The following is a 57,671-nucleotide window of genomic DNA, read 5'->3' on the forward strand; positions in this document are numbered from 1 at the left end:
CACAACTGCCGATTGCAACTGTGTTTTGATTAAATTTTCCATCAGCGAGTAGGCGAGCCGCTTCGTTGGTGCCCTTTGGCACAGGTTTGGTTTTTATCTGATGCACACTGAGCCACCGGTTGATCTGTTTCAGAGCTGCCGGGTGAGAGGCTGCATGCGTGATTTTACTGGTGTTGTTTAATCCGAATACACACATTTCGATGGGCATATGCACAGACGCTTTGAGTTCAATGACCCGATAGTTGCGCATTGCATTCACAATGGCCGGGACCAGTTGCCCTTCGATGGTGGAGTTGGCCAGTGCGCTGAAAGCCCACGCATTATTTTCAGCAGCTGTTGCGTAAGTATTATCAGGCGTGCCCGAGTAAAGGCGTTGAAAGGTCTCTGCGTTACGGTCTGCCAGCAAGTCGAGAGCTGCGTGATTAAAACTTCCAGGCCCAGCTTGTACGTATACTGGGGCTGCCTCGGCTATGACTGCCGACAGTAAAACAGATGAAGCAAGTAAGTGAGATAAAAGGCGCAATTGTAAAGGTTTCCAAAGATATATCAGACAACAGGCATGCTAGCAAAATTGCAACTGCCTGTCTCAATAAGAGAGGGTTTTAGACTGTGCTTAGCATTTTATAAATCAGCAGGTGTGAGACATGGTGGTCGGCGTTAATCTGTACTGAGACCCGTCGGGTGTGCTTTAATTTAAAGGTGACTTTTAACATCCTGACTTTTGCAGATCAGTTATCTGCCTGAATGGTACAAGGGCCGGGATTACGCCGGCGCTTTTGTCTTATTCTTACTCGCACTCAAGCTTTGTGCCTCCACAGTACTATGGAGAGGCGTTTGGATTAAGCTGCTCGTCAATGAGGTATAACAACAGCATGGCTTTATGCCATTGCTGGGTTAGCTGCCACATATCGGACAAACCATTAATATTGCGGACCATATTGTCAATTGGCAAAGTAGCGTTGGTGCCGGCAAGGATCAAATCGTCTTTGACGTCGTCGTGTAGTTGTTGCAGTGCTCTGAGAGCGGCCTTAAACGATTCTGTGTTCATTGATGGTGTTTCTAAGCTGGTCCTCATAAAGTGGCCTAGCTGAGACTGGTATTCTTCGAGCTGAGCATGCAGTTCAGGATGTTCGGCTAATGCTTTTTGTGGTTGTAGCTGAGCGAGCTTTTCAACACAATGGCAGCAGGTAAACAGGTAGTGTTCAATGCGCATTAATTTTGCCAGCAAACCCGTGGTTTCTTCAGACAGAGCTGATTGCTCAACAGTAACAATGAAATTAGTAATGTGCTGGCATAACATCTGGATGGTATGTATTTCCTGCTCTATGGCCAGGCTATCGAGAGGTTGCTGGGATTTTTCGTATTGTGCCAGCAGTTTATCGGCAACTAACTTAGTTTCGAGCAGCACTGCATTGGTTGCCAGTGCCGGGGTCTGGGCAATGTTTCCATCCAAAAAGCGTGGCCGGGAGGCAGTTTCCTCGGCACTACAAAAGCGTTTCATCAAAAAACCAGCCAAGCGATTGTTGAGTGGAAAAATGAGCATCACGCCTAACACGTTAAACAGGGTATGAAATAGTGCCAGAGACAGTGCAGGGTTGGCTGTCAGGTTAAAAAAGCTGGTGAGCTGGGTTATCAGGTAAAATAGTACGGGCAATATTGCAAAGGCGACAAGTGCCGTGAGTGCATTAAAAACGACTTGAGCCGCAGCCACGCGCTTGGCATTAGAAGTGGCGCCAATAGCTGCCAGTACAGAGGTTGAGGTAGTACCAATGTTCGCACCTATGATCATGGCTCCAGCCGCATAGAGACCTATCATGCCGCTGGCTGCTGCCGTGATAGTGAGCGCAATGGAGGCGCTGGACGACTGTGTAAGTGTGGTCATGACAATACCGACCAGTAGAAATGTCAGCATACCGGTCAGACCCTGAGCAGTGAACTGGCTTAGGTCAAACCTTGTGACGACATGTTCAAATGCGCCTTTAAGTATATCTATGCCAATGAAAAACAAGCCAAAGCCGACCAGTGCGAGCCCTGCGGATGCGAGCCGGGTTTGTGGTCGAAGCAGTTTCATCAACGCGCCTAAACCAATTAGAGGTAACGCAATGGCTTGAATATTGAACTTAAAGCCCACTGCGGCAACCAGCCAACCAGTGACGGAGGTGCCAACATTGGCACCATAAACTATGCCCAGTGCCTGATGCATGGTTATGAGGCCGGCATTAACGAAACCCAGCGACGCCACGGTGACTGCACTGGAAGATTGGACCAGCGCGGTCATACAAAAACCTGAAGCGATGCCCCGCTGCGGGGTTTTAGTCCAGGTCGCCAGTACTTTACGTAGCGAACTTCCCGCAGCGAGTTTCAGGCCGTCGGTCATCATTCCGATGGCAACCAGGAAAATCCCCAGGCCGCCAAGCAAACTACCTAATAACTGAAATGTCTCTGCCATTGTTTGCCCCATTTTATTGGGCAAACATCACAGAAATAAGCAGCTTGCCCGTATCACTTAACTGTCATAAAAGTATCAAGTTTCGCAAAACGGCGGTTGTTTGAGGTCAACTTTTGCCACAGTCACAGGTTTACAAAGATATAAATAGTATTGCCTGCAAGTCAGAGGTTAGCAAGAAAGGGCTAATTTTCAGTTGTTTGGAAACCATTCTATAGCTGTTTCTGTAAAGTGTGACTTGTGTCGCACTTTTTTAACTGTTAAAGTGCGACAAGTGTCACATCAAAAGAATAATAGAGATGAAACCCAACACCACCGAACTAGAGATCCTCAAGCTACTGTGGCAACAGGAGCCACGTACTGCAAAAGAGATTCACGACGCCATCGCTGATCGTTTCAACTGGTCATATTCTTCAACACGTAAAACACTTGAGCGCATGGGCGATAAGGGCTTGTTGAGCATTGGTGAGCAAGGCAATAAAAAGTCGTACACCGCGAAGGTTGAGAAAGTACCCACTTTGGCCGCTTACGCTCAGGAATTTGCTAAAAATGTACTGGAACTGGATGGCCCATTACCAGTTGCTATGTTTGCTGACAGTCGTTTGATTGAATCACAGGAGCTGGAAGAGCTCGAGCACTTGCTGGAATCATTATCTGAGCAGGATAAGCGGGGCTAATAAAATGAGTTTGGCAACGTTACTTTCTCTTCTTCTCTCGGTACTGGTGTGGTGCCTCGTATGTGGTGCCTTGGTGCAGGTGGGTCGCTTTCTGAGTCGTCACCACCCGCTCGCCCCCGGCCTATGGTGGGCATTGTTAGTGCTCAGTTTTGTGCCTTTTGCACCGCTCCCTGAGATGACGCTGGATGAAGTGATCCCGACGGTGTTGTATGACTTTAGTGAGCAGGCGGGAAAGCTGCAGTTAAGCACTGAGATAATGCTGACGACTGAGAACCAATGGAGCGGTTTGTGGATATTTATCGCGCTGATATTCGTGATGGTACTGCAAAGCATTCGTAAGGGGATGTGTTTACTCAACAAGCTTGCCAGCCTGCGCGCTTTAATGAGCAGTGCCGAGCCGCTCCAGGCAGACCTTAGTGCGTCTTTTTCATCGCTTACTCAGATCAAAGGCCGTCAAGTGCCCGTATACGTGCTACCTCTGAATTGTACGGCGTTTGCTATGGGGGTTAAAAAGCCGACTATCGTGATGCCGCAATACTTTGCGACTTTACCTGAATATAAACAGAGGACTCTGCTGCTGCATGAAGTAACGCATCTGGCTCACAGAGATCATATTGCCCTTATGGTATGGCAAGTACTCAATTGCCTGTTCTGGTTTAACCCAGCTATTGCGAGGATGGAAGCAGCGTTCATTAATGCCATGGAGGCACGCTGTGATGCGCAAACCATAGGACGTTACGGCATTGATCGGCAACAGTACGCAGCCACTTTACTGGATGCCCTGAAGCACAGCACACTAAACAAGACACCCAATGCAGTCGCCGGGTTTGCATCGCAGGCATTATCCCTGGCTGATTATAAAAGTCGCCTGGTGCAAATCATGAAGCCAGTGAAAACGCGGCATCGTTTTGTCACACTTAATATACTGGCGATCGCCATGTTTAGCGCTTTCGTCTCTTTCCAGGTGAGACCCTTATTAAGTCCTCAGACACCTAACTGGCAACTACCAATGAATGATTACAAGATCAGTTCTCACTTTGGTCACGTATGGGCCTTTCGTAATCACAAACCTCACGGTGGGCTTGACATGGTTGCAGCAAAAGGCACGCCTCTTGGCGCGATGGCAACGGGAAAAGTGCTGGTGGCCGATGAGATAACCCTGGCAAAAAATTATGGTAAAACGGTACTGATCCAGCACAGCAATGGTTACCAGAGTTTATATGCCCATCTGGATAGTATTGCTGTGTCACAAGGTGACTGGGTATCTGCTGGAGAGGTCATCGGCACTTTAGGTGACAGTGGCCGGGTGACCGGGGCTCATCTACATCTGGAGATCCTGGCTGACGGAAAACGCCTTGATCCGCTGAGTATTTTTCCAAAGGACTAAATTATGAAATACCATTTGATGATCGCCATACCTCTGGGCATGGTGTTAAGCACCCTTGTGTCTGATTTACCTGAACAGGCCTTTGAGCAATGTGATAATGTGGATACGTCAGTTGTCGCTGAACAGAAGCCTAATGTGAACCAGAACAATGGCAAATCGGTGTTGGCTCAGCAACCTGCCGCCGCTCAGTCACCCGCTGCGCCTGAGCATTCACCAAACACTGAGCACAAGATCCTGACGCTGTCAGCGGGCCAGTCTTTCACTGCTTTGCTGAAACCTTATGGTGTGAGCGAACGGCAGGTGTTTAGTTTACAGAAGTTAATGGCACCTGAGGTGAACCTGAGTCAGCTACCGGTTGGGCAAAAGATAAAAATTGATATCACAAAAGGCAAACTGAGCTCTATTACCCTGGCAACCGGATTCGCGCAGCGCCTGAATGTGTCGATGACGGGCCAGTGGCACAAGCGTCTCTATCAACTGGACACTCGTCAGGCCCAGTCTGTCCATGATGTCGCAATCACACAAAGCTTATATGAGTCACTGGTTGAGGATTCTGTGCCATTGGATGTGATCAATCAGACCATCACGGTGTTTTCACACTTTGTGGATTTTCAGCGCGAAATACATCAGGGCGATGCATTAACTATGATGTACGACAAAGCTATTTTATCGGTGAAGGATGGCCTGCAACAGCAGCTTGAAAAAGCGGGCCAGCTAAAGTTCGCCAGGTTGCAAAATCAGGGAGAGGATCTGGCTGTATACCACCATCACACTGAGGGCGGGCAAAGCGGCTTTTACTTTGCTGATGGTCGCCCGGCACAAAGCTTTTTACTTAAAACTCCGTTAAATGGCGCGCGATTATCGTCAACTTTTGGTAGTCGTAAACATCCTATTTTGGGATACACCCGTTTGCATGCCGGGCTTGATTTCGGCGCACCTGTTGGTACACCTATCTTTGCTGCCGGTAACGGGACTATTAAAAAAGCAGGGTGGGGAGGTGGCTTCGGCAATCGGGTTGTGATCCGCCATGCGAATGGCTATGACACGCTGTATGCACACCTTAATGGGTTTGCAAAGGGAGTGAAACCAGGCACCCGTGTCAGACAGGGGGAGGTAATTGGCTATTTGGGTAACACAGGATTGTCTCAGGCGCGTCATTTACACTATGAAGTGCACAGGCATGGCAAACCCATTAATCCATTATCCCTGAGGCAGGTAAAACAGCAACGTCTTGACGGCAGTCAGCTGGCTGATCTCCAGCAGAGTATCGCGCGTGTACATCAAAATCCACTGCTAAATCAGTACGTTTCGGCCATGCCGGTAGCTGATAAGTTGTAACTTTGGATGGGAGATATGAACAGTAGAGCCTGTTTATGCTCTACTGTTCAAAAATCAGCGAGCTGGCTACTCAACCACGTAATGACGGTTGTTTAGCTCTAGTCTGAGTACATTATTGTTCAGATAAGAGTAGGTCATCGGGCGATTAGCTGCATCAACCTGACCCTGGTTTTCGATGGTATTTTCTTTGATCAAGTTAGGGGTAGCCGTATTCGTTGCATAAAGCTTAATCCCGTAACTAAGTGGGTGCACAATGAGGTTTTCACTATATTCATGGGCATCGCCACCAGATACCGTGTTGTCTTGCTGCGCTGGATTACGGGCAAAAATACCGTTTTCCCCTGCGTATAGAATATGGTTATTATGAATCTTCAAACCGTCGCCATCTAGCATCATGCCATTGCCGCCACTACGATAGATTAGGTTGTCTGATACTGTCACATGATCACCGCCAACCTGAATACCAGTGTTCTGATATTTAGGATCGAAGGGACTTACGCCAGTGCGGTAGATTTTGTTGTTGCGGATCGTTGCATCCCCAGCCACTGAGTTAAGCTGGATGCCATCGGCACCAATGTTCTCCAGGGTGTTGTTGTAAATATCCACGTCAGTCAGCTTATGCGGATATACCGTTGTTGCGACACCATCACACTCCAGCTTGCGGCTCTTCCCTGTGTAGCCGATGTACATGCCTTCGCCTGTTTCTGTGTCGTGAATGTAGTTGTGGTGAACGCTGAGTCCACGCATTGTGAAGTTTTCCTGCCAGGTGGCCGGATCGCAGGTTGGATCTGTTTTAATCAGCAAGCCTGCAAACCGCGCGCGGTAGATCTCTAGATTATCAATCTCAATGTACTCGCTTAGCCCACCAATGCCTACTGTGCCGCCAAGACGCATACCATAGCCAGCTTCATCACGGCTGCCGGTAATGCGCAATTGAGAGGATTTCTCCACGGCAATGCTGTACTCGTAAGGTGTAGTTGTAACCGTGCCATTTTCGTTGCGGATCACGACCGGGTTACCTGCTTCACCGTGCACATTGCGAATACGCAGCGGACCACGTTCCCCGGCTGCCAGGCAGATGGTGTCACCAGCAACCACTGCCAGCGCGTCGCCATCGATCAAATGATGGCTTGAAGGGATCACAATGTCGCATTGAGAGGCCAGGGCCTGAGGAATAGCACATAACGCCATCGCGCCAGAGATTAGAGTTAACGTGAGGGTTTTCGTGTCTTTCATTGCTTCTTCCTTATTGAAGTCGTCGTTACACTTATTTTGTTCAACAAAGATACCACAGCAGGATGCGTTAATATCCTGCCTGTTTGGGGGGGCGCTGCTGCTTACATGGTTAAAGATGGGGTCATACAGCACCTGAGTCACAGGCAGGTGCTGACACATTTGTTGCCATCGACAGCATTCCACACTTCAATGCAGGCAAGGTTATCAAGCTGACGGGTATCATTCGTCAAAACGCATTGTGCTATTAAATGAAATACTTGTCTATTATTTAGGTAATATTTTGTTACTCGTTTTGAATGATGTTGTTAAGTATGGCCAGCTCGTTATTGGTATTGATCTGAACCCAGAGCGGGAAGTGATCGCTCAGCTCATAGGTCCATTTACTCTCAGGGATGCCGGTGTCATCGAATAACGCTGCCATCAGACCATTGGCGGCAAAGTCAATTACACCGCCCTGGTCGGCGTAACTAAACGCATGTCTGGCACGATGCAGAATTTGGTCATAGCGTTTATTACCGGCACTTGCTGCAGTGTCATTGATGTCTGCCAGCGCCACTGGCATCTGTAATCCGCTTGACTGGGTGAGCGCCTGGTAATAGCGATCACCAATTCGGGGAATGTTGAAATCTCCCACTACAATGAGATCTTCATCAAATACCGTGTCAGCGTTGTCTACCCAGCGGCTTTTTATCCAGTCGCCAAAACTGGCCAGCTCCTGTTCGCGACCCGGGCGGGTGCCCCAACGGGCATGCATGGCCAGCATCATGAAATCAAAACTGCCAGCTTTGAATGAGGCCATATAGGGGGCACGCCACCAGGATTGCTCGCTGACGTACTGGTCACCTACTTTTTGCCTGTCGGGCTGCGCTTCTGCGGCGAGGCCGGTAAACTGGACCATGCGCTTGTCATATACAAAGGCGGTGCGTTCCCAGTTGCCGCCAAAGTCACTCTGCCAGTCACTGATCACAAATTGCCAGTTCGGGCCCAGCATATGCATCACGCGTTTGAAATCGGTTAAATCATCTCTGAGCTCGGTAATGGCAATGAGATCAAACTGGTAAAGAATACGCGTGATCAGAGCAATGGCCAGCTCACTGCGGCTGCGTTTGCCAAAGTCGCGGATATTCCAGGTGGCAATATTCAGGGTTTCATCCAGCATTGAGGGGGGAATATGGCTATCTTCAATGCGCTCTACAAGTAATTTTAGTTTTTTGGCTGTGGCTTTTGAAAGGTGTGTCAGTTCCATGGGTTACCTTGAACGGTGATGAATAGATTCATAAAGCTAGACCAATTTGTAATAAATACCAGTGGCTTACTGTGTCAGCCATATTTTTAATAGCAGGTTTGTGCAACAATGGTAAACTGAATAAAATCACATATCTCAGGAAAGAGAATGAAAAAAAGACTACTACTGCTTCCAGCAATGATGTTACTTGGTGCCTGCTCAGACAGTGAAGTGGGCGATGTATCTCTTGGTCTGTTTACATTGAAGGACATCAAGTTGCATTCAATGACGGATCCGATTGTCACAGGCGTAACGTGTCATGTTGCCAGCATTGAGGCCGATCTTAGTTTGTCAGATCCCAGCGACAGCTCTATTGCCTGTCGTCAGACCGGAGAAATCACGCCTCAAATGATAGCCCAGATAGACAAAAGCAAGTCTGGCGAAGTGGTGTTCAAACAGTCAAAAAGTGTGTTTTTCAAAGCCATGAAGGTCAGGCGTATTTATGATTCCGAACATCAGACCTTGATGTACCTCTCTTATACCACTAAAGAAACCTCGGGTAGCTTTAAACATAGTTTGTCGACGGTGCCTTTATGGGGCACGCAGGCTTATTCTGAGAAAGCCATTAACCCCTAGAGTCACTACGCCATGACTGGGCAGGTGGTCGTGTTGGTGATTAACAAAGTGTTACCTGAGTACCTTGCTTGCCTATGTCGGTCTGTATAAACTGATGCGTTTTCGTGCCAAAAGAAGCCTGATAGCTCTACAAGCTGTTCAGGGAAGAGCAAAAAGTTGAGTATTATGAAGCAGCTATACATCATATTCGCCATCGTTCTGATGGTTTGGTTTAATCCTGTCCAGGCACTCGGTGAGCGTCCTGATGTGACTATTTCGTCTGCCCCAGGTTGGGTTACTAAGCAGCCATTAACGGCATTACCTGAAAGCCTGCGTAAGCCGCTTCATTATCGACTGGTTGACAGTCAGGTGAGTGACAATGCAGAGCAGACGTCCTTTTCTCATAACCGCTATGTGTTTACCGATGCTGCCGGCGTTCAGGAAGGCAGTACTGTCAGAGTGCGGTTCAATCCAGCGTATGAAAAACTGGTATTTCACAATGTCACTGTCTTTCGCGATGGCACAGCGATTTATCAGTTAACCCCGCAGGATATTAAAGTGATCAACGCGGAAGATGACCAGCAAAATAATATGTATCTGGGTTTGTTTGATGCCCTGATCTTGCTTCAGGATATCCGCGTCGGTGACGAACTTGACTACAGCTACAGTTTGTCCGGCAAAAACCCGGTATTGGGTGATCGTTTCAGCTACTTTGATAACCTTGGCTGGGGCGTTGCGGTCGATCTGTTGACCTTTAAGCTCACCTTACCAGATGATAAACAAGTAGCGCACAAAGTATTCGGTAACCCTAATGCCGAGGTGCAACACCAGAAAAGCGATGGTACGCAAACCTTTACGGTTCGTGTCGAAAACAGCGTAGCTCATACCGTTGAAAACGAACTACCTGGCTGGTTCAGCCCTTTTCCTTATATTCAGTTCACTGAGTTTAATTCCTGGCTGGAAGTGCAGGACTGGGCGGCGCAATTGTTTCAGGTAAACACTGAACATAGCCCTGAACTTAAGGCCTATATCGCTGAACTTAAAGCATTGCCAAAGCACCAGGCAATTGAGCAAGCGATCACCTTTGTACAGGATGAAATCCGTTATCTGGGCCTTGAGCTGGGTGTCAATTCGCATCAACCTAACATGCCTCACCAGGTATTTGAGAAACGCTTTGGTGACTGTAAAGATAAAACGCTGCTACTGAATACTTTGCTGCGTGAGCTAGATATAGATGCCCAACCTGCCTTGGTGTCGACGGATAAACGTGCCCATATTAGTGAGTATTTGCCAACGCACAGCGCCTTTAACCATGTCATTACTCACTTTACATTGGATGGTGAGACATTCTGGGTTGATCCGACGATTAACTATCAGGGCAGCAGATTGTCTAGTTTGTATCAACCTGATTATGGCAGCGCTTTGCTGGTGGATAGCCAGTCAGGCGCTCTGACCACAGTAACCGTAAAATCGGCACGCCATGGTATTGATATTAATGAGATGATTATCGCCCCTGATTATGTGTCGCCCGTACAATGGCGGATTGAGTCACAGTATTATGGCTGGCAGGCTGAACGATTGCGATATCAACTGGCCTCTTCAGAAAAAAAGGTGTTTCAGGATCATTCGCTAAACTATTATGCGCAATTTTATCCCGGCGTACAGGTTAAAGCACCGATTAGCTTTGCGGATAATCGCCAGGACAACGTGATCACTGTGGTGGAATCTTACTGGGTGCCTGATTTCTGGCAACCACTTGAAGATGGGGCTGCTGAATTCTACCTTGCCGCAGGGAATGTCAGCCAATACGTTAAATTACCTCAAACCGTACGCCGTAAGCAGCCACTGGCCAAAGTATATCCACTGTCTTTGTCTCAGCGTGTCACCTTGCTCATGCCGTCAGATATTGACTTCAGTGCGCTGGCCTATCAAAAATCCTTTGCCGATCCTTATGTGCGAATCGATAGTGCCATGGAGTATGACCGCCGCCGAGTGACTTTTCACGCTCAGTATGAGGCCCTTCAGGAGTCCGTGCCGGTTGAGGCGGTGCCTGCGCACCTAAGTAAGCTTAAACAGGCCAACAAGTATAGTGGTTTTGGCGGCACAGTCAGCGAAGTGACGACTAACCCTCACTACACCTTATTTAAGGATTTTGTTAAGCAACTTGAGAACAAAACTAAGATGAAATTTGTCGGAGAATCACTATGAAGCGCATATTAAGTCTGCTGGTTTTAATCTTGGTTGTGTCTGGGTGTGCGTCCACCAAAAAAACCGCTTTTATTGAATCGTCAGCATCGGTTTATGAAGCGAACAAAAAGGTGGAGTATGTGCTGAATAACCCCAACGAAAATGCATTTTTAGAACTCATCGACCGAGATGCAAGTGAAACTTATGTAAAAAATGAACTGGGAATAGACGACCCCAAGTTTGCGTTGAAAAGTGCCTTTGTCTCAGCCGGGGCGATGATGGGCTTGTCTTCATTTGACCACATTTTCTATACCCACAGTCGTGAGCAAGGTGACTACTGGCTTAGCCAGTATATCTTCTCGCATGACAACGGTACCTTTGCGCTGGTGGATATTACCCTCACAAAACAAGGCTATAAATTGGTTGATGTGAACAACCGAAGCTATCGCTCCAGCGTAGTGCGCTTTTTCGCGCAATATGATCAGCAGATTGAAGCGGCCGGACACGAAGAAGTGGTAACAGCGATCACGGATCTTATGGAGAAAAAAGAATCGCAGTTGGCGCTGGAAAAGTACCAACAATTGCCCTCAGAGCTAAAATCATTGCCCATTGTCCATGAAACCTTATTTCGCTCTATAGAAACCTGTGATGGTAAGCAGCATCAGGAATTATGCAAAACCTTGCTTCAGGAGGGGAATCAGGCTTATCAGGGCTTATTTGAAGCAAATCTGTATCGCACTATGGGGCAATATGAGCAGGCACTAACTAAATTTGAACAGCTGCCTGAGGATATACGTTTCAGCCCGCCAATTTTGATGGAAAAAGCTATGGTGCTGGCTCAACTTGGACAGAAACGCGAAGCGTTTGGTATCGCTTTAGATGCCTTGTATCGTAATGCTTCAGGCGCGTATGGTTATCTGATCATGTTACAGGTTGCGTTCATCACTGGTGAACACGATGCTGCAGTTGAGCTACTGACTTTTATGAAAGACATCTTTGAGATTCAGTTTTCTGAACAAGAGCTGGCAGATATCAGTAACAGTGAGAATTTCCTGAATTCAACGCAGTATGCGCAGTTTAAACACTCTTATCTATAACACCAGGATGTAAACTATGTGGATAAAAAATACCGTGCTGGAAGGGCAGTATATTCGGTTAGAATCGCTGTCTATTGAGCATGTTGAGGAGTTGCAGGAAGCTGTGCAGGATGGCGAAAGCTGGAAACTCTGGTATGCCAGCGTGCCCGCTCCGGAGCAAATGCAAGGGTATGTCGAAAAGGCACTGAGTAAGGTGGGTGAAGATCAGATAACCTTTGTTGTCAGGTCTATTGCCAGTGGCCATATTGTGGGAACCACACGCTACTACGACATTAAACCTGAGCACAAACGCGCTTCGATTGGGTATACCTGGTATAGCGCTGCAGTGCGTCGTACGCCGGTTAATACCGAGGCAAAATTACTGTTAATGGAAAATTTGTTTGAGCAGTGTGGGGCACTCTCTTTGGAGTTCAAAACGCACTTTTTCAATCATGCTTCAAGGCAGGCCATTGAGCGTCTTGGCGCTAAACTGGATGGGGTGCTCAGAAGCCATCAGATTCTGGCTGATGGCTCTATCCGTGACACGGCAGTGTATTCCATTTTGGCCAGCGAATGGCCTGCAGTGCGCAATCACCTTAAAGCAAAACTCACAGCCCGTTAAAACGGGCTGTGCAGCTCTAACCTGTGCTCACCAATCTTAATGTCTTTGAACCTGGGTTCAACAATCTCAAAGTTGTCAGTTTTAAGCGCTTCCAGCAGATCTTTTGATTGTGCTCCATAAACTTTTTGGTCCATGTAGCCAGATTGCCAGCCCTGCACGCCATCAATAACACCCAGATAAAACACCCTTAATTCCACCCGATGCTGAGTATTAGCAATAAACAGATATTCTGCCTCAGGTGTATTGTCCAGCTGAATGGGTCGTAACATAAGTTCAGTCGCGTCATTGAACAAATGCGTGTTGTGTCTGGCGAATACTTCCAGTGCAGTCACTAGCTCCTGGGGCAATGCCTGTTTCTGTGCATCTGGCATGTCAATCAGGTCTAATAAGGTTTGTGTCGTCAGGGGCTTAGTTTCCAGGGTCAACGCGGTGTGGATCCGACGCTTTAGTTGCTCGTCATCTATGTTATTTTGCAGTGATTCGAGTGCTGTTAGTCCTTTTCGGCCCAGCTCGTTTACCAGGTAACGAGGGTCAAAATCAGCTGGCTGAGTGATCCCTGCGATGAGGCGGTCTATCTGAGAATTGACACTCATGCCACGAAAGTCAAGCAAGGGCGTTTGGGTGGCAATCAGCAGTCCAAGCAAACTTAAAGTGACCGGTCGGTTTACTGTGCTCAATCTGGTATACCAGGTGGCTTTGTGGGTGATCAACTGCCACACATAGCCCACGCAAACTGTCATGCTGACTGAGGCAATGAGCACGGCCCACAAGCGGGCCAGGCTGAGGCCGTATTGCTCTATTCTGAGGCATAGTCCCCAGCCGCTGAGTGCAAGATAGCAGGGGAGCAGGAGCAGCCCGAGTGCAATGAAATGGCGATACCAGGGACGCTGAGTCAATGCTTCACCCGACAGGTTAAGGCACAAGACGATGGCACCAACTAACACAAAGATAAGGCTGCTGCCGCCATTTTGCCAAAGTGTATCCAGCTCGCTGAACAAAACCGCCACGAAAAACAGCATGGCCACAGCGATCAGTACGGGTAACAACAGGGTGGCAAAGTTACGGCATATGGCAAACAACTGATTCGCCAGATTACTTCGGCTGCGTGCCTGGATAACGCCAATAGCCTGGCTTAATGTGATGGCCGGGTAATAAAACCAGGGCTCAGAAAACAGATCGGTGAAAAAACTGATTTCGATGACTTCGAACAAACTGGCCCATAGCATCAACAGCATAAGCACAGATAAAGTAAATAGCTGTGCGGCTGCAAACACCAACAGAAAACGCCCCATGGCCTGGCTCAGCAGATCATAGCTGGGCAACCAGCGCTTCCGGCTGTTCTGGGTAAGCCATGGAATAAGCAATACTGAAGCCAGGAAGATTATCAGCGGATACGGCCACACTTGTGATGGTATGGGTGCGCGCTCGGGAAGTAACTGGTTGCCCACATAAAAGCCACACAGCGTGAATAGCAGCGCATATATTCCCAGTTGAATATAAAAAGGTCTGTTGAGTTGGGTGAAGCTCGAAAAAATGAGTGTAGAAGGCAGAAAGATCACCAACGAATAGGCGGCAAACAGCCAGTGTGGTGATTGGCCCGGCCAAAATGCGAAGTCAACAGATTGATGCAGGATGATCAGGAAAAAGCTCTGCAGCAGAGCGACCAGCAGCAGTTTACGGCTTGTCAGTAATGGCTCCATATATGTCTCACTATATCAATTCCTTGTTCCTGTCATTTAAACTTAACAGTGCTGAAAAGCAAGTAAATAATGATGAGAGTGGTGCTAAAATCTAGTAAAGTGCAACAAAGGATTTGACATAATATGTCGTAATGTGGCAGATTGATTGTGTGGTAAAGAGAGCTTCAGAGCTTTTTTATAGCGTGGTTTATCACCGCATCATGTTAACTTAAAGGGGGTGAAGAAATCTTCCCATCGCACATTATACCCAACTCGTAATAACTCGGGCTGGGGTAAATCCAATCACACTTGTCAGGTTTGCTGTGGGTTGTATTTACGTTTATTTACCATGCAGGCGCTCAACTTGGTGTTTTGTTCATGAATACCACGCTATGCTTCTTTTGTTATTAAAAATGCAATAATCAACCGTGTAAGGAGGAAATATGGACTTTTTAAACACGGCTTTCACTTTTCCTACGGTGATCTACTCTACATTATTACTGATTGTATTGCTGTTCTGGCTGATCTCATTGGCTGGATTTGCTGACCCCGATATGCTTGATGGTGATGCGGATATCGAAGCTGAAGGAGGCGCGGAAGGTGGTTCCTTATGGCAAATGGGCTTTGGCGGCGTGCCTTTGACTGTTTCCATCAGCTTAATCGTTGCACTGAGCTGGGTAGTCAGTTACTACGCACAGAAATTATTTGCCTACTTGCTCGGCGATGGCGTCATGTTTTACTTGATTGGCAGCGCATTTATGCTGGGGAGTCTGGTTGTGGCATTGCCTCTGGCAGCAGCGTTAGTCAGGCCGTTACGTGGGGTATTCGACAGCCAGCAGACCAGCAGTAAAGATGCGCTGGTCGGACTGGAATGTGTGATTGCCACCGGAAAAGTCACCACTACATTTGGCCAGGCACGCGTTTCCCATGAGGGCACCGAGCAATTGATCGAAGTCAGATGTGATGAAGAAAATACGTTTACTCAGGGTGATAAAGCACTGCTGATTGAACACAACGCAACAACTCATAGTTACACAATCGTCACCAACCCCTGGTGATGGCTCAACTTTAAAAACGGCGCCGGATAAGCGCCCGGGAATAACTTATAAAACTTATCAGGAAGAGATATGGAATTTTTAAATAACCTTGGACCTGTTTTGACTATCGTCGGTACAGCGGTTGTCGTCATTTTTGCCGTCATTTTATTGATTGGCAAATTCTATCGAAAAGTGGAGCAAGGCCACGCGCTGATCATCAATAAAATGAAAAATGAACCCGATGTGACCACCACAGGCGGCATTGTTTACCCGGTGATCCATAAGATGGAAGTCATGGACATTTCTACCAAGCGCATGGTGCTAGAACGCCGCGACAGCAGTGGCTTGATCTGTAAAGATAACATCCGTGCCGACATTGCCATTACCTTTTATATCCGCGTTAATGAAAATAAAGAAGACATACTGCGGGTAGCGAAGCAAGTCGGGTGTGCGCGTGCGTCTGAGCCAGAAACGCTGCAAGAGCTGTTTGAAGCCAAGTTCTCTGAAGCACTGAAAACCGTGGGTAAACAGATGCACTTCGAGGAGTTGTTCACGCACCGCAATGAGTTCCGCGACAAGATCAAAGAAGTGATTGGTCAGGACCTGTCGGGCTACACCTTAGAAGATGTCGCCATCGACTATCTGGAACAAACATCAATCCATAAGCTGGATGCGAGCAATATTCTCGATGCGGAAGGTATTCGCCGTATCACTGAAAAAACCGCAGCACAAAACGTTGAAACCAACCAATTAAAGTGTGACGAACAGGCTCAAATCGAGATCCAGAATCAGGCGGCGCTGGAAAAAACGCTGGAAATTGAGCGTCAGAAAGAAGACGCCATGGCGAAGCAAAAGCGTGAGATTGAAACCGTTCAGGCACGCGAAGAAGCCGAAGCTGAGCGCGTTAAGCAAGAAGAGCGTCTGAAGTCTGAAGAAGCGCGCCTCAAAGCCGATGAAGCAATTCAGATTGCAGAGCAAAACAGACAGCGTGAAGTGGATATCGCTGAGCAAAACCGTCTGCGCGTGCTGGCTATTGAAGAAGAAAAAGTGGCTCGTTCACGTGAAATCGAAGTGATTGAGCGTGAAAAAGAAACCGAAATCCTGCGTATCAATAAAGAAAAAGCGCTGGAAGTAGAACGTAAAGAGATAGCCGATGTGCAACGCGACCGTGTGGCTGTTGAGAAAACTGTGGCGGAAGAGCAGGAGCGCATCAAAGATGTGCAAACGCTGGCTGCTGCTGAACGTGACAAACAGGCCATAGTGATCCGCGCTCAGGCTGAAGCTGAAGAGGCCTTAGTCAAAGACATTGAAGCGGCTAAAGCACAAGAGCAGGCCGCTGACTTTAAAGCCCGTGAAATGGAAAAAATGGCTGAAGCTGAGCTGCGCATTGCCAATCAACAGGCTGAATCGAAGAAGATCCTGGCAGAAGCAACGCAGGTTGAGGCAGCTGCATCAGGTTTGGCAGAAGCTGACGTGATTAAGGCCAAAGCACAAGCTAATGCATTGCAGGGTGAAACAGACGCTAAAGTACTACAGCAGAAGATGGAGGCAGAAGCGCATGGTAAACGCGATATTGGCCTGGCAGATGCCGAAGTACAGACTGCCATGGCAGATGCCATGGAGAAACAGGGTGAAGCAGAAGCGATTAACCTTGAGCGCAGAATGTCAGCCGAAGCCAAAGGTCTGGAAGAGAAACTGCAGGCGCTTAACGCCATGGATAAAGACGCCCGCGACTATGAAGGCTTCACACTGCAACTGAACCAGCAAAAAGAACTGACACTGGCACAGCTGGAAGCAAACAAAGACATTGCTGCTCATCAGGCACAAGTGCTGGCTAAAGCACTGAGCGATGCAGACATCAACTTCATGGGTGGTGACGGTCAGTTCTTTAACCAGTTTATGAACGCCATCACACTGGGCAAATCCATCGATGGCCTGGTCAATGAAAGTCAGACTATGCAGACTGTGTTTAAAGATCACCTCAACGGTGAGCGTAACCTGATGGACGACCTGAAGGGCGTACTGGCGGGTGCAAATGCTTCATCAGAGACACTTAAGAACATCAATATGAGCAAGTTTTTCCAGCAGCTGAGCAACACGTCGGATGCTGAGAAACAACAATTGCTTAGCCTGTTGGGCAATTCACTGAACGGTAATTCAGCTAAAAACACAACAGAGGAATAAATCCCTGAAAAGGGGCATAGCCCCAATGTTTTTTGAGGTGCGTGGTGACAATTCGGTTTCACGCACCCGATATGATTACAGGAAAGTGATATGACTGAACCAACAAGTCAGGATACTGAGTCACACAGTGCACTGGAGCAGGGCTCTTATCAGCTAATAAAGCGCCGCTTGAGTAATTTCGGCAGCGAGCTGCGCACTCAGGTTGATATACTCAATGATCAACGCGTTGACGCCTTTGGCAGCACTGAGCTGAAGGTACAGGGTCGAGCCCGGGTTCGAACTGAGCACAATTGCATTCCCAGAGACATAGTGCTGATTGGTGATAAGCTGATCTTTGCGTACAACGTCTTTATGGGCCTGAAGCAAAGTACGCATGTCAGTGATGTATTCAGCGTACAAAAGCTGGTGTTGCAGGACGACCACTATGAAGTGGAGCCGTATCCGTCAGAGACCAAGTTTCTGACCGATGCCCGCTTTTTAAGGGACTTTGACGAGCTTTATACTTATTACAAAGAAACCCGCTTGCAGCATCTGTTTGTGCAAGGCGGCAAGCTGTTTGCGCTCTTTCAGATTGGCGACCGACTGAGTGATGTCAGGGTATTTCGCTGGCAAATTGCCGCGGATAATACGCTGGACTACATAGATAACCGCGGTGAACGAGATATTCAGGAGCACAGCGGCTTTGATTTTGAATGGACCAGGACAGATCGTGCCCAGCATGAGGAAGGCCGGCACCCGCACATTAATGTGCTCGACAAAGTGTTTGTCGAAACTGTCGGTGGTGACCTGACCATTAAGATTGAAAACAACACTGAAACTGGCGAAGGCATTTATAGCGAGCCGGTAGAAGACAGCAATCAGTCATTGGCAGACTGTGAGTTGTATTACGCACAGGTCGGTGAGCTGATCCTGCTGAAGGTCCAGCCTTATCGCGAAAAGCAGTGGCGTTACTTTGTTTATAATTGTCGTACTCAGCAGGTGCTCAGACAGGATGCCATCGGTCAGGCTTGTGTGCAGTTGCCTGAAGACCACGGCATCATTTTCCCGGGCGGCTATTATCTGCAATCCGGTCAGACGCGTTATTTTGAAGAAAAAATAGATGATTTGGAATTTCATCGTCAGCTAAAATCGCCAAACGGTGAAGACGTGCTGTATGTGTTTTACGAGCCTGCCGAAGGCCGTTATGCGCTGTTTGCTTACAATATCATCGAAAAGAATCTGCAAAACCCCATTTATTGTCATGGTTATGGCATTTATGAAGATGGCTTAACGCTGACCTTTAAAGCTGAGCAGGAAGAAGCCGAGCGGGTTCATCCTATTCAGATATGGCAAAGCCCCTTTTGTTCGGCACAGTTTGCCGCTAATGCACCTACACCGACCAGTGTATTCGGTCGCATAGGCAATCCGGACCTGGTCAGAGCCATCTCTGATCTATACAGCGTCTGTAAGGCTATTAGCGAGCAAAATCCCAGTGTTTTTCATTACGAAGATCTGATCTCTCATACCCGTGGGATACTTGATCGCTATCACTGGCTCGCGGAAGCTGATTTCAGCACCATTAATACGCAACTGCACGATATCTTTGAAACCTCCGAGCAGGTGCTGGATGAGTTTGAAAAGGTCAGCCAAATTCAGCAAAGTGCCAGACAGGCGGAAGCTGATATTGAGCAGGAAAGCCATCAGGTATTGCGTGAAGTGCGCCCCGACAGTTTTAAACAGGCCAGTGAGTTTGTCGCCAGCCTGGATGCGCTGAAACTGCTCAAAGGGAAAGTGATCAGCCTGGAGGAAGTGAAATACATCAACCTTGATGTACTCAGCGCTATCCAAAGCAACATTGATGAACAGACCCAAGTACTCAGTCATGCAACGGCGGCTTTTCTGCAACAGGATAAAGCGCTTGCTCCCTATCATGAGCAGTTGCGGGATATTAATGAGAAAAGTGAGCAAAGCGACAGTGTCACGGAACTTAAAGGCTACCTCGGTTCACTTGAAACACTGGGCGATGAGCTGGACCTGCTAAACCACACTATGCTGGACCTGGAAATTGAAGACAGCCGAGTCAGGACACAAATTCTTGAGGATGTGAGTGCGGTATATGCATTGGTTAACCGTGCCAAGGCAGCCGTTGAGATACGTCGCAAAAGCCTCGGTAGTGTTGAGGCTAAGGCTGAGTTTGCCGCGCGCTTTAAACTGTTCAGTCAGAGTATCACCAGTGCGCTGAGCGCTGCTAAAACCCCTGAGCAATGTGATGAGCAGTTATCGCGATTGCTGATCCAGCTTGAGGAGCTGGAGTCTCAGTTCAGTGAATACGATGAGTTTCTGGCTGAGATTCTGGCCAAACGAGATGACGTTTACGAAAGTTTTGAAGCGCATAAACAGCAGCTGATTGACGAGCGTCAGCGCCGGGCACTGAATCTGGCCACAGCTGCAGAGCGGATTTTACAGGGCGTGAGCCGACGTACTCAGAATTTTACTGAGCTGGATCAGATCAACGGTTATTTTGCTTCTGACCCTATGATCAGCAAGCTACGTAGCCTGACCCAGGAGCTGAAGGAACTTGGCGATGAAGTCAAAGCCGATGACATTGCAGCGAAACTCAAGGCCAGCAAAGATCAGGGGATCCGCTCGCTCAGAGACAAGCAAGATATCTATAGCGACGGCGGTAAAACGGTCAAAATTGGTAAACATGGCTTTAGCGTGAACAAGCAGGTACTGGATCTGACGCTCTTGCCTCGCGATGATGAGCTAATGCTACACCTGACCGGGACAGAGTACTTTGATGTGATCCCTGACCCGCAAGCCCGCTCACAGTTAGCAGAGGCGGCTGACTACTGGACACAAACCTTACCCTCCGAACGACCAGAGATTTATCGCGGCGAGTTTTTAGCCGCCCAGATCCTGCGTGCGGCGCAACGGGGTGAGTCTGACTTGTCGATAGAGCAGCTACTGTGTGCTCTGCAGGAGGAGTCATTGCTGAGTGTAGTCCAGGCGTTTGCTGAACCCAGATATCAGGAAGGCTATGAAAAAGGGATCCATGACTTTGATGCGGCTCAGATCCTGACCTTGCTACTGAAACAAAAAAATGAGCTTGGGTTACTGATTTATCCGGCCAGTTGTCGGGTCATGGCCCAGCTGTTTGTCTCGACACTGGATGAGGCGCAGTTACAGCCGTTGCAACAACAAGCAACGCAGGCGCAACTGATGGCCAGTACGCTCAATGATCCGCGCTTTAACCAGCTGTTAATTGGTGAGCTGAGTGAGCTGATAAGCAGTTTTGGGGTGCAACTGGGCGATTATACAGCGAGTCTGGCGCAGTATTCTGCCCCGCTGAGCGCTGAATACCTCATTCAGGTGCTGGCCCGCAGTAAAGGTCTGCCACAGTTTGAACTGCAATCAGGAGCACGTAAGTTGGCTGAGCAGTTTCAGAGCATGGCCAAGGCCAAAGGTTTCTGGCAAACGCTGCAAGCCACCTTTGCTGAACTAAATACTTTGTCTGATAAGTGCCGCCTGGCATCGGGCTGGCTGAGCGCGTATGGCGAACAACATGGCGCTAGTCGTGAAGATCAGATTGAAGCGGCGAATTACTTGTTGCTTGCGGATCACAAAGGACTCAGCTATCAGGTGAAGGATGTCCAGGCGCAGACACAAGTATCCGGTCTGATGGGGCAGCATTCGCGTATTGAAGAGCAGACTCTGGCATTAGATTATGCTGAGTTTTTGGCCCGTACCAGTGCGTATATTGAGCAGGCTTTGCCCGCTTATCAGGGTTATCAACAGCTAAAGGCCGACGTTTTGCAAGCGCAAAAAGCACGCCTGCAACTGGAGGAGTTTAAACCCAGACCGCTGAGTTCATTTGTGCGCAACCAGCTCATTGATAAAGTGTATTTTCCGATCATCGGGGATAACCTGGCCAAGCAAATCGGTGCTTCAGGTAGTGCCAAGCGCACTGATTTAATGGGCATGTTATTACTGATCTCGCCGCCGGGATACGGTAAAACTACTTTGATTGAGTACGTGGCAAACCGCCTTGGACTGACTTTTGTTAAGGTCAACTGCCCGTCTATTGGTCACGATCAGGTTTCTTTGGATCCGTCTCAGGCGATTAATGCGACGGCCGCCAAAGAGATAGATAAGATCAACCAGAGCTTTGAAATGGGCAACAACGTAATGCTCTATCTGGATGACATTCAGCATACCAATCCGGAGTTTTTGCAGAAGTTTATTTCGCTGTGTGACGGCTCACGCCGGATTGACGGTGTCTGGAATGGTAAGAGTAAAACCTATGACCTGCGCGGTAAAAAGTTTGCGGTGGTCATGGCCGGTAACCCGTATACCGAATCGGGTGAAAGTTTTAAAATCCCGGACATGCTGGCGAACCGGGCAGACATATACAACCTGGGGGATACACTGGCCGGGTGTGAGCAAGAGTTTGCCATGAGTTTTGTTGAAAATGCGCTGACATCGAATGCGGTGCTTGCACCACTGGCAAACCGTAATATGGCCGACTTGTACAAGCTGGTGCGTATTGCTCAGGGAGAAGACATTTCGCTTAACGAGCTCGAATATGGCTATTCTCAGGCACAGGTCAATGAGATCAGTTCAGTACTTCAGAAGCTGTTGGTTATTCGTGAAACCGTACTCAAAGTGAATGCTCAGTATATTGCCTCGGCTGCGCAGGATGATAACTATCGCACCGAGCCGCCATTTAAGTTGCAGGGCAGTTACCGCAACATGAACAAGATGGCGGAAAAGGTCGTTGCCGCTATGAATCAGGAAGAGCTCGAAAACCTGATCCAGGATCACTACAGGGGTGAAGCGCAAACACTGAGTAAAGGCAGTGAAGAAAACCTGCTTAAACTGGGTGAGTTGCGAGACACGCTCACTGCTGAGGAAAGTGAACGTTGGGCTCAGATTAAGGCGGACTATGCACGACTTAATCGGGCTAATGATGCGGGGAGTCCGGCTTTGCTGGCGGTTGAGCAACTGGCTGAGGTCAGTGGTGCGTTATCACAGATAGCCTCACGTATGGATAAACAGCAACTGAGTCACAACTACAGCGAGCAGTTTGAAGGGTTGCGTGCTGTACTTGGGGAGCAGGGCGTGACAGCGCAACTGCAACAATTGACTCGACAAGCCGAGCAGCCTGCCATTCTCAAAGTGCTAGAGCAACTTGCTGAACAAAACCTGGCGCATAACCAGCAATTCCCGCACTGGCTGGACACCATAACGACGGCAATAAACTCGGCTGCGCAGAGTAGTGACACGGCGACACGTGAGGGTCAGGCAGAACTCAAAGAGGTTCTTGAAGTGCTGGTGGCTTATCAGCAGTCAGGACAAAGCGAGTTGGTGCAGGCACTGAGCGAAGCAGTCAGTCAGGCGATGGCCAGCAGTGACCAGCTTGCTTCCAGTAATCTGGCAACGCTTAAGTCAGCATTGGACTCCGTGCTCAGACAGCAGCAAACCAATCAGACAGCTCAGGCTCAGGCAGTATCTAAAGCACTGGCGCAGTCCGTTGCAGGGTTAGAGCATCATCAGAGCTCGCTGGATAAGGTGTTGGCGTCACTGCTCAGCCAACAGGAATCTCAACAGGCGAAGCAAAATGATACTCAGCAAGCATTGATTAGCGAATTGACGACACAACTGGCACGTATTCAGTCGGCTAGTGTGCAGGTAGATAACTACAGTGATGATGCCAGTGCCCAGGCATTAGCTGCAATTACTGAGTTACTTGGCCAAATGCATCAGGCGTCACAACAGGGAAGTGACACCCAGTTGCGTGAGCAACTGACTACGATTATCGACAAGCTTGAAAATTTGCAGTTGGCACCGTCGGAAGGTAACGAACCAAGAGGAGAGAATCCTTATATGTTATAAGGCCGCGTTGTGCGGCCTCTTAACTTCAGATCACTCCTTGCCTTCATGCACTTGTGTATTGGGTGAGGAGACCGTTTCAGTCACGCTCTGGCTATCGCGGACGTTCTTTTGAACGGCAATTGCAGCATATAGACTCATCAAAAACGCGATACCATAAAACCCTTTTTCACTGAGCAGCAACTCGGCGCGCCACAAAGCAAATACCAGCAGTACTATGGCCAATAAAGTGGAAGCTAAACTTAATAAATAGTAAATGTTTGAAGTCGGAATTTGTTCCTGACGGTCCCGGATGCACTTTTGCAAAGAGACCGCAGAAAACAGGCCATAGAGCAGGGCTATCAGATAATATCCTTTTTCATTCAGGGCCATTTGCGCATTGAACAGGCCAATCAGGTAGCAGGCGATACCAATCAGCAGAGCGGCAACAGATGCCAGTCTGAATGCTTTACTCGGTGCATAAGGGGCTGTTGTAGTCATACTGTGTTCTCCTAAAGTGGATATTTCAAATCAACCGGGCCATCTGGCGTCAGTACAGTGCTGTGCGCCAGCAACTGGTTGTTATTAAGGTATCGGACGATAGAGGTAAAGGTGGTGGTTTTGACCTTACCTTGATGGTCACTGCTGTCGACACCATCATTAAAAAGTGAGCCAAGCGCGAGTTTAAAGCGGCTCACATTGAGTGTTTGCGGCTTAAAATAGGCCCGCGTATTCACTTTGAGCTGTGCCATGTCCGTGGTGTTATATAACGCAGCATTGATCACATTCAGCGTATGCTCGGTGCAATTTTGCTTCTGGTTATTAAATGGGTTGGCTACCACCGAGTAGCGCGGATTATGGACCTTGGCAGGTACTCCCTGCGCAAACGCATCCAGCAACTTTTGCTGCAATGCCCGCGTGGGTATTGCAATGGCTGCTTTGAGGTCATGCACTGACCAGAAAAAGTCCGTAGGATAATCGATTATCAGCTGGCTGGTGCCGGGGTCGTCGTTCAACTGATATAAATTGTGAATGGCATAACCCTGCTTTTTCTCACCATCTGTGGTCGTGAGTTCGGAGTAGACCGCCAGTGCAACATGGGTAAATTCGATGCCCTTGGGGAGGTCATCCAGCGGGCGACCAACCCGGCCGATAACAAATACGTGTGCGCCCTGATTTGCAGCATAACGCTCAACTTGTTTGGCAAATTGCGCAATCTGATTTGCTTCAAAGCGGGCCTCGCCACTATTTTGGCTGCCTGCAAAAGTGTGTGTGCTGGCACTTAGTGCAGCGGCCATGCACAGTCCTTGTATCCACTTCATAATTATAGCTCCTCGCTAAGAGCTTGTGCTGGTGCAGGTCCTGCAATCAATACATCGTCACAAATAGGCAAAGGTTTTGGGCTGGCGGCGTCAGATAGGTCTGCTGCGGCCTTGGCACTGGCCATACCTACTGAAATTGCACTGAACCCGATTACTGCAACGGGGATAGCAACGGCAATCATAGACACTTTTGCGCCTTCAACGGCGCTTTCACCAACGCTAAGTGCACTGTACTTACTGGCCTGACTGCCATGATGGCTGGCCTGTGATGCGTGGCTGTCATTTGCCATAACCTGTGTACAAAATAATCCTAATACCGCAGAACATAAAACTGAACGAAGTAAATGAGTCATATCTTTCCCTCTTGGTAAGCAAGCCATGTGGCTCGCGTTGACTTGCTTTCCAATTTACCGAAGGGATTATATTTGTATACTCAAAATTAATATGTATAGTAATTAGAGACTGTGAGTATAGGAATGTAATACCTTGAGCCAAATCCCAATGATAACCTCAACGCTCAAACAGCTGTTGAAACAACATAAACTGACCTATAAGGAGGTCGCCAACGCACTGGATATGAGCGAAGCCAATGTTAAACGGGTCTTTGCCAGTGAGCAGTTCAGCTTACAGCGGCTAGAGCAGATCTGTGACCTGATGCAGTTGTCTTTGGCAGACATTTTTGCGTTGGGAGAACAAAAGCAGTCTCTGATCAGTCAGCTTACCCAGGCTCAGGAGCAGGAGTTGATGGAGAATCCTAAACTGTTTTTAGTGGCTGTGTGCGTACGTGATGGCTGGCAATTTGAAGACATTATCTCTCATTATCAAGTTGATGAACTGGAGTGCATCCGTTTACTGGCACGATTAGATAGCCTGAACATGATCCAGTTGCTTCCCAATAATCGCTATAAATCTCTGGTAGCACAAGACTTTCGTTGGATCCCCGGAGGTCCGCTAGAGCGTTTTATCGAACAGCAGGTGCTGACCAAGTTTTTACAGGGTAATTTCAACCGGCAAGACAGCTTTCGGTTTTATTTACGTGGTAGCTACAGTGATGCGACTATTAGTCTGGTGCGGCGTAGACTGGAGCAGTTGACTAAAGAGGTTGCTCAGCTGAATCAGCAAGATGCTCGTCTGCCTTTGGATAAGAGACAGAGTGTGGGGCTGTTTTTAGCAATGCGTCCATGGCAGTTGGGTTTGTTTAATGACCTCAGGCGCGAAGACGCGCAATAGTGTCGTAGCGTAATGCTCAAAAAACTTCCAACTGTGATTTATTTTATGTCTCTAAATGGGTACACTGAGGCGATGATTTGTGCGATGAAGTGACGTTAGTCGGAAGCTCTGATGATCGATATTACTCTGCTACCTCTGTTTTTTACTACTATTTTCTTTTTGGTTATCAGCCCCGGTCCGGACCTGTTGCTGTTATCCAGCTATTCAGCTACAAAGGGGTTCCGTGCCGGAGCTTATATCGCACTGGGCATTTTATTGGCGGGTCTGGTACAGACGGCGTTAGTGGCCTTTGGACTTGGTCAGGTGATGCAGACCATGCCATTGGTTGCATTGATTGTAAAACTCATTGGTGCGGCCTATCTGGCCTACCTGGGCGTCAAGATGCTCCTACACTGGTACAAACACCGCCGCATTACCCCTTCTGGTACTAAAACTGCGCCTGCAGATAGTGGCTTAAACGGTGTCGAATTGATCAAGCGAGGATGTTTCAACAACTTGCTCAACCCCAAAGCGCTGTTGTTTTTTAGCTTGTTCTTACCTCAATTCACAACAGCCGAGCATGGTTTGACCACGCAGTTAATTGTACTTGGACTGATGCTGAGTCTGTTTGCGTTTGTCATTAATCTCATGTTCGCTGCTGCCTTCAGTAATCTGGCGAAAACTATCGCAACAAGAGCCAAAGGGATAAAGCGCTGGGCCGTGCATCTCGATGGCGTACTGGGTACCCTGTTTATTGCGTTATCAGCGCGTCTTGCTCTGAGCAAGTGAAGTTTCATTATATGGTAATAAGCAATAATTAACATTGCATTGAGCACTGATAGTTTTAACTTTTTTATTTATTTCAAAGGTTTGAATAATTTATTTTTGAATTTAGAAAGTGAGAATATTTTATGTTTTGGTCTTGGCTAAGTGAATTTAATTGTAAATGATACGATATGATTGATTAATTTTTTCTAATTATTTAGTATTGCACGCGTTTGGCTCCAAAGGTAGAACAATAAATAAACAATAAAGCATTGCCACTGAACAATGCGACTTGATGGACCTGTATGGAATTTGATACAACACTGACACGCTCCGCGCACTATTTGAAGCAGGCGCTTCCTATTATGATCCGCTATCGGATCCCGCTGACACCACTGAATTATTCAATTTGCTACTGCTATGTTGTGGGTTCACAACCAGAGCTTAATGTGGAGTTGGATCAGATTATTGCCCGTTATCAGGGTTGTCCGCCTCACTTGGCCAGAGAGTTATTTGATAAGTACCTGTCTCAGCATGATTTGGCCTTGTTCCATGAAATTTCTCATTCATTTCAGGGCGCGATAGATCAGGTTCAGAGTGGTATCTGTGAGACTCTGGAATCTTCCCAGGACTTCTCTGCGTTTCTGTCTGAGTGTCATTATGGCCTACACAATCTTAAAAAACGCGGTGCAGAACAAGATCCGAGTGCCTATGATGAAGTGCTGGAATATGTCTCCAGGTTGACCCGTGAAGCAGTTGCAATGCAACAGAATGCACTGGGATTTCAGAATAAACTGGAAGTGGCTTATGATGAAATTAAGCTACTCAAAGAGGCGCTGTTTGCTTCTCAGCGAGAAGCCAACACAGATAAGCTGACAGGGTTGCTGAACCGTGGCAAATTCGATGAAGATATTGTTAGTTTCTGCACGCACTCTATGAGTAAGCAAAAAGTGTTGATATTTGTTGATATTGACCACTTCAAACGTTTTAACGACGATTTTGGTCACCAAAAAGGCGATGATGTTCTCCGTAAGGTGGCAGAAAAGTTGTCTCACCATGCACAAGGTCGTGGCGATGCATACCGCTACGGTGGTGAAGAGTTTTGCCTGACTTTGTCAATCAGTAGTGTCAGCGAAGCGGTTAGTTTTGCCAACATGGTTCGTCATGACATTCGAAAGCTCTCTGTGAAAGATAAAAAAACAGGTGAACCTATTCGACAGATCACGGCGAGTTTTGGTATTGCACTTCACAAAGAAGGTGCGCCTTGGCAGAGCCTGATTGAACTGGCAGACAGGGCGCTCTATCTGGCCAAATCACACGGGCGAGATCGGGTCGAAGTCGCCGGCTAATAGTCGGCGATCGCTTAAATTGTCACTCTTTTCGTTACACACCACGTCTTGAAATTTCTTCCAATACATTATTCTCCAAATTACATACGTTAATAAAAGTTTAATTTATATTCGTTTTGTGGTTGATTTTTGATCATATACTCATTAGCTTATTATTCGCTTTAACTAAAAGGTCAGACGTCAGATGAGTGATGCTTGTATGCAGTTGCGCTCAATGTAATTTCCGCGGTATGGCGTAATACCGGATAACCGAAATCTGAAGACTGGTCACTGAGCACAATGATTTTAATAGGATTTAAGAGGAAATTATGCAGCACAAAATCAAATACTTTCTGCGTTTGTCTTGGCTTTTCTTGCTAGGTTCAGTCGCTTTTAATTCATTTGCAAATGGTTATAAAGTCGTACTTATTCACGGTCTTCAGACTAGCCAGATCACTTCAGGCTATCCAATCGATGTTACCGGTGACGGGGAATCTTACTGGTCAGAGTTTTGGGGCCAACATGCAGATGTGCGTATTGACTGGCCAGCACTGGAGCGTATCGAAGGCAAGATAGCCAGCGATTATGTTTGGCCAAAGCTGAAGCAAATGTCGCAACAGGGAACTTGCCAGCCCGGTTGTATTCTAGTAACTCACTCTACGGGCGATCTGGTTGCGCGCTACCTGTTGGATAATCAGGCAAACTGGCTCGAGAACGCAGGCTTAGCACCGCTTAATATTGTTGCGACTTTTGATATCGCAGGTGCTGGTGGTGGCAGCGAATTGGCCGATTTGGCGGTGAGTGTTGCTCAAGGCACATCAGGTTTGAACCCACTCCTTGAAGCCGCTATCAGAGCCTGGCTAGGGGGCTCAGTTGAAGGTCGTCTGGGTGTGCTGAATGACCTGAAAGTTAATAACGCCAGACAGATCGCCGCTCTGCCAGAAGCCAGAACGCCAAGGCTGCGTTTTGTCGCTGATGGAACCTTGTTCCTGGGAGTGACTAAACTCTTCCTGAAAGGGACTGATGACAGTGTCGTCGCGACCCACTCTGCATGTGGTGCCAGTCGTGCGGATGACTTTGGCAGTTGTAGTACAAGCGTTGCAACTAGCGGAAAGCTGGCGTCGCAAAGTGATGCTGTTAGCGGGTTTATGCCATATCATTACCCTATGCTAATGAGTGATAACTATGACCACTTCTCAGTGATTAATGACCGGGCTGAAGGCAAAGTGACTGCTGCACAAGCGAGCCGTCAGTTGGCTGATGGTCGCACCATCAACTTCAATACCTACGAAGAAGAGACGGGTGCCTGGTTCTGGAAAAGTACTTATCGCTATGTCGAAAACTCAGGAAATAACAGCCTGTCTCGTCTAATGCTTAATGCTATGCAATAAGAGAGGTCAGGATGAAGCCCCGAATGTTCATTATTCTGACGTTTGTGGCAATCGGGCTTGGTTATTGGTGGCTCAGCGGTGACGCTGAGCCCATTCACCATGGCGCAGTTGCTCAAACAATAGACGCTGAGGTGCCTAACCATCAGCCAGAACAAGCCACAAAAAGTGCACTTAAAGCAAAGTCAGTGCAACAGTCAGAGCGTCATATTCCGATAGAAATGACTGATGCTGCAAGCAAAGTTGCTCAGCTCTATGAGCAGCAATTACGCCATGCCCCATATTCTCAGCCATTAACGCTGGCAGACAGTGACAGGCTGACACCCAATCATTTTTACCCGGTGACCATTCCGACCCAGGATATTGAAGAGGTATTAACACTCAAAGTCAGTCAATATCGTTTTGTATATCCAGAGCCCATAGAGTTATTGCTGACTGGCAGTGATATATATGGCGCCACAGTGATGGTGAGCGAGGTGGACAGCAATAAGGTGCTGCTAACCCAAAGTCTGCTTGAACAAGAAGGCAGCTATATTGCCAGTATAGCGGGTAAAAAGGACTTTCCCAGAGCATTGCAACTGACCGTGCGGGCACATGTCAGAGGTGATGAGATCCCCGTAGTTGCACAGGTGCAATACATGAAACCCAGTGCTGAGCTACTCAATCTTGAACAGGCTCGGGTGCATGGAAGTGATCTGCTGATCGATGCCAGACTGAATGTGCAGGAAGCCGGGATTTATCGAGTCAGAGCAAATCTGTTTTTAGGGGAGCAACCTTTGTCTCATGTGGTTGCCAGAAAGCGCCTGAGTGAAGGTGTGCAGACACTGCCCATGAAGATCCATCAAAGTGTGTTGCCGAACCATGCATCAGGTCTGAAGCTCAAGACTTTTGTGGTAGAGCGGATGTCTGGCTCGCCGCAGGAAAAAGCACGTTTTGGCCGAAGTAAAGTCAGTGAGTTTGCACTGGATGAGGTCGATCTCTCGGATCTTCAAAGACAAGCTTACACGCCTAGTGCACAAGAGCAGCAGAAACTGGCTTTTTTAAAGCAGCTGGGCAAGCAATAGCCGTTACGCTCAATTTGATTAGGGCAAGCGGGGAGACCTATACACCATCTTGCACTTTGCTTGAATTGGCTCCCCGGTATCGAAACCGACATACGCTTCGGCTAAAGGCGCGTGTTATTTTGCTCAATAGATGACGTTTGTTCGTTTTACACTGTGCAGACCAAAGCACCTCACCCCGCTTTTCTTGATTCTCGCGTTGTTGTTCGTTACGGTGTTTGTTCCTATTAGAGATCAAACACTCATTTGGGTTCTTTACAATACACATACTGAACAGTTTTGATTATGTTATAACAAAATAAGGGCGGATATGATCACCATTAAGAAGCTGAGACCTGCTGACTTTGAAGCGGTTAAATCCATTCAGCTGGCCTCCGAGCTGGTTCGTTTTGCCGGCACGGCGCAAGAATTTCTCGAAGAGATCTGTGAGACCACACACCTCCATGTTATTTATCATCAGGATACTTTGGTTGGCTACTTTAAGCTGGACCTGGCGTATGCCGAAAAGTTTGCTTATTGTCCGCCCGGCGCGCTTGGTATTCGTGCGTTTGTGATTGGTCAGCAGTATCAGGGGAAAGGGTTAGGCAGCGCGGCAATGGTGGCTGTGTTAGGTTACCTGGCGGAACATTATGCACAATTCCGGTGGTTATATCTGGGTGTTAATTGTCAAAATCCGGGGGCATATGCTTGCTATAAGAAAGCCGGGCTAACCGAGTGCGAAGACAAATATTTGGATGGTCCTGCTGGCCCTCAGTACATAATGTACAGTGAAATTAAGCAAAACTAACCGATCAGGAGAAAGTCGGGAGAGGGAAAACGCTAATTCAAATCTTAGCTTTTTAATCACAGCGTCAGTGTTAATGGCTCATGATGAACGAGCTAATCCGACTGAGAATATTCAAGACAGTGACCAGGCAATTGGTCCCGGTTGCATTCGTCTAATCCTGGTAGTCATGGGGGGTTTTTGATTTATGTGTCTATACTTACCCTCATAATTGAGAGCGAACAAGCTCACCAGGGATGTTATTTGTATGGGTATCAAGTATGTGGTGGCAGTATTTAGCGCGCTGGCAATGGTATTTTTAACGCTTGCGTTGCAGTTTTATTTTTTTAAAGACAATCGCCGTCACCAGCCAGTTATTAATAACAGCGCAGACTTAGTCACTTATTCCAGCCAATGGGTAGATGCCGCCATTCAACCCTTGCCACGCCTGGAATACTATGATGTTGGCTGGGTTCAGCTTGGTAAAGCCTTGTTTAAAAGCCCATTGCTTTCGGCGGACAACACAACATCCTGTGCTTCTTGTCATGACCTCTATAATGGCGGCGATGACGGTTTTCCCGTCTCTGTTGGTATAAATCAGCAGCTGGGGAGTCGCAATGCCCCGAGTGTAATTAATGCGGTCTTTAACTTCAGGCAATTCTGGGATGGGCGCAGTCCCGATCTGACCAGTCAGTTGCCGTTACCCATCCATAACCCGTTAGAGATGGCCAGCAATTGGTCACAAGTGATAGGCAAACTCAATCAACAGCCGCACTTTGTTAACAGCTTCGAAGCTTTGTCCGAAGACGGGATCACCCCTGAGAATATCACCAAGGCCATAGTCGCCTTCCAGAAGTCACTGGTATCCGAAAATACGCCCATTGACGCTTACCTGTTAGGTAATGAAAAGGCGTTAACGGTGCAACAGCAGCGCGGATATCGTAAGTTTGTTGAACTAGGCTGTGTGACCTGCCATCAGGGGCGTAATATCGGAGGCAATATCTATCAGAAAATGGGTCGCCTGGATCGTATGCCCAAAGCATTACTCAATGACGCTGGGCGGTATCAGTTAACCCGTAACGAGCAAGATAAGTTTGTCTTTAAAGTCCCAAGTTTACGGAATGTAGCAAATACAGGACCGTATTTTCACAATGGTTCTGTGGGGCAATTGTCGGATGCGATCCGGATAATGGCGAGCGGACAGCTAGGGTTAGAACTCAGTGATGAGGATGTCTCTGATCTGGAAGCGCTGCTACATGCCTTTTCAGGCGAACTGCCGAGGTCATTAAAAGAATGAAATACCTTATTGAAGGAGCAATACTTGGATTGATTTGGTGGATTGGCGCGCAAGCCATCACGCAATATTATCAGCTTCAAGATACTCAGGTTACTATGGCACTGAAAGCGCGTCTCAACAGGGCGACAACCGAGCTGTCGCTCGAAACCTTGTCCGCAATGGATAGCAATATTTATCATTTCGACAGGCATGCACAAAAGCAGCTGGAGTTTGAAAGTGTATATAATGAACTGCTTGCCCGAGATTTGTTGAGCGACGAAATGAGTCTGGCTGTAGCGCACTTTCATGACGCCGTTGACACATACATGCAGTTGGCTTCTATGCTCAAAACTTCTTACCGTTACATTGCAAAGCAGGAGCTGGAAAAAGATGCTTACTCAGCGCAAGCTCAGTTAGCAGTCAGTAAAAGTGCGGCATTGGTGTCTAATTTGCAGGTGACCAATTCACATACTGTTTTTGAAATGGTACGTCAGCAGTTAATGCGCTCCATGACATCACTCGAACAGTTTGAACAGGAAAGCCGCAGCTTCAGGGTAATGCGATTACACATAGATTTTATACTCGAGAATGCATTGCCTGCTTCAAACCTGCTGGTACCGATACAAAATAGCACGCTATCAACGGCCATTTTGAGAGAGACGCAGCAACTTAGCGAACAGGTCGACGTCGATTACTGGCAGATGACAAGGTCTATCCTCCTCCTGCTTCTATTGGTCTTTCTTCTTATTATTGTCGTATTGTTGCGGCTAATGAGCGATCTGAAGCGAGCCAATGCGCAAGCAAACCTGGCTGCCGAAACTAAGTCTTTGTTTTTATCTAATATGTCACATGAGATAAGAACGCCCATGAATGGGATCATGGGCCTGACTGATATTCTGCTGGCTACTGACCTGACCTCAGTACAAAGAAATTATCTGGAGAAAGTGCGCTTTTCGGCAAATGCCTTAACGACCATCATTAACGATATTCTCGACTTTTCAAAAATTGAGTCTAAGAAGCTTAATATCGAACAAACCCCATTTCAGTTTGAGGAGTTACTCGATAACTTGAGATCTTTGATCACGCCCATCGCCAATACCAAAGGGGTCAAGCTTATTTTTGATATTGACCCCTTGCTCAGTGATTGGTACGTCGGCGATCCCGTCCGAATAAATCAGATTATGCTTAACTTCACGTCGAATGCTGCGAAGTTCACGGAATCTGGTTCGATTACGCTCGCTGTGCATCGGGAGGCTAAAACTGCATCGAGTGACTGGGTAGAGATTTCAGTGACCGATACCGGGATAGGGATAGAGCAGGATAAAGTTGAACAGCTGTTTGAGCGTTTTACACAAGCTGAAGCGTCCACTACTCGTCGCTATGGGGGCACCGGACTGGGGCTGACAATTTGTAAATTACTGACAGAGCTAATGGAGGGTCATATCGCGGTAGTCAGTGAAGTCGGCCAGGGATCTACGTTTAGCGTTCGTTTGCCTCTGAACACAGTCAGTAAGGCATCTTTATCCGAGCAGGAAATCTCGACAGCCAGTATCACTGGCACAATATTAATTGTAGAGGATGACCCAATTTACATGGAGGTCAGTGATAACATTGCCTCGTCAGTGGGACTGACGGTGTCGCGCGCGCAAAACGGACGACAAGCCGAGGCAATGTTATCCGCGAATACTTTTGACATGCTACTGCTTGATTGGGTATTGCCAGACTGTGAGGCCAATGGGTTGTTAGAGAGACTAGAAACCTTAGCGGTGTTACCTGCAAAAGTTGTCATTTACACGGCGCATACAGAGCAAAGTATTGCGCCAAAAGTGAACTACCCGATACTTTATAAGCCATTACTAAAAAAAGACCTGATCAGTCTTTTTGTTAAAGATACGCCTGGCCAAATTGCTGCAAAGCACAACCCTGAGCAATCAGACCAGATAGAAGAACCTGTCAGCGCAGCTGGCGCATTTCGGGTACTACTCGTTGAAGACAATGAGATTAATCGCATAGTGGCGACCAAGCTATTAGATCGTTTTGAACTAGATATTGTGATTGCAGAAAACGGTCAACAGGCGGTTGATGTAATCAAGTCGTGTGATGGTGCATTTGACCTTGTCTTAATGGATATTCAGATGCCGGTGATGGATGGTATGGAAGCCACCCGTATCCTCCGTGAAACTTATGATAAAGAGCGACTGACGATCATCGCGTTAACTGCCAACGTTATGCAAAGCGAGGTAGATAAATACCTGAGCATAGGCATGAATGCGCACCTCGGAAAGCCGTTTAAAATTGATGAGCTGGATAAAATACTGAATGAATATTTGTTTTTTAGCAAAGCCTTACCTTAGTACTTTTGTATAGGCCAGAACCGCTATAAGTGAAATGGACGACCGGTGGCAACGTGAATCAAAAAGAGGTAGCTATCATGAAAAGCGTATTGTTTATTTTGCTTGTTGTATTTTCCAGCTAGGTGTTGTCAGCAGACCGGCTTGTTTCAAATGCCAATGTGACGTCATTAAAAGTGTTTGAAACAAATGATGACTCAGTGAATGTCTGGATGGTTATAAATGGGAGTGGCCGAATTGGCCCCAACCCCGATAATCCGGCGGTAACTTGTGAGCTGTGGACCAAGAGTTCGTCCGTTCACGGAGCGGCATTGGCTGCATTAATGAGCAAAAAAAGGTCAATATCTGGTACGTTGACCGAGGTGATAAATCACACTGGTGTAAGGTCAAATTGTTAGAAGTACTCGATAACTGAAGTAGAGCCAATTTCCCTATTACAGATGCTTTCGTTGAATCGCACTTTTGCTAAAGCCCTGCAAGCTAAGTGTTGCAGGGCTGTTGGCTTCAATATGCGTCAAGTAAGGTCATTAAAGACTTTTGATTGGCTGATGAGTACCCAATCCAGAACCATATACAATCGCATTCAATAATAACCGGTTGGTGGCGAGTGTAGAGCCTCTAAATGCAGGCTGGCCTGAGAACAATATAACCTGTCCTCTACCCAGTCGCTCTCGTGTCAAGTAAGCTGAATTCGCGATTCGTTTGCTTGCTTCTGGCCATAACAGGCCACTCATACGCAGCGTCAGAGTTTGTTTGTCAGGTAACGTTGCCCAGTTTATTGTGCGGTTAAGTGGTTTACCTGCTGCACTTTCCATTCGTTTTTTCCATTCTTTGTCGTCCATTTCCTGGTATGCACCGAACCTTACTGGCGCCTGCACACCTTCTTTGGCCATCAAAACCGGGTTTTGGGCAGTCAAAACCGGAATCACTTTCGGGGCACCAAAAGTTAACCAATGTTTTTGGTCGGTACGAGCGGCAACCAGAGCACCTGCTGGCATAAATTGCGCAAGCCAGTCATCTTGCTTTTTCAGTTGCTTCTCGCTTGGTGTTTTTGACTCGCTGTTCCAGGGGTAGTTGACTGACTCAGCAGCATTGTGTTGCCAGGCTAGGCTCACCTCAGGGTAACCTTGTTTTTGCGCCAACCACTCTTTTTGTAAGGCAACGTCATATCTGGCTGTGTCTTTGAAGGTATCCTGAATTTGCCTTACCCGACTGAATTGAGCATCTTTATCTACAAACGGGGCTACTGAGCCATCTATGGCAATGAGTGTGCCACCGTTTTGTGTCCATGTTTTTAATGCTGATAGCTCACTTTGACCCAACCGGTTGTACCAGGTTGTTGGCACGATGAACGTGTTGTAGCGTCTCAGGTCTGTGATATTAAAGCGATTTGAGTCTATATGAGAATGACGGATCCCCAGATTACTGTCGATGCTATGCCAAATTGCACCAAAATCTAATGAGCTGATGCCTGGGCCGCCAAGAATGGCGATTTTTGGTTGATTCAGTACCTTAAAGTGCTCACCACCAAAATCAGGCAAGTCGCCTTTACCCATACCGCCTGCTATCGCATGCGCAGTGACAGCCATTTCCTGTGCTGTTTTCTCGATTACCGCATCTAAGTCACCGGCAAAGAACTCATTGTCGTAGCGTGAGACAACAATGGTGCCCCGGCTCATATTTACCCCATCCAGGGCCGTTTCTTTGTCAAGGATACGTGTTGTAATCCCTCGTTCCATTAAGCGAGCTGCAAAGCCTACCGAAGCATCATTAGTGCCATTGACCACATAGCCAATGGAATTCGCTTTTTTAATCATTGCCGGACGTTTTTCAGGGGCAGAGTAAGGGCGAATGTTATCATTGATATCGCTTGGAATGGCCAGGGCTTCAACACCGTGCATCATAGTGATGTTCCATGCAGTGGCGTCATACATTAAGCTGGAACCATCACGCAGTACGCGTTGACGCTCCTCAATGAGCACACTGTCGTCTATCTTGGTATCAAATTCCAGCATAGTGGAGACAAGCCGCCCCTGAGCCTGGCGATTGCGAATGATCAATGTGCCTGTGGGGAGCATTTGTGAGACGGAATTACCAAGCTGATTAGTGGCATTTTTAACAGCAATAGGCTGCGTGGTTTGATGCATCTCAAAGCCTTGCAACTGCATTAAATTAACAAACTTGGCCATACGCTGGTGGTTCTCAGACGGTAAAATGGCAAATGTTCTATCAGCATATGGGCTGTTTTTTGAAATGAGATTACGTTTGTCGCTCACAAAGTCGCGATAGACGTCTTTAGAGTGCTTAATGAGTGTTTTTACGTTAACCAGGCTACTGACAAGCTGTTTATCAACTCCTTCAGCATAACTTACAATACGGCCATTTGGTTGCATGACACCATCTTCTTTGATGCGCGCTTGTTCGTACAGAATGTGAATAGTGCCTCGGAATGCGGCATAACTTGAATAACCCGGGTAAAGGTTTTCTAACCATTCACCTGTGTAGTATGGCCAGTTTTGATCATCAAAAGCTTCGGCCTGATCTTGCGCAAAAATCCCACCCCATTTCCTGCCTGATGCAGACAAGTTTTTGTTTACAGGCTCTCGCGCCAAACCAAATAAATAAGAGTCCATTGGGCCCATTTCGTGCGCATCAATCATTAATTGCGGATTCCATTCATTGATTGATTTAACAATACCGCGCGTTTCAGGGTGAACACCCAAGATAAAGTCACGGTTTAAGTCAAACAAGTAATGGTTACTGCGGCCAGCTCTCCATGCGTCGGTGTGTAACGTCGATTGGGTGTCTACATTGGGGGCAACCCCCCGACGTTGCTGAAGCTCCTGCGTAAAGCGCGCACGACCGTCAGGGTTCATAAGAGGGTCGACAATGATGATGCTTTTTTCAAGCATATCTTGAATGTCTTTTTCTTGTGATGCTATTAATTGGTAGATTGCAGCAAGTCCTGCATCACTGCCTGAGCCTTCATTGCCATGGATGGTATAGGCAAGCCAGGCGACGGCTGGTAGTCTGTTTATAATACGCTTTTCTTCACTCTTTGAGAGGTTTTTTGGGTTTGCTAACTTACCGATATCTGACTTGATCCGGTCGGTGTTTTTTAGGTTTTCTGGAGATGAAATAACCACATAGTGTAAGGGCCTGCCTGCGTGAGAGCGTGCATATTCTACAACTTGCATTTTATCACTGACCTGTTGCCACTGTTTTAGTGCGTCGGTAATTTGTGCTGGTGTTGCCGCTTTTTGACCAACAGGAAAGCCCAGAATACTCTCTGGGGTGGGAATACTGACGTCTAGTTGGCCATTAATGAGCGCTTTTTGGTAATCAAGGCCTTGTAATTCAGTGGGGGTCAGTTTTATTTGCGCGGTTGCTTGACTACTGATGGTCAGCGTACCTGCAAGTGCAATGGACAATACTTGAGAGTGAAATCGCATTGGCATGAGGATTCCTTATTGTTTTTGTTGATATGTTATATTGTAACACTTGGTGGTTGGGAATAATTGTTTAGTGAGCTTGGTTTTATTGCGTGTTAACGCTTTTTCTAATCGAAAAGTAAGGGAATTATAAAGTCAGGGGCTGGCAGCTGTAGCTCTCTAGTACAGAGTATAATACTCTGGCTAGAGAGGGTTTCTTTAGCCAGTTGTTTTATTGTTGATGTGCTTTGAGAACCTCTAAAGAGATGAGTTCCAACGCATTTTCGTGCGTTGCTTCGAGGTTGACAGGTGGTGCCACCCCGGCTTCATAGGCTTCTTTCCATCTCAGTGCGCATAAGCACCAACCATCTCCGGGTTTTAAGCCTGGAAAATGATATTCCGGATGTGGCGTGGTTAAATCGTTGCCTCTGGATTGGGTAAAAGTCAAAAAAGCCTCTGTGACTGTTGCACAAATTACGTGAGTACCAATATCCATATGGTTGGTATTGCAAAATCCATCCCTTAAAAAACCGGTCAATGGGTCTGTGCAGCAAGACTGCAACTCTCCACCCAATACATTTTTAGCCATGTGTAACTTCCATTCTTTATACAGTTAGGGCTTTGTACGTATGTGCTCGATGCGGGGTTTACTGTATTCCCATAATTTAGACAAAGCTCAGAAAGCGTCAGAGAATCGCCCGGCGATAAACTTGTCCGGGCTTTGTATAATCAAAATATTCAGTCATAGATAGGGATGTTCAGGTCATATTATTCAGCGGTCGTGAGCGAGTCAGGCCCCCTGTAATAACAAAAATACGCCAAACAGTGCGATGACACCGCCGCATAACATCGCTCTGGTGATAGTTTCTTTTCGGATCAAGCCCAGAGTCATCACCATGAGTGGCGCTGTGGCAAAAATGGTTTGTGCAATTGCCGGGTCTGTGTGGTTGACAGATAGGAGTTGTAACCACAAACCAATGAAAGTGCCAAAAAAGACAGCAACAAATAACCAGCGTTTACCCGACAATTGCCTCAATGTTAGTGCCTGGTTTAGGCTTTGTGACTTTAAACAGGCGACCAGACAAGCAACAAACAAGGTGCCAGATGAAAGACGGATTAATGCAGCCCATAAGCTACTGATGGTTTCACTATTTAACGCGCCTTTAGAGAGCACCATGCCGGCGGCCTGGCAGGTTGCGGCAGTGAGCGCAAACGCGATGCCAAGCAGATAGTGTTTTTTATCTGAGATAGGTTGAGCTTTGGTAGGTCTAATCGCAACAATGACACCACAGGTTGTTATCAGAATACCAAGCCAGGCAAGCGGACTAAGATAGACACCCAGGATCAGGATATTTAGGATGCCAGCAATAGCTGGTGCAAGGCTTTCTACGACCAAAGTGTGTGCAGGGCCAATATTTCTGAGCGCAGCGAAATAGGCGCTGTCTCCAATGGCAATACCTAAAACGCCACTGGCAATCAGCCAGGCCCAGCTGGATGGTAATACAGGATATGCAGTATCTTGCACAATAAGCATGCATAATACCATTAGGGCAGCAGCGATCACGCCTTTGCTGACATTGAGTTCAAATGGACTAAGATGGTGACTAAAGCGCTTATATATCAGTGTTGAAAACGCCCAAACAAATGCGGCGCTGATGGCAGCTATTTCACCTATTCCAATCATTTTCTTGTTCTTCTTGTGAGTTTTTGGCGGCCAGTATACCGAAACCGTGTGAAAGGGGAATCATGGTGTGTGAACTCGGTTTGAACTTATTGCTCTGAGCAATGGCAAATACCATTCTGAAATACAGAGGGTTATCGTGAGTGAGCACTTCACCAAAAGAGCTTGAGATGTGAGGGCTCAAGCGTACATCGAAAGAAAATGAGCCCTGGTTTCATTACCGAGCTTTAAGCCGGTCTGACTTTCGCAAATGGGGCTGTGATCCCTGAGTACTCCCCACCACCCAGACGTGCCAGTGGGGCGGCTTTATCGGCCAATACTTTAATGCGTTGTTTGTGGTCCAGCTCAGTCACTTTGTCGCTCAGGTACAAACTGATGATTTTCACAAACACCAGATTTTGCGGAGTATCACCGATTTCCTGAATTTCATACAACTCACAGCCATAGGCGATATCACAATGTGCGATACGTGGCATCTCAAAGCCTGTGAATTCAGCTAGCTTTATATCGTTGGCTGTCACCTCTGATTCGCCATGCGGCAGCGTTGCTGCCGTTTGAGTTACCAGCTCAGCGTCATGCTCTGAGGCAATGTGTATCACACATCTACGTGTTGATTTGACGTTTTTTACTGTGTCTTTAATTTCCCCTGTCGGTTTTTTACCAGTTGAGAACATCAGTAAAGGGGGCGCACTGGATACCGCTGTAAAGTAAGAGAAGGGGGCCAGATTGTAGTTTTGGTCGTCGGACTCTGTTAGAACCCAGGCGATGGGCCTTGGGATCACGGTTTGAGTCATAAGGTGATATATCTGGGTTGGTGAAAAATCGGCAAAGTTCAGTTCCATAAGGCAAAATACGCAAAGTTTAGGTGATGATATGTTGCCATACTAACCACAAGGTGGAAAGATGCGCTACACTCTCGCCATCCTCGTTATATGTTGTTTTGGATATGTATATAAACCGCCAATCACTCAATACCAGCCTGCCGCTGGTGTATCACCCCAACTATTCATTCAGTTTCGATCCTAATCACCGCTTTGTGATGAGTAAGTTCGCTAATCTCTATCAGCAGGTGAGGGCAATGGGGTTGATTGGCGACAATGTATATCAGCCTGAGCTGGGGTCACCGGAGCCACTGGAAGCGGTGCACTGTGATACTTACTTATGGGATCTGTGGCGTAATCAACTTGATGCTAAATCGATGCGTCGTATCGGCCTGCCTTGGTCAGAGCAGCTCATGGCACGGACCTTTACCGCTCCGCTTGGCACACTCAAAACTGCAGAGCTGGCGCTGCAAAACGGTGTAGCCTGTCACCTGGCTGGTGGCACACACCATGCTCACTACGATTTTGGCTCAGGTTATTGTATGGTCAATGATTTAGTCTTTACTTCTACAACCCTGATAGAGCAAGGTAAAGTAAACAATGTGCTGATCTTTGATCTGGATGTCCATCAGGGCGATGGCACCGCAGCCATGCTTAAACATAACCCTTATGTGTTTACCTGCTCTATTCACTGCGAAAAAAACTTTCCGTTTCGAAAACACAACAGTGATCTGGATATTGGTCTGGCGAACAATTTGAAAGACGCGGACTACTTGCATATCGTAGAAGACACCCTGACAGGCTTGCTCGAAGACGTTAATCCAGATTTGGTATTGTATGACGCTGGGGTGGATATCTGGGAACACGACGGCCTGGGTAAGCTGGATATCAGTTGGCGGGGTTTGGAGCAGCGCGATGCTCTGGTGCTCAAGACCTGCCAGCAAGCTGGTATTCCGGTGGCCACGGTGATTGGTGGCGGCTACGACAAAGATCACCTACGCCTGGCCCAGCGCCACGCTATTGTGGTGGAGCAAGCGGCGTTGTTATAGGCAATAACAAGTTTCCCATGTATTAAATGAGCTTACTGTTGACTCTTGAGCCTTGAATGAATTCACGAATATGGTGAGTTTTGTTGCCATTTTGGCGGGCAGACATATCAGATAGCTATAGCGTTATATAGTGCACTTCGGGGAGCTGATTGTCAGATATAAAGATGACTAAAATCAATGTGTTACAGGTACGACAATTCTTTACTCAATTTTTGTATTACTTTTGGGCCGTTCGACAGTTTTATTTTGCTCACTTTGTGCCTGAGTGGCGGTTTGGACGGGAAGGTGAGCGTCAAAAGTTGCTCATAGCTTCCCTGTAAAATCTAACTCAAATAAAGGAGTTAGCTATGATAATGAGGTTTCGTTAGAACGGACTTTGTTGGTTAATTAATATCGATCTTTGTCCAATACTTGTGGCATCGCAGTGGAAGTTAGCTACCAAAGCGTCATTTTGGTTGTGTTCGTTGCTCCAGCGGATATAACCATATCCTACATAGCCTGACCCCATTTTATTCATTGAGATGGCGCCTGTTTTATTGGCAGGCAATGCAACAGTGCCAGTAACTGGGTTAGAACCTGAAAAAGCGTACCAGGAGGTAATGTTTGATGAATATGTATTACCATTTTGGTCGAATAGATCTATCTTAACCTGGACATCATTATCAGAAATATTGGTAATATGGAGGTGGCATGAAGAGTTGGTTCCAACATAATAGTGTGGAATTAATGCCTGCCCTGTACCTGAAAGTGCTGCGGATGAATAAATCAGAGAAGCTAAGATTAATGATTTCTTCATAGAGAAATTTCCTTTTTAAGTAGAGTTTATAATTTGAGTTTCTGGTTTTTTTAATACAAAAGTGTAGTTATTTCTACCAATTACTGTGCCAATTAAAACAACAGTACTGAAGTCATCAGTCTGGCCACAGTGTCGAAATTCACCTTCTGCCAGTACAGTATTTCATTATGATGATGCTGTATCAAGTTGTTTTTATTGTTTAATTATGGGATTGTACTATCACTTGTGTTAATAAATATATTGAAGGTGTCGTTTTACTTTGGCCTGGCGTTTGGTAAGTGATTTTTAATTATAAGGTTTTTCAGTATTTTATTTACGTTTGGTTTATTTTGCATTGAATTTTATGAGAGTTAAAGGTTTTTCAGACTCTCGGTATAATGGGGAGATATATTTACCTGAGTATGAGTAAGTGAGACCTGTTGTTGAGTGAGCTCAATATTTCAGTGGTGCAAGTAAAGAGTAGTGCATTGGGAAAACATTAAGCTGTTAGTCGTAATTAAAAGCCTGTTGCTAAGTCCCAGTCATCACTGGATTTCAAAAGCCACATGCGTCAATACTATTAAACCTATCTCTGGCTATCAACCAGTTGGGCAAGCTCACTGCGGCTGTTGATGCCAATCTTGTCGTAAATACGGTACAGATGATTAGACACGGTTGACGGGGCTACATCCAGTTGTCGGGCTACCTCTTTGAAAGTCAGGCCTTTGCACACCCATTCTACAATCTGTGTCTCGCGCTGACTCAACAAGTCTAAGGGGCCAGGTAGACGCAGTGTCACTATCATCAGCTCCCCCTGTGCTTTAAAAGAGACCGTCAGGTTATTAATATGCGTTGTAGAATTATCTTTACCTATGGCAAAAGGCAGGGTGACACCAGTACGATTAGGAAAATACTCGTTGAGCAGAGTAACAAAACGGGGCTGAACCTCGTGAAAACACCCATTGATGTCGCATATTGCGGAGGCTGCATGCGCTTTGTGATGGAGTATATTGCCCGCGTGCAAGTGTAGGAAAAAGGCATGCGAGGCGGCATTGACCAGATGAAACACAAGTCGTTCCTGTAATTGGCGTTCGTGCTCGGTGAATATCTGCGCTCTGTCAAAACGGTATAAACTGAGCAGCGAGTACAGACCATTGTTCTGATCAAAATGTCCAGCAGCCAGGATACGTTCAATACCATATGGTTGAAATAATTGCTGGTATAACTGAGACTGATAAAAGTCATTGTCAGCAATCACATCCTGCATATTAACCGGTTTGCCAAGGTTATTAATTACGGCGTCTTTGATAGGGTTGATGGGCAGGGTTTGTTGCAGCTGACAGGCATAATCTTCATCCAGGCCAACATGGCAAACGTAATGAAAGTGAATATCGGCGCTGTTGCCGCTGCCCCAGAACGCGGCGTCAAAGTCGATGACCCGGGATAGTTGCTCTAAAGCCCATACGCGGTATTCATTGGGTGGTATGCGTGCGGCTTCACGGTAAAGTGTGCTGATGAAAGCTTCTGTGCTTTTTTCTGTGTTGGTTTTTTGTGTTGTCATAGTGGTTTTTAGTCATTTGGATTAAGCACTGAGGTGTGATTGTTTTGCGTCAGGTTTTTCCAAATAGAGTAAATATTCAAGTTTTTTAATTGATGATAGAGGGAATAAGAAATTTTGTATATCCGATGTTGTCATGAATTAACGATGTAAAACTGGGTGAGTTCAGGTTGGGTATACTGGCGTATGGAGCGAGGATGCTAGGAAAGTCAGATCAGGCGGGTGTTTTGATGAAGGTTATTGAATTTGACAAAAGCGCCGGTTTACAAAGGGCCATGTAAAACATGGCCGGGCAATAAACAAAATTAGTTCACTGTAAATGAGCGGCTCTGGCCTGAGTAACTGCGTATCTTGCCGCCCCAACCACTTTTCCAGTGACCTGTGTGCTTGATACGGTAGGTACCTCTGGGCATATCCGGATTGATAGTCCATTCCAGCTGAGCAAATGAGCAGGCCATACAGTCAGCAGCGGTATCGCGGATCCAGGTGAACTTAGTGCTCAGGTCATTATCAGTTAAGACAGTTGACCAGCCACCGTTTTCATATCGCTGCACCTCCATAAAACTCGACATCGTTTTAAAGTTATTCTGAGGATGGCCAGAGCGAAACTTCACCTTAACCGTATTACCACGCACGTAACTGCTGTTGGCATCGCTCCAGGTTTGCCCAAAGGACTCCCACAACCGCTTATCATCATAAACTACACCAATGGCATAAACTTTCTGTTTATTTGACCAGTCCAGCGGGTTTGGGCCGGTGTTGAGGTTATCGTCATGTACCAGAGCATTGGCAAGCCGGCTAAAAATTTGTCGATAGGCTGCCAGGCTGTACTGACCAAACAGGGTATGTGCGCCTTCGTAATACTGGATCTGATATTCCTCTTTGGTTGTGATATACCCGCCATAAGCATTCGCCAGCCCGGCAAAGACCACAGTGGTGATGCCACGAGGGGCAAGCGCTGCTTGTAAATCGTTGCGCAGGCGGCGTGCTGCCATGGTGGTCATTTCTCCCGGAATCCCCACAAGGGCCATATTACCAATCTGAAAGAGCTGAAAAGGTAGGGTATCTGTATACAGGTGCGCGCCGGAGCCCAGCTGTGTGGGTAAAAAGGTGGGTTTAGGATACTGACATGTCTCATGGGTTTTGCTGCCCAGCACGTTTTTATCAAATCCGAGCAGGCCAGCAAAATCATTAATGAACTTAAACGCACCGCCCACAGCACCTATTACTGTACTACGGTCCCAGCTTGACCCTTCATTGTCTTGTGTCATGCCTTCAAATACACCCGACTGGCCAGACGGGCCGTCATAGGTTGCTCCGGCTGTCATTGAAAATCCAATGGCGCCCTCACATAGTCGTTGATCGCCATTTCCAGTGTATTGACCCAAAACGTTTAACCCTGGCAGTTTTACGTACTGAAAACGTACATCCAATGCGCCATTGAGTGCGTCTGTTGCATTGTTATAAAGGCTCAGCGCTTTGTTGTATTGCTTGTTTGCTGATAGCGCGACGTTTGCCTCATTGTTACCTTTGCCTGCACAGCCATCTTCCGGTCCACATACATTGGGTGAAACATCCCCTTCTTCGCTGTTTGCGAAGGCAGCGACAAACTGACCCGACAGAGGCCAGTTCGCCCCTTTGTGCTTTTCAAACAGCTGGGCAGCAACCCCTTTGTTGTCTCCGGTAATAAGTCGCTGATTCTGATTGCTCGATACATTATGTACACCAAACCAGTTGATCATACCAATTTCCTGGCCATTGCTTTTCACCAGTTTTAGCAAGGTCATGGTTTGATTGATCTGAGTGTCATAGTCATCGGCATCCGGGTTTTGGTTATATGCAGTCAAATTGCGGTTAACGGCCGCGCCAGATAATTCTCCCTGATTAATGTGAATACTGCCCAAGCCTCTGTTTAGATAGGCGTTACGGATGGACAGATATATGCCGTTGACTATGGTGTTATAATTATCTTCGTCATAACCCAGCGCACTCATATTAAGCATGATGTTGTGATCATAACCACCCGGTCCCACATGAACATGAGTTGCGCTGAGCATCACATTGTTTTGGTTAAAAAAAGGTGCTATCAGCGGGTCACCGGCAATTTTTTTGAGCACGCCCTGGTGCACACCCTGGGTAATGCTTTGCAGATCTGCACTGACGAAGGTGACAAGTTGGTTTGAGTTTGGTTTACCAATCACAAATGCACGGGACCAAAGGCGTGTGTGTATCCCTTTGGTGGTCTGCCCAACATCGCCATATCCTACCATGCCCCGATCGGCGGCCGGGCCGGTAATATCATAGATCCCCGAGCCAATGATCCAGTCACTATTTGCTTTTATGCCCAGGCTAACAAGTAGTAGCGCTAAGCCACTGAATTTGATCAGCCAGGCTTTATATCTTGCGTGTAAAGTAGTCATACTAATCCCCCAGCCATACCAAGCAGCATGGCTGTTTTCGTTCATTGTTTAGGATAAGTACCCATATAAAATGGGTGCATTTGATACTCGCGAGATCGAGGGACTATTAAATCTTGGTTAGCAATGTAACGAAATAGTAATATTAGCCTAACAAGTTGATTTGCTGCCTGAACGCGCAGCGACAAGTTTTCGCAGGATAGGGCACGATTTGGTTGCACATAAGGTTTTACTTGTTAGCAATGGAAAACCGGCGGATTTGAATATGCTGTTGTTACATTAGGTGTATTAGTGTGCATCAAAGGCCGCAGGTGCAACGGCTATTACCCCGAAAATCACGTAGTCAGCCAGAGCCCTGAGAGTGATAGACACAAAATAGTGAGCACTTCTTAGGTTCTTAATATATGTAAGGCAAAGCAGCAGAGTCACATGGTGTGACCTGCTGACTTTACTTAGTGACCTGGTTTTATCTTTGTACTAAACTAAACCAGTTTCCGGAGTTGTCCAGACCCATGGCTTCTACGCCATATAATTGTTCTGTTGGTGGCTGAATGAATTCGACGCCTTTGGCGACAAGCTCTTCGTATGTTTGCTGACAATTTTCCGTTTCGAAAACGCCCGCGCCGAATGCACCTTCTGCAATTAAACTACGTATTTTTTCGGCAGCCTCTTTGTTAAACATGGGTCCTTCTTTTGGCTCTGCTAATACCAGCTGGAGCTGTGAATTCGATTTCGGATAGACAGTTAACCACCGAAAACCGCCTTCTACTTTCATATCATCACCGATTTCGAAACCAAGCTTATTTTTATAAAAATCAAGCGCCTCGTCCTGATTTAGTACATATATTGTGGCATGCGCTATGGATGTGATCATCTTCATATTCCTTGTTGTGAGTTCACCTTTATTGTATAGATAAAATCCAGCAAAGGTTTCTCCAATATTGCGCTATTTGCCTAAAAAGTGACGAGCATAACAGGCTGGTATGGCCTGAGCGGGAAAGCAAAATGGCTCAGCCGACAAGGCCCAAAGTTTGCGACGATATAAAGTCGGTGCCATGCCTGTTTGCTTTAAAAATAAAGAGGAAAAGCTGCCAAGACTTGAATAACCCACATGCTCACAAATCTCTGAGACACTGTGGTTTTCGGTAATCAGCAGTTTCTTTGCGTGTGCTACTCTGAGCCGGATCAAAAATTCATTGGGCGTTTCGCCATAAGTGTCCTTGAAAACCCGTAAAAAATGGTAGGGAGAGATATGCGCGTGCTGTGCCATATCAGAAAGGCTCAGTGCATTGTGGAAGTTGTCGGCAATGTGATCCCTGCCAGCTTTCACTTTTTTAAATTTGTAATTTGTGGCCATAACATTTAACGCTTATTCCCTGTAAAAATGACGGGCGTACTGGCATTACTTCAGGCCTGTTAACGCTTTCAACAGCCCTATATACGCATCATTCATTGCGATAACGAAGCAAATAAATTACCACTGCTAAACCCCTTACTCAAGCACAACCTAAGCAGAGTAAGTAGGCCACAAGGAGTGTGAGACTGATGAAAGTTCACTTGTATAAATGCCTATTTATATGAATTCAGAATTGACTCGCATCAACCCTCAAGGGGCTGCGCATTTAAAGACTTTGCGCTTAATAATTTTGTGTCACACTTTGCGTAAACGTCTCTTCTGTTGCGAGTATGCTCTTAGGCTTAAGCTCAACCGTTAAGACTAGAGCCGAAGCTGATAAAGAGTACTACAGGGTTTGACATAAATTTTCATCTAATTACATAGCCTCTGAAGTTCTTATCTCCCTAAACCCGACTTTTTCTCCAATGTGAAAATGAGATAATTTCAACTTTTTGCAAAGGTCGAGCTCAGCAATTCACTACATCTCGTACTCGTATGGTGTGTGATGTTGTAATGTTATGAGTTAAATCATAAAAATTCAATATTCCACTTTATTATAGGGTAAATAACCATTTTGATTGCATAAAATGCAACTTTAGTTATTGATTGTAATTCTCATTAGTATTAATATGCGCGGCATTTTGACTCTTAAATGTAAACGGGAAGAAGTTGTTTGCACCAAAGTTGATCTTTTACTCTAGTTTGTGTGGTTGGTAATTCCGACTCTAGAATGGATGTGGTATATGAATAAATCTCTAGTTAAATTGGCCTTTATCGCTAATTTAAGTATCGTGTTGTCTGCTTGTGGTGGAAGTGGGATTGAAGGCGGTAATCAGCCACCTTCGTTTACTGATACTGAGAGACGCTTTGCCTTGGATGAAGATACGCAATTCAGTGGTGCGTTTTCTGCATCAGATCCGGATGGTGATTCTCTGGCTTTTGGTGTTAGTAAATCGCCAAAAAATGGCACGCTTACCGTTAGCAGAGATGGCAGTTTTGTATATGTACCCAAAGCGCACTTTTTTGGAGACGATATCGCAAGTGTTGTTGTTTCAGACCGTATTGCGACAACGACCAGAGATGTTACGTTCGTCGTTGCAAATATTAACGATCTGCCCACTGTTGTCTCTAGTCGCGTTGCTGTTAGTGAGATTGGGCGGGCGATAGGTCAGGTCGTCGCAGTTGATTATGACAATGACGTTTTGACATTTAGTGTACAAAGCCAACCTACAAAGGGTACCTTAGCTTTGGATGCTGAGAATGGCAATTTTACCTATGAAACGCAATCAACTGGACAAATAGACGATACATTTATCGTTGGTGTCAGCGATGGTAGCGGGGAAATTGTCCGGGCTGAGGTGGCCATCCGCCCTTCATTTGTCACTAATGCGGATAAACGAAGCTATTACTATAACGCTGAAAGCTCTCACCTTTCTTTGGCAACGCAGTTAATAGAAGTCAATGAGGAAGGTGACAAGGCTGCTATTTCTGATGCCGCCTTATCTGGTTTGGGGTATTTAGATATTGCAGTCGGGTATGCATTGTCTGGTTTTACAAGTACCGCCATAGAGATAATCGAAAAACACATATTAAGCAGGACGACCAAAGCACAGGCATATCGAGACGTTGCCGCCGTGTTGGACAAGCAATCTCAAATAGCGCTCGCTAATGAACTACGTGAAAAAGCCGTTGTTGAATACAACACTTACATCGCCGAAATAGGTATTGAAAACATAACGCCCTCGAATGCGCTGTTCTATTTAACTGTGATTCGGGGCTATCTAGATGCAGAACAAAATGAGTTGGCTAATAAGTTGCTGACTACGACGCATGTGTATGCACAAAGTCTGAGTGATCTGAATATCGAGTCAAAAAGTGCACACCGTGCTTTTGTCGGCGCATACCTTGAACATGCGCAAAATATGACCGATGGCTTTTTAAATAATGTAGAAGGCACAACGTTTGATAAGGCACTCAATGCAATTCAAAATGTCACTGACATTACTGCGACAGTGAGCTTTGATGAAACGAGCCGGGGTATTACCCATAAATACAGGGCAAATTACTATCGGCAAGCGGCGCAACTGGCGCATGTTTTGAGTTTGGTGTCAAAGGGAGCAGAAAAACAAAAGGCGATTCAGCTTGCTAAGTATAACCTGGCATCGGGATTAGCGCTTTATACTGATATTTCATATGACGGCAACTTTAGCCTGAAAGCTGATCCATATGCGCAGTCCACATTGGCTCGATTTGACACGCCGCTTCAGCTGTTTAGTGGGTTGTTTTTGTCTTTGTATCCAGAGTACGTGGCCGCAAACAAAACTGCCGAGTACTCAGGAAATATTGCTTATGAGTTGATTAAAGAAGTTGGAAGTAGTGCCGACCTACGTAATACACATCGTCATTTGTATGCGCATACTTTATTGATAAATGCGCAAGCCGGGCTTGCTCTGACCTCAACGCTAAATGAGCTTAATACAGCGTTTGCTGGTGGTGATGAGGCCGAAATTTTTCATACCTTGGTTGAAGCCGGCCCCACGAACCCTGCCGAAAGATATGGCGCCTGGCTGCTACATTATGCTGGATACAAAGACCAGGCATTATTGTTAATTGATGAGGCAGAAACGCTCTTAAAAAGTGAGGCTTATCAGGATGACGTTCGATTAATCGTGAGCCAGGTTATAGGGAGCAATGGCTGTCTGCGTCTTGTCGAGCTCAATACACTGTTTGGTGGTAGCCGGGAGCGTTCAGAGGCCATTGTTGCGACTTGCGCCGAAATCGCAGATAAGCGCTATAAAAACAACGACACGCTCAACGCGGACAGAAAAATTGAAGCTTTCAATGCAATGACAATTGGTTGGGCTACTGAACAAAAACTTGAACGAGCGCTTACAGCGAGCAAACAGGCACAGTTGGTCGCAACAACTATCACAGATTTCGATGATTACCTTGAAGAACATTTTCATATTGCTAATGCACTTGCTTCAGCTGGTGCCTTGCGTCAAAGCTATGAGATAGCAATGACCGCGCTGGAGAAAGCTGTTTCGCAACTAAACAAAGAGGTAGAAACAGCTGAGTTGGTCGAAAATATTGACGATATTCTGAAGCAGCTAAATTTGGTAACGGAGCGTGAAAAAGATGCGTCATACCTTAAGATATATAAGCTTTTCTACGCAATCCAGCATCATGCGGGCACCCAGGACGATTACCGCACGGTCAGAGAGGGTATCACGCTCGAACTCTCTGTGGTTTTCGAAAAAATCGAGTCTTTAGCAAATTCTCTTTCTGAAAATGACAGACAAGATATTTATGAATCCTTGATTAAGCATTATTCGGCGCTTGGTTTTTACGAAAAGGCGCGCTCCCTGGCAACAGACCCTGTTTATACCGAGGCCGACAGAGAGCAACTCCTTCTGACCATTGTACAGAGTCAGGCAACACAGGATGAGTTTCCTGCATCCGCAATCGCCAATGTTGATACCGACAAAGACGGGTTTGTGAACTTCTTTTTACCGACAGCGACCGAGCAGCAAATTACAGACTCAGGATTGAGTCTGGATCAAGATAGTGACAATGATGGTAAGCCCGATCCGGAAGATCTCACACCACTTTCCAAAGACTAAATAGTAGTAAAGATGAAAAAAACTAGGTTTATTTTCCTGCCTGTGGCTCAGGTAGTCTGCCTTCCTTTGGCTGCAAAACAGCTTATACCAGAGGGGACAGGTGAATTACCGAAAGCGCTCGTTATTGAATGCGTAGGTGATTCTGCTCTGAATAAAAAAAGTCGTGAGCAACTGTTGGAGTGCGTCGCACACAAGCAACAAGAAAAAGAAATTGAGCGTATTGCAGTCCATGGCGAATACATAGGTTTGCAAGTACCAGAAGTTAACGGTCGCTATGTTTTAGACCGTGATTTTCTTGAAAAGACACCGCACAATGCTGGTGATATTTCTGAATTATTAGGTTTGCTACCGGGCGTGATCCTGGGGAATGATGCCTATGATGCAGATTTACAAGCTGAAATAGGAGCAAAGCGCGTTTCTATTTCTGGTGGTCAGCCCTGGCAAACCGGGTTTTTTCTGGATGGCGTTAACTTTAATAGTCGACAAGATCCCAGTGCATACAACCGTAAAAAGTCTACGCCAAATGATGTTCAGGGGGCTGTACAGGCATTTAATGTAAATCAACAAATCGTTGAATCGATAGATGTATTTACTAATAACATCCCCGCAAACTATGGCGGATTCAGTGGCGGTGTGGTTGAAGTGAATACGCGGGAGCCCGAGTCGGGCGCCCCCCAATTTGGTGTTAGTTACCGCACTTCACAAAGTGACTGGAACGAGTACCACATCATATTGACTGAAGAAGAAAATGAGGCTTCCAGCGAGTTACCACTTGCACCTGTGTTCGAGAAAAACGTATACAATATAGATTTCAGCACCACAGTTGGCGAACACCACAGTGTGTTGTTCGCAGCCAATTATACCGACAGCAAAATATCGACTATCTCATTAAACGAAACCGTTCTCACAACGCGAGAGACCGCGAACTACCTCGTAAAATTGATTCAAAATGACATGTGGCTGGATAAAATCACTTTAAGCTTGAACTACTCACCATATGAGTCTCGTGATGTCAGCAAAGATGTTAAACACAGTGAGTTTACAAGTGACGGCGGTGGTTACAACACAACGCTGCAGATGGAGCAAGAGGTTGCCGATATCCTCTTTTCAAGCAAATTCTCATACGTTTTCAGCGAAAATTCACGTAAAGCTCCCCCGCACTTTTACCCCTGGTACAAAGCAAAGGGTAAGGATTGGGGAGTCGGGGACGCCGCAGAATTTACGCTCTTATCCCGAGAGGGGGGATACGGCTCACTTTATAAAACCCAAAAATCCCTGAACTGGGACTTCAACGCAACGTTTGATGAGCTTTCGTTGGGCTCAACCCAGCATCTGCTGCAAGCTGGTATTCAATTGCAAAAAGAAGCGATAGATCGGGAGCGGCTTGATAGTAGTTTTAGCTATAACTCCCCGATAACAGGGGTCAGCCAACTCAATTGCACGGCTGCGCTCTTTGATTGTGTAGAATTGACCACCAGTATGTCCATCGCAGAGCTTGAACAACAGCTCGCAGAGCCGCTTGACCTGTCGAATCCGGATCATATTCTGGCTTATAGTGACATTGTTGAAATTGCGCCTCAGTATTTTTCACTGAGAACGGTCTTTCAACAAGAGCAAATTAAGGTAGATGTGCAAAACATCAGTGGTTATGTCACTGACGATATTGAATGGAAAGACCTTACAGTCCGAGCCGGGCTTCGTTATGACTATGATAACTTTCTTAAAAATCATAATTTGGCACCCCGACTGAGTTTAGGTTATCGGGTAAATGGCAATCAAGATACGATGCTGGTAATGGGGTTAAATCGATATTACGACAGCAATCTCCTAACTTATAAAATCCGCGAGCAGCAGCTCCCAACATTGCTTCAGAGGCGAAGTGTAAATTCTAAGGGAGTCGTTGAGGCTTGGCAGGATTTGAGTTCAGCAACGGATTATCGGTACCGCTTTAATAACGTTGAAACGCCATATAGTGATGAACTCGTACTGGGCTGGAAGCAGGCCTCTAATCTTGGCAATTTTTCAATTGAATATATAAAGCGCTGGAATAAAAAGCAATTACGCAAATTAAGTGAACCTGAATATAACCCCATGGATGGCTATTATTATCGCCAAATGACAAACCAAGGTTATGGGCACAATGAAAGGGTCTCTGTGTCATGGGCATGGTATTTGAATTCTCATAGCCTATGGGCAAATACAACGTATCAGCTCTCTCAATATACTAAGGCTGAACAGTTGGAGGAGATTGATACAGCAGCGTTGAATGAGTTGGTTTATTTGCGTACTGAGACCTCAGATAAAGGTTATACATTTACTGAAACCACGAAAAACAATATTGAGCTGAGAGAGGCTGAGTTTGGTGAGCCGTTGTCGCTGAATATTGGCTGGACAGCTAACTGGACCTCGACATTTACATCCAGCTTGAATGCCAACTACAGACAAAGTTATAAAGCAATTATGCCACTGAGTACGTCCAGAGAAAGTAGCCAGCTTGAACGACTGTGTCCGGTTTGTCAGTCGGACGAGTCACTTTTTGTCGAGGTATATCAAGAAACTGAAGTTCCAGGAAGGGTATTGGCAAACTTATCTTTTAATTGGCAGCCAGTTATCTTTGCAGAGAAAAGTATGAAATTAGGGGTCGATATCCATAATTTATTCGATAGCAGAACCCATTCCGTCAACGTTGGTACATCGGGTGTTGAAACGGGTCGTTCAATTTGGTTTTCAGTGGGTATGGAATTGTAGTCGTGAAAAAGTATATTAATAATTTTAGTGTGGCCGCAGTTTTTATCGGTAGTTTGACCTGGGGAGATGCAAATGCCAGCTCTACAGAAAATCAGTTGTCTGAACAATATAAACGGCATCCCAGTTTATGGCCAGCTGTGCAAACGTCAGATGGCCGCAAGGTTGATGATCTGGCGCCGCTGAGCAACCTTTCTCCCGACCCGGATATCAAACAGGTCGCGCTTGGAAAGCGGCTGTTCAATGACAAAATTTTGTCAAGAGACGGCTCAGTGAGTTGTGCAAGTTGTCATATAGACAGCAAAACGTTTTCTGATGGAATAGGGCAGGCAAAAGGAATAGATGGGCAGGTTGGCAACAGAAATACGCCAGCGATTATTGGTCTTGATCACTGGACCAGTTTTTTCTGGGATGGCAGAGCAAAAACGGCTTTAGAGCAATCATTAATGCCAATAGAAAACCCAATCGAAATGGACTTGCCAATAGATACTGCCCTGGTAAGACTTAACCGTGACAGTAGCTATGTTGCTGCGTTTAAGGAAGCGTTTGCAACTGACAAAATTGAGCGCGCGCATCTGGCTAAAGCGCTCGTTGCTTTTGAACGCAGCATTGATAAACCTGAGTCATTATTTCAGCGCTTTATCTCTGAGGCACATACTGATCCTGAAGTGGCCATTGACATGCTTACCCCGCAGCAACTGGAGGGCATGCATTTGTTCAGGACAAAAGCACAATGCATGACTTGTCACTCTGGTGCGCTGCTTAGCGATAACAAATTCCACGTTACGGGTTTTCATAACTATGGCAGGCGATTTCAGGACTTAGGCCGTTACGAGCACACCAAGGACCCAGCCGACGTAGGTAAATTCCGTACACCAACATTATTGGCGATTTCAAAGACGGCACCCTGGATGCACAATGGCCTGTTCACCGAGTTCAGACCAATGATAGAGCAATACAATCGCGGTGGATTTAAACCTAAACCAAGAGGCCGCTTTATAGGTGACAAGATGTTTCCAGTTACTTCTGAGTTGATCCAACCCACCCATATGACAGAGCAAGAGGTGGATAATCTGGTGGAGTTTTTGAAAATTCTTTAATAAAGCGGCTTGTATACTATTGAATAGGCGCTGAGGTCGATAACCCCCATTAGTGTTTGACCTGTGGGGGTTGTCGAACTGCAAGTACAGCGACACATTAAGCTGTGTTAATTTGCAGGTAAGCGGTTTTACTTAACCGAGTCGATAATGACCAGTGGGAAATTAGCCGGTGAGCGAGGCTGCCAGTCATTGAACGTGATATTTTTCACACCAAAAGACATGAGAGCCTGGGGGGAGTAACTCCAGCCCCTGGCTTTATTCGTTTTCGCTTGCTCAACGATATGATCAGTAAAACCATAGGTGAGTAAAGTATGATCCACCCCCACTTTTTGATAAAACGCTTTTTCTCTGGTACTTAATTGCTCTATAACCGCATCGTAGTGTGCTCGCAGCTCTGCCCATTTTTGTTTACGCTGTTCACTCTGTAAATTGGCAACCATTGCATCGATATCACTGTTTCTCCAGCGGGCTGAGCTGGCATCGCCATGCCAGCCAATTACAGCGCCTTTAGAAATTTCAGTTGGCCTGCCGCTCAGTAATATATAGTTGGCACAGGAAGAAAAACAAAATTTATCTATTTTTACTCGAAGTGAATTTTTTTGAATTAATTCAGCTAATTCAATGCCCAAGTTGATAGGGCCACCGCCACTTGTAATCACCAATGTATCGATTTTTTTATTTTTACTAATCAATTCTTCTATTTTTTTATTGTCAGGTTCATTGAGTGTGCCTTGGTATATGATGCTGTTTTTGCTTAGAGTGACGCTGGCAATGCAGGTTTGGTTAAATATAAGGAAGGGTATTAATGTTCTTTTCATTGTTTTAGGTGTTTTTAAAGGGTGGAATATACCATGAAGTGAATTTAAATTAAAACGAATCGTTAACTTGTTTTTGTTATCTAAACTTATTTTAATTTAATGCTCAAGGTGAGTATATCTTTACATTATTATGACGAAAAATGATTGCCACTGTTTGTATGTGGTTTTTATGACAGTCCTTTGCGGGTTGTTAATGACTCAATGGCGACTACCAACCTTCATTCAAAGCATTGAGGTTGGTAGCCGACGCGGATTAAAGCGTTAGTTACTTACAACGTTAGATGCAGGTGATGCATTGTAGCAAATGCCACTTTGCGCACACGCTTTGACGCGATATTGCCTGTTGCCTGACCCTAAGTTTGACCAAGAGATACTGGACGTGTTTGGTGCGCTGTAGAACCGGTAGTCAGTCCAGTTATTGTTGTTGTACTTGATTGAAAGTACATACTGATATGCGCCAGGCACATCGTTCCAATCCACAATGATGGTATTGCCACTTAATCTGGCGTAAGGCGCGTTGGGTTTGCCCAAACCTGAGCTCACTGTAACTGTGTTCGAGATCGGAGAAGGTTGAGAGCAGCCATAGCTATTACAAGCGACGACACGATAGCGACGATTACCATCGTTTAAGTTGTGCCAACTCATGTAGGACGCCGAAGCCGGACTTGGAATATATTGATAGTCGGTCCAGCTATTGTTGTTATATTGAATGGCAACTTTATAGGTTGCACCGCTGACAGGTTCCCAGTTTACATTCACGCTGTTACCTGAGGCTGAGGCATTGATCCAGCCTGGTGCATCAGGCACACCGGGCACTTCATATTCATAATCAACGCCGATGGTGTATTCAAAATACATATAGTCTTCGCATTCAGCGGGGTTTCTATTAGCACACCGCAAACTCACGCTGTTGCTCAGCTGTGCTTTCAGGGTGAATGACAGATTATCTAAGCGAGTACCATTAAAAGGCAGGTTAACTGTTGAAGACCCTAATGAGTTTGCACCGTATGCCGACATAATGGCTTTTACCTGACCCGTTAGCGGATTAGGTAAATAAGGAGAAGATGCGCTAACTGTGAGAATATAATCGCCCAGCAGCAGGCCCCGGGTCAGTACTTGTCTATCCGCATAGGCAGTAAAACTCGCGCGAATATTGGTGATAGTCGCATTGTTTGGGACTTCACAGCTCTCGGCGCCAAAGACGGAGTATTTGGCGGTTGTCACGTAGTCATTGT

At 46.5% G+C, this 57,671-nt stretch carries 41 protein-coding genes (2 of these 41 cut by a window edge); 22 read left to right on the forward strand and 19 right to left on the reverse strand.

Translation table 11 applies throughout. The annotated features are described in order from the left end of the window. Positions 1 to 523, reverse strand: partial view of a gamma subclass chorismate mutase AroQ gene (aroQ, locus tag IY568_RS05665; protein ID WP_194866997.1) — the beginning only. The gene continues 674 nt to the left of window position 1, outside the view; the window shows 523 of its 1,197 coding nt (coding positions 1-523); the start codon lies at positions 521 to 523; the stop codon falls past the left edge of the window. A 297-nt stretch (positions 524 to 820) separates the two neighbouring features. Next, the gene (locus IY568_RS05670) at positions 821 to 2,449 is read right to left on the reverse strand and encodes a Na/Pi cotransporter family protein (RefSeq protein WP_194866998.1); all 1,629 of its coding nucleotides are present in this window, start codon (positions 2,447 to 2,449) and stop codon (positions 821 to 823) included. A 296-nt stretch (positions 2,450 to 2,745) separates the two neighbouring features. Here IY568_RS05670 and IY568_RS05675 point away from each other — a divergent pair, with 296 nt between their 5' ends. Genes IY568_RS05675 through IY568_RS05685 form a run of 3 tightly spaced genes read left to right on the forward strand, consistent with a single transcriptional unit; the run spans position 2,746 to position 5,848 of the window. Continuing rightward, on the forward strand, positions 2,746 to 3,123 hold the full coding sequence (locus IY568_RS05675; RefSeq protein ID WP_125557739.1) for a BlaI/MecI/CopY family transcriptional regulator: 378 nt from the start codon (positions 2,746 to 2,748) through the stop codon (positions 3,121 to 3,123). Between the two features lie 4 nt (positions 3,124 to 3,127). Beyond that, entirely contained in the window at positions 3,128 to 4,510 is a 1,383-nt protein-coding gene (locus IY568_RS05680) for a M23/M56 family metallopeptidase (protein ID WP_194866999.1), read from the forward strand. A 3-nt stretch (positions 4,511 to 4,513) separates the two neighbouring features. Then, positions 4,514 to 5,848, forward strand: a complete 1,335-nt coding sequence (locus IY568_RS05685) for a M23 family metallopeptidase (protein WP_228553148.1) — start codon at positions 4,514 to 4,516, stop codon at positions 5,846 to 5,848. Between the two features lie 66 nt (positions 5,849 to 5,914). On the opposite strand, the gene IY568_RS05690 is transcribed toward IY568_RS05685, so the two are convergent. Continuing rightward, the gene (locus IY568_RS05690; protein WP_164517468.1) at positions 5,915 to 7,084 is read right to left on the reverse strand and encodes a right-handed parallel beta-helix repeat-containing protein; all 1,170 of its coding nucleotides are present in this window, start codon (positions 7,082 to 7,084) and stop codon (positions 5,915 to 5,917) included. A 283-nt stretch (positions 7,085 to 7,367) separates the two neighbouring features. Then, positions 7,368 to 8,330 carry an endonuclease/exonuclease/phosphatase family protein gene (locus IY568_RS05695; RefSeq protein WP_194867000.1) on the reverse strand — a complete coding sequence of 321 codons (963 nt, stop codon included), beginning with the start codon at positions 8,328 to 8,330 and terminating at the stop codon, positions 7,368 to 7,370. Positions 8,331 to 8,477: 147 nt separating this feature from the next. Between IY568_RS05695 and IY568_RS05700 the strand changes: the two genes are divergently transcribed. The 4 genes from IY568_RS05700 (at position 8,478) to IY568_RS05715 (ending at position 12,809) form a co-directional block, all read left to right on the forward strand. Continuing rightward, the gene (locus IY568_RS05700) at positions 8,478 to 8,945 is read left to right on the forward strand and encodes a CreA family protein (protein ID WP_125557730.1); all 468 of its coding nucleotides are present in this window, start codon (positions 8,478 to 8,480) and stop codon (positions 8,943 to 8,945) included. Between the two features lie 165 nt (positions 8,946 to 9,110). After that, positions 9,111 to 11,132 carry a DUF3857 domain-containing protein gene (locus tag IY568_RS05705; protein WP_194867001.1) on the forward strand — a complete coding sequence of 674 codons (2,022 nt, stop codon included), beginning with the start codon at positions 9,111 to 9,113 and terminating at the stop codon, positions 11,130 to 11,132. Beyond that, the gene (locus IY568_RS05710) at positions 11,129 to 12,208 is read left to right on the forward strand and encodes a tetratricopeptide repeat protein (RefSeq protein ID WP_194867002.1); all 1,080 of its coding nucleotides are present in this window, start codon (positions 11,129 to 11,131) and stop codon (positions 12,206 to 12,208) included. The genes IY568_RS05705 and IY568_RS05710 overlap by 4 nt, the downstream gene beginning before the upstream one ends. Before the next feature lie 16 nt (positions 12,209 to 12,224). Further along, the gene (locus IY568_RS05715) at positions 12,225 to 12,809 is read left to right on the forward strand and encodes a GNAT family N-acetyltransferase (RefSeq protein WP_194867003.1); all 585 of its coding nucleotides are present in this window, start codon (positions 12,225 to 12,227) and stop codon (positions 12,807 to 12,809) included. Here the strand turns inward: IY568_RS05715 and IY568_RS05720 are convergent. After that, the gene (locus IY568_RS05720; protein WP_194867004.1) at positions 12,806 to 14,509 is read right to left on the reverse strand and encodes a DUF4153 domain-containing protein; all 1,704 of its coding nucleotides are present in this window, start codon (positions 14,507 to 14,509) and stop codon (positions 12,806 to 12,808) included. The two genes, IY568_RS05715 and IY568_RS05720, sit on opposite strands and share 4 nt — an antisense overlap. A 422-nt stretch (positions 14,510 to 14,931) precedes the next feature. On the opposite strand from IY568_RS05720, the gene IY568_RS05725 reads away from it, so the two are divergent. From IY568_RS05725 to IY568_RS05735, 3 genes are all read left to right on the forward strand, one after another. Next, positions 14,932 to 15,546 carry an OB-fold-containig protein gene (locus IY568_RS05725; protein ID WP_125557720.1) on the forward strand — a complete coding sequence of 205 codons (615 nt, stop codon included), beginning with the start codon at positions 14,932 to 14,934 and terminating at the stop codon, positions 15,544 to 15,546. Between the two features lie 69 nt (positions 15,547 to 15,615). Then, entirely contained in the window at positions 15,616 to 17,709 is a 2,094-nt protein-coding gene (locus IY568_RS05730; RefSeq protein WP_125557718.1) for an SPFH domain-containing protein, read from the forward strand. Positions 17,710 to 17,799: 90 nt separating this feature from the next. After that, entirely contained in the window at positions 17,800 to 23,583 is a 5,784-nt protein-coding gene (locus tag IY568_RS05735) for a DNA repair ATPase (protein ID WP_194867005.1), read from the forward strand. Positions 23,584 to 23,613: 30 nt separating this feature from the next. On the opposite strand, the gene yiaA is transcribed toward IY568_RS05735, so the two are convergent. Genes yiaA through IY568_RS05750 form a run of 3 tightly spaced genes read right to left on the reverse strand, consistent with a single transcriptional unit; the run spans position 23,614 to position 25,234 of the window. Next, positions 23,614 to 24,060, reverse strand: a complete 447-nt coding sequence (gene yiaA / locus IY568_RS05740; RefSeq protein ID WP_194867006.1) for an inner membrane protein YiaA — start codon at positions 24,058 to 24,060, stop codon at positions 23,614 to 23,616. An 11-nt stretch (positions 24,061 to 24,071) separates the two neighbouring features. Continuing rightward, a complete protein-coding gene (locus IY568_RS05745) occupies positions 24,072 to 24,881 on the reverse strand; it encodes a DUF2145 domain-containing protein (RefSeq protein WP_228553149.1) in 810 nt (269 codons plus the stop codon). 2 nt (positions 24,882 to 24,883) lie between these two features. After that, positions 24,884 to 25,234 carry a hypothetical protein gene (locus IY568_RS05750; RefSeq protein ID WP_125557711.1) on the reverse strand — a complete coding sequence of 117 codons (351 nt, stop codon included), beginning with the start codon at positions 25,232 to 25,234 and terminating at the stop codon, positions 24,884 to 24,886. A 133-nt stretch (positions 25,235 to 25,367) separates the two neighbouring features. Here IY568_RS05750 and IY568_RS05755 point away from each other — a divergent pair, with 133 nt between their 5' ends. The 8 genes from IY568_RS05755 (at position 25,368) to IY568_RS05790 (ending at position 35,025) form a co-directional block, all read left to right on the forward strand. After that, a complete protein-coding gene (locus tag IY568_RS05755) occupies positions 25,368 to 26,111 on the forward strand; it encodes a helix-turn-helix domain-containing protein (protein ID WP_194867007.1) in 744 nt (247 codons plus the stop codon). Between the two features lie 111 nt (positions 26,112 to 26,222). Then, positions 26,223 to 26,879 (forward strand): LysE family translocator, encoded by a 657-nt coding sequence (locus IY568_RS05760; RefSeq protein WP_194867008.1) that lies wholly within the window; start codon positions 26,223 to 26,225, stop codon positions 26,877 to 26,879. Positions 26,880 to 27,160: 281 nt separating this feature from the next. Next, positions 27,161 to 28,204, forward strand: coding sequence for a GGDEF domain-containing protein (locus tag IY568_RS05765; protein WP_194867009.1), 1,044 nt, complete (start codon positions 27,161 to 27,163; stop codon positions 28,202 to 28,204). 308 nt (positions 28,205 to 28,512) lie between these two features. Continuing rightward, positions 28,513 to 29,574 carry a hypothetical protein gene (locus IY568_RS05770; RefSeq protein ID WP_194867010.1) on the forward strand — a complete coding sequence of 354 codons (1,062 nt, stop codon included), beginning with the start codon at positions 28,513 to 28,515 and terminating at the stop codon, positions 29,572 to 29,574. A gap of 11 nt (positions 29,575 to 29,585) precedes the next feature. Continuing rightward, the gene (locus IY568_RS05775) at positions 29,586 to 30,635 is read left to right on the forward strand and encodes a hypothetical protein (RefSeq protein ID WP_194867011.1); all 1,050 of its coding nucleotides are present in this window, start codon (positions 29,586 to 29,588) and stop codon (positions 30,633 to 30,635) included. A gap of 307 nt (positions 30,636 to 30,942) precedes the next feature. After that, positions 30,943 to 31,419, forward strand: coding sequence for a GNAT family N-acetyltransferase (locus IY568_RS05780; protein WP_194867012.1), 477 nt, complete (start codon positions 30,943 to 30,945; stop codon positions 31,417 to 31,419). A 244-nt stretch (positions 31,420 to 31,663) separates the two neighbouring features. Next, on the forward strand, positions 31,664 to 32,692 hold the full coding sequence (locus tag IY568_RS05785) for a cytochrome-c peroxidase (protein ID WP_125557696.1): 1,029 nt from the start codon (positions 31,664 to 31,666) through the stop codon (positions 32,690 to 32,692). After that, positions 32,689 to 35,025: a hybrid sensor histidine kinase/response regulator gene (locus IY568_RS05790; RefSeq protein ID WP_194867013.1), complete on the forward strand. Its 2,337-nt coding sequence runs from the start codon at positions 32,689 to 32,691 to the stop codon at positions 35,023 to 35,025. Before IY568_RS05785 ends, IY568_RS05790 begins: the two co-directional genes overlap by 4 nt. A 524-nt stretch (positions 35,026 to 35,549) precedes the next feature. Here the strand turns inward: IY568_RS05790 and IY568_RS05795 are convergent. The 4 genes from IY568_RS05795 to IY568_RS05810 all read right to left on the reverse strand — a co-directional run bounded on the left by IY568_RS05795 (position 35,550) and on the right by IY568_RS05810 (position 40,976). Then, positions 35,550 to 38,480: a M14 family zinc carboxypeptidase gene (locus IY568_RS05795; RefSeq protein ID WP_194867014.1), complete on the reverse strand. Its 2,931-nt coding sequence runs from the start codon at positions 38,478 to 38,480 to the stop codon at positions 35,550 to 35,552. A gap of 205 nt (positions 38,481 to 38,685) precedes the next feature. Next, on the reverse strand, positions 38,686 to 39,042 hold the full coding sequence (locus IY568_RS05800; protein WP_194867015.1) for a DUF2237 family protein: 357 nt from the start codon (positions 39,040 to 39,042) through the stop codon (positions 38,686 to 38,688). Positions 39,043 to 39,243: 201 nt separating this feature from the next. Further along, complete coding sequence (locus IY568_RS05805) at positions 39,244 to 40,137, reverse strand: DMT family transporter (RefSeq protein WP_194867016.1); 894 nt, start codon at positions 40,135 to 40,137, stop codon at positions 39,244 to 39,246. 224 nt (positions 40,138 to 40,361) lie between these two features. After that, positions 40,362 to 40,976 (reverse strand): flavin reductase family protein, encoded by a 615-nt coding sequence (locus IY568_RS05810; RefSeq protein ID WP_194867017.1) that lies wholly within the window; start codon positions 40,974 to 40,976, stop codon positions 40,362 to 40,364. A gap of 104 nt (positions 40,977 to 41,080) precedes the next feature. Between IY568_RS05810 and IY568_RS05815 the strand changes: the two genes are divergently transcribed. Continuing rightward, entirely contained in the window at positions 41,081 to 42,004 is a 924-nt protein-coding gene (locus tag IY568_RS05815) for a histone deacetylase (protein WP_138539231.1), read from the forward strand. Between the two features lie 364 nt (positions 42,005 to 42,368). On the opposite strand, the gene IY568_RS05820 is transcribed toward IY568_RS05815, so the two are convergent. The 5 genes from IY568_RS05820 to IY568_RS05840 form a co-directional block, all read right to left on the reverse strand. Next, entirely contained in the window at positions 42,369 to 42,800 is a 432-nt protein-coding gene (locus tag IY568_RS05820; protein WP_125557682.1) for a hypothetical protein, read from the reverse strand. A gap of 565 nt (positions 42,801 to 43,365) precedes the next feature. Next, positions 43,366 to 44,340 carry a helix-turn-helix transcriptional regulator gene (locus tag IY568_RS05825; protein ID WP_194867018.1) on the reverse strand — a complete coding sequence of 325 codons (975 nt, stop codon included), beginning with the start codon at positions 44,338 to 44,340 and terminating at the stop codon, positions 43,366 to 43,368. 302 nt (positions 44,341 to 44,642) lie between these two features. Next, entirely contained in the window at positions 44,643 to 46,757 is a 2,115-nt protein-coding gene (locus tag IY568_RS05830; RefSeq protein WP_228553150.1) for a neutral/alkaline non-lysosomal ceramidase N-terminal domain-containing protein, read from the reverse strand. Between the two features lie 463 nt (positions 46,758 to 47,220). Next, the gene (locus IY568_RS05835; protein ID WP_010380361.1) at positions 47,221 to 47,628 is read right to left on the reverse strand and encodes a VOC family protein; all 408 of its coding nucleotides are present in this window, start codon (positions 47,626 to 47,628) and stop codon (positions 47,221 to 47,223) included. 72 nt (positions 47,629 to 47,700) lie between these two features. Beyond that, positions 47,701 to 48,111, reverse strand: coding sequence for a helix-turn-helix domain-containing protein (locus tag IY568_RS05840; RefSeq protein ID WP_138539235.1), 411 nt, complete (start codon positions 48,109 to 48,111; stop codon positions 47,701 to 47,703). Positions 48,112 to 48,893: 782 nt separating this feature from the next. On the opposite strand from IY568_RS05840, the gene IY568_RS05845 reads away from it, so the two are divergent. The 3 genes from IY568_RS05845 to IY568_RS05855 are packed head-to-tail and all read left to right on the forward strand — an operon-like array spanning position 48,894 to position 55,618. After that, positions 48,894 to 51,773: an Ig-like domain-containing protein gene (locus IY568_RS05845; RefSeq protein WP_194867020.1), complete on the forward strand. Its 2,880-nt coding sequence runs from the start codon at positions 48,894 to 48,896 to the stop codon at positions 51,771 to 51,773. 12 nt (positions 51,774 to 51,785) lie between these two features. Beyond that, complete coding sequence (locus IY568_RS05850) at positions 51,786 to 54,521, forward strand: TonB-dependent receptor plug domain-containing protein (RefSeq protein WP_194867021.1); 2,736 nt, start codon at positions 51,786 to 51,788, stop codon at positions 54,519 to 54,521. 2 nt (positions 54,522 to 54,523) lie between these two features. Then, on the forward strand, positions 54,524 to 55,618 hold the full coding sequence (locus tag IY568_RS05855; RefSeq protein ID WP_323744722.1) for a cytochrome-c peroxidase: 1,095 nt from the start codon (positions 54,524 to 54,526) through the stop codon (positions 55,616 to 55,618). A gap of 128 nt (positions 55,619 to 55,746) precedes the next feature. Here the strand turns inward: IY568_RS05855 and IY568_RS05860 are convergent, their stop codons facing one another. Continuing rightward, positions 55,747 to 56,436, reverse strand: a complete 690-nt coding sequence (locus tag IY568_RS05860) for a hypothetical protein (protein WP_194867107.1) — start codon at positions 56,434 to 56,436, stop codon at positions 55,747 to 55,749. A 261-nt stretch (positions 56,437 to 56,697) separates the two neighbouring features. Further along, positions 56,698 to 57,671: the 3' portion of a fibronectin type III domain-containing protein gene (locus IY568_RS05865; RefSeq protein WP_194867022.1), read on the reverse strand. The gene runs 160 nt beyond the window's last position; the window shows 974 of its 1,134 coding nt (coding positions 161-1,134); its start codon lies off the right edge, out of view; the stop codon is at positions 56,698 to 56,700.

The sequence above is a fragment of the Pseudoalteromonas sp. PPB1 genome, assembly GCF_015356275.1.
In the GTDB taxonomy this organism is placed as follows: Bacteria; Pseudomonadota; Gammaproteobacteria; order Enterobacterales; family Alteromonadaceae; genus Pseudoalteromonas; species Pseudoalteromonas rubra_D.

Excerpts from the sequence above, each read along its gene's own strand:
- IY568_RS05670 (WP_194866998.1), bottom strand. The coding sequence starts at position 2,449 with ATGGCAGAGACATTTCAGTTATTAGGTAGTTTGCTTGGCGGCCTGGGG.
- IY568_RS05675 (WP_125557739.1), top strand. The coding sequence starts at position 2,746 with ATGAAACCCAACACCACCGAACTAGAGATCCTCAAGCTACTGTGGCAA.
- IY568_RS05680 (WP_194866999.1), top strand. The coding sequence starts at position 3,128 with ATGAGTTTGGCAACGTTACTTTCTCTTCTTCTCTCGGTACTGGTGTGG.
- IY568_RS05685 (WP_228553148.1), top strand. The coding sequence starts at position 4,514 with ATGAAATACCATTTGATGATCGCCATACCTCTGGGCATGGTGTTAAGC.
- IY568_RS05690 (WP_164517468.1), bottom strand. The coding sequence starts at position 7,084 with ATGAAAGACACGAAAACCCTCACGTTAACTCTAATCTCTGGCGCGATG.
- IY568_RS05695 (WP_194867000.1), bottom strand. The coding sequence starts at position 8,330 with ATGGAACTGACACACCTTTCAAAAGCCACAGCCAAAAAACTAAAATTA.
- IY568_RS05700 (WP_125557730.1), top strand. The coding sequence starts at position 8,478 with ATGAAAAAAAGACTACTACTGCTTCCAGCAATGATGTTACTTGGTGCC.
- IY568_RS05705 (WP_194867001.1), top strand. The coding sequence starts at position 9,111 with ATGAAGCAGCTATACATCATATTCGCCATCGTTCTGATGGTTTGGTTT.
- IY568_RS05710 (WP_194867002.1), top strand. The coding sequence starts at position 11,129 with ATGAAGCGCATATTAAGTCTGCTGGTTTTAATCTTGGTTGTGTCTGGG.
- IY568_RS05715 (WP_194867003.1), top strand. The coding sequence starts at position 12,225 with ATGTGGATAAAAAATACCGTGCTGGAAGGGCAGTATATTCGGTTAGAA.
- IY568_RS05720 (WP_194867004.1), bottom strand. The coding sequence starts at position 14,509 with ATGGAGCCATTACTGACAAGCCGTAAACTGCTGCTGGTCGCTCTGCTG.
- IY568_RS05725 (WP_125557720.1), top strand. The coding sequence starts at position 14,932 with ATGGACTTTTTAAACACGGCTTTCACTTTTCCTACGGTGATCTACTCT.
- IY568_RS05730 (WP_125557718.1), top strand. The coding sequence starts at position 15,616 with ATGGAATTTTTAAATAACCTTGGACCTGTTTTGACTATCGTCGGTACA.
- IY568_RS05735 (WP_194867005.1), top strand. The coding sequence starts at position 17,800 with ATGACTGAACCAACAAGTCAGGATACTGAGTCACACAGTGCACTGGAG.
- yiaA (WP_194867006.1), bottom strand. The coding sequence starts at position 24,060 with ATGACTACAACAGCCCCTTATGCACCGAGTAAAGCATTCAGACTGGCA.
- IY568_RS05745 (WP_228553149.1), bottom strand. The coding sequence starts at position 24,881 with ATGAAGTGGATACAAGGACTGTGCATGGCCGCTGCACTAAGTGCCAGC.
- IY568_RS05750 (WP_125557711.1), bottom strand. The coding sequence starts at position 25,234 with ATGACTCATTTACTTCGTTCAGTTTTATGTTCTGCGGTATTAGGATTA.
- IY568_RS05760 (WP_194867008.1), top strand. The coding sequence starts at position 26,223 with ATGATCGATATTACTCTGCTACCTCTGTTTTTTACTACTATTTTCTTT.
- IY568_RS05765 (WP_194867009.1), top strand. The coding sequence starts at position 27,161 with ATGGAATTTGATACAACACTGACACGCTCCGCGCACTATTTGAAGCAG.
- IY568_RS05770 (WP_194867010.1), top strand. The coding sequence starts at position 28,513 with ATGCAGCACAAAATCAAATACTTTCTGCGTTTGTCTTGGCTTTTCTTG.
- IY568_RS05775 (WP_194867011.1), top strand. The coding sequence starts at position 29,586 with ATGAAGCCCCGAATGTTCATTATTCTGACGTTTGTGGCAATCGGGCTT.
- IY568_RS05780 (WP_194867012.1), top strand. The coding sequence starts at position 30,943 with ATGATCACCATTAAGAAGCTGAGACCTGCTGACTTTGAAGCGGTTAAA.
- IY568_RS05785 (WP_125557696.1), top strand. The coding sequence starts at position 31,664 with ATGGGTATCAAGTATGTGGTGGCAGTATTTAGCGCGCTGGCAATGGTA.
- IY568_RS05790 (WP_194867013.1), top strand. The coding sequence starts at position 32,689 with ATGAAATACCTTATTGAAGGAGCAATACTTGGATTGATTTGGTGGATT.
- IY568_RS05795 (WP_194867014.1), bottom strand. The coding sequence starts at position 38,480 with ATGCCAATGCGATTTCACTCTCAAGTATTGTCCATTGCACTTGCAGGT.
- IY568_RS05800 (WP_194867015.1), bottom strand. The coding sequence starts at position 39,042 with ATGGCTAAAAATGTATTGGGTGGAGAGTTGCAGTCTTGCTGCACAGAC.
- IY568_RS05805 (WP_194867016.1), bottom strand. The coding sequence starts at position 40,137 with ATGATTGGAATAGGTGAAATAGCTGCCATCAGCGCCGCATTTGTTTGG.
- IY568_RS05810 (WP_194867017.1), bottom strand. The coding sequence starts at position 40,976 with ATGGAACTGAACTTTGCCGATTTTTCACCAACCCAGATATATCACCTT.
- IY568_RS05815 (WP_138539231.1), top strand. The coding sequence starts at position 41,081 with ATGTATATAAACCGCCAATCACTCAATACCAGCCTGCCGCTGGTGTAT.
- IY568_RS05820 (WP_125557682.1), bottom strand. The coding sequence starts at position 42,800 with ATGAAGAAATCATTAATCTTAGCTTCTCTGATTTATTCATCCGCAGCA.
- IY568_RS05825 (WP_194867018.1), bottom strand. The coding sequence starts at position 44,340 with ATGACAACACAAAAAACCAACACAGAAAAAAGCACAGAAGCTTTCATC.
- IY568_RS05830 (WP_228553150.1), bottom strand. The coding sequence starts at position 46,757 with ATGACTACTTTACACGCAAGATATAAAGCCTGGCTGATCAAATTCAGT.
- IY568_RS05835 (WP_010380361.1), bottom strand. The coding sequence starts at position 47,628 with ATGATCACATCCATAGCGCATGCCACAATATATGTACTAAATCAGGAC.
- IY568_RS05840 (WP_138539235.1), bottom strand. The coding sequence starts at position 48,111 with ATGGCCACAAATTACAAATTTAAAAAAGTGAAAGCTGGCAGGGATCAC.
- IY568_RS05845 (WP_194867020.1), top strand. The coding sequence starts at position 48,894 with ATGAATAAATCTCTAGTTAAATTGGCCTTTATCGCTAATTTAAGTATC.
- IY568_RS05850 (WP_194867021.1), top strand. The coding sequence starts at position 51,786 with ATGAAAAAAACTAGGTTTATTTTCCTGCCTGTGGCTCAGGTAGTCTGC.
- IY568_RS05860 (WP_194867107.1), bottom strand. The coding sequence starts at position 56,436 with ATGAAAAGAACATTAATACCCTTCCTTATATTTAACCAAACCTGCATT.